This window comes from Halochromatium glycolicum (genome assembly GCF_016584085.1).
GTDB lineage: Bacteria > Pseudomonadota > Gammaproteobacteria > Chromatiales > Chromatiaceae > Lamprobacter > Lamprobacter glycolicus.
Genome location: NZ_NRSJ01000033.1, coordinates 1 through 55,784, shown reverse-complemented (window position 1 = coordinate 55,784; position 55,784 = coordinate 1). Strand labels below are relative to the sequence as shown.

Genomic DNA, 55,784 nt, shown 5'->3' with positions numbered 1-55,784 from the left:
CGATCAAGTACGAGCACCTCTATCTGTACGGCTACGAGACCCCGGCGGAGGTCGAACAAGGCCTGCAGCGTTACATCCCCTTCTACAACGAGCAGCGCCCGCATAGCGCCCTTGACCAACAACCCCCGGCCGCGGTCCACTGGACCTCCATGCCGGACCCCTAAACCCGAGAGGAATCGGCCTCCAGACTTTACTTCTCAGAGCCGGCCAGTGGTCCAACGATTGGGGTCCACCTCACATGGTCCTGGTCGCCACCGAGCAGAAGCTCATGATCATGCGGCCGTGTCAGATCTATGCCGTCAAGGCCATCATCGACTGCATCCTGCAGAACCGCGGCAACGGCTACATCTGGCACACCACCGGCAGCGGCAAGACGCTGACCTCGTTCAAGGCGTCCACCCTGCTCAAGGACAACCCCGAGATCGAGAAATGCCTGTTCGTGGTCGACCGCAAGGATCTCGATCGCCAGACCCGGCTCGAATTCAACAAGTTCCAGGAAGCCGGCCAAGGGCTGAGCGAGGACGCCATCCGCGACGGCTATCAGAACTTCAAGGCCGAGAAGACCCAGGACGCGCTCGCCGACCTGGCCGCGCGTCACGGGCTCGCGCCCATGGCACTACAGGGCTTCGTCGATGGCGTGCTGGACCGGCTCATCTTCGACGGCGAGGCGCTCACCGAGCTGTTCGCGCCGCTGGAACTCGGCTGGAAGGCGCGCGGCGCCGCCGAACTGGCGCTGATGGCCGAACTGGTGCCGCTCTTGAAGAAACAGGCGGGTGGGCGCGAGATTTCAGGGTTGGCGGCGTACGAACACTAATCGAGAGGTGAAAACATGAATCTTGTTGAACGCATCACGGAGGAATCACGGCAACTGCCCGTGCAGGCGCAAACCGAAGCACTCGATTTTATCGTCTTTCTACGCGGTCGATATCCAAGCCCTACCGCGCCTGACGACGAGGATTAAATCGGCCGGTTGCTACGTCACCCATTGCAGCTAGCAGACGCGCAGCCGCTGCCTCGGGACAAGACCCATGAGCGCTGAGCGCATCTTTGCGGACACGAATATCTGGTTTTATGCCTTTGTTCGCGGACAAAATCCTGAAGACCAACGTAAGAATAACGTTGCTGCCCAACTGATCCCGAAGCGACCGGAATTGAGCGTTCATGTCGTCAATGAATTGAGTGTCAATCTCCTGAAAAAGGCCGCTTATGACGAAGCCCGATTACAACAGTTCATTCAGGCCATCTACCGGCCTCATCGTGTCCATCCGCTACCCTACGATACCTTGATGCGTGCCTCTCGGTTACGCGAGGGCTATCTTTTCAGTTATTGGGATAGCCTGATTGTCGCTGCAGCACTGGAAGGCGACTGCCCGATGCTCTATTCGGAAGATATGCAGCACGACCAAATGATTGAGCAATCGCTCAGGATTCATAACCCCTTTCGTAACTGTTCAGCCCCCCTAACTTCTTTAAATTCAGTTAGTTACTAGCGTCTCGATCTCAAGTATCAGCGGCTCGTAGTTGTAACCCATTGATTTTCTCTGAGTGACGCCTTTTTTCTGCCTGTTTTCAAAATTTAGACGAAATTATTCTTCTTTAATAACAATAGGCTGCGAGTTCCAAGGGGGGTCTGAACGGTTACCCCCTTTCTCTGACATCCCGCAGATATCAGCATGAGCGAGCAAAAGATAGGGCTGGTGCCGCGGTTGCGGTTTCCTGAGTTTCGGGAGGCGGGGGAGTGGGAAGAAACCACCTTAGGTCAAAATCTTTCAAGACAGCCCGAGTATGGAATAAATGCACCGGCGGTTACATACAGTGATGAGTTACCGACCTACCTTCGGATAACAGACATTTCTGACGATGGTCAAATTCGTCAAGATCAAAAGGTTTCTATAGCGAAAAAGATTACAGATGAGAATTACTTGAATGCAGGCGACATCGTACTGGCAAGGACTGGCACAAGTGTTGGAAAGGCATACAAGTATCGCAATGAGGATGGCAGGCTTGTTTTTGCCGGATTCCTGATTCGGGTACGGCCAGACAAGTCAAAGATCAATTCAGAGCTTCTTTTTCAGTTTCTCTCAACTGGAAAGTATTGGCGTTGGGTTGCTTTCACTTCCACCCGCAGCGGTCAGCCCGGAATAAACGGCACCGAATATGCGTCTTTGCCTATTCAGCTACCACCAACGCTCAAGGAACAGGAGAAAATCGCCGCCTGCCTCTCCTCCCTCGACACCCTCATCGCCGCCCAAGCCGAAAAACTTAACGCCCTGAAAGCCCACAAGAAAGGCTTGATGCAGCAACTGTTCCCCAGCCCGGAGATCGTCAGCGGCTGATGGGCAAGAAGATCATCATCATCGCCGGCCCGAACGGAGCGGGAAAGACGACCTTCGCGCGCTCCTTTCTGCCTCAGGAGGCCCAGTGTCCGCGCTTCATCAACGCCGACCTGATTGCCGCCGGGTTGTCGCCCTTCCAGCCCGAGGCGGCGGCCATAAAGGTAGGGCGATTGATGCTGGAGGAGATCGCGGAGTGCGTGCGCCGCAGCGACAGTTTCGCCTTCGAGACCACCTTATCGGGATTGATCTATGCGCAAAAAATCGAGCAATGGCGGGCAGCAGGCCATCACATCAGCCTGTTCTTTCTGGCCCTGCCCAATGCCGAAACGGCCATCGCCCGCGTCGCCGAACGGGTGCGTCAGGGCGGACATGCGATTCCCGAGGCCGTGATTCGGCGCCGCTTCGTCGGGGGAGAACACTCATGAAGCCGCGCGATATTTCCGAAGCCAAGGACCCCGATCTGCGTGCCTCGCTCGCTGCCATGCAACGCGCCGCGCAATCGGCCCGCAAGACCGCCATACAGACCGACACGGCCATCGTCGTGGTTCGAGAGGGTCAACTGGTGCGCGTCTCGGCAGACGAATTGCGGCAACAGATCACCGATGATGACATCAGTCGGCAGACCATGGCGCTCAAGGAGTCTGTCTCATGACCATCGATGACATCCTCCCATCCGTGGGCGCGCTCTCCCACGCGGACAAGCTTCGCGTAGCGCAGCTCGTCCTGCAACAGCTCGCGCAGGAAGCGCCCGCAACGGCACAGCCAGAGCAGCCGGCCGCCGAGCCCTTCGACCCGCGGCGTTTCTACGGCGCGGCACGTCAGTCGCGGCAGGACCTGGATGAGTCTCTCAATCCATCACCAGAGGCATATCCGATGGAAGCGATTCGCAAGATCGAGCACATCACCAACGGTGAGCTCCACCTGCAACTACCTGAAGCCTTCTGGGGGCAGGAGGTCGAGGTCATCATCCGCACCACGGCAACCGCAGCGCCCCCCGGCGCGAAGCCGGGTCAGCACTTGCGCGGCAGCCTCAAACAGTATGCGGACCCTGAGCGCAGGGCGCGCGAGCAAACGGCTTGGTCGGATGCGGTGAGCAAACCGTTGTCGCGTTGTGAAACCGCGAGCGCGAAACTTACCCGATAACGTCGCCCGCGGGACGCCTTCCCGGTCGCAACCTTTACCAACTAGCGCTGATCACCATGCACCACATCACACTCAACATCAAAGACGAGCAGTTGGCCAAACAGGTTATCTAGTGGCTCGAACACTTCAAGAAGGATGGCTTCGAGATCGTCTCCGTCGAGGATCTCGACGACTTGAAGGCGTTCCACGCCACGCGCCGTGAAGCCTCGGTGCCATTCGAGGACTACCTCGCCCATGCGGATTGAGCTGCGCAAGAGTGCCATCAAGGATCTGACCCATTTCGAACCCGCCTATCGGCTTCGCGTCGGCGATTATCGCGTGCTGTTCGATGTCGTCGACGAGACCATCCTGGTGGGCCGGATTCTCCATCGGCGAGAGAGCTACAAATGACACACGAACAACTCAGCCAGCTCGGCAAGACCCTCTGGACCATCGCCGACGACCTGCGCGGCGCCATGAACGCGGACGACTTCCGCGACTACATGCTCTCGTTTTGTTCCTGCGCTACCTCTCCGACAACTACGAGGCCGCCGCTCAGAAAGAGCTCGGCGCCGACTACCCGAGCGTCGCCGCCGATGACCGCCGCGCCCCGCTCGCGGTCTGGTACGCCGACAACGCCGAGGACGTGCTCGCCTTCGAGAAGCAGATGCGCCGCAAGGTGCACTACGTCATCCACCCCGATTACCTCTGGCGCAGCATCTACGAGCGCGCCCGCACCCAGGACGCCGAGCTGCTGCAGACCCTCGAGCGCGGCTTCGGCTACATCGAGAACCAATCCTTCGCCAGCAGCTTCCAGGGCCTGTTCTCCGAAATCAACCTCAACTCCGAGAAGCTCGGGCGCACCCCCGCCGACCGCAACCGCAAGCTCGCCACCATCGTCGCCAAGATCGGCATCGCCCAGTTCTCCACCGACAGCGATATCCTCGGCGACGCCTACGAATACCTCATCGGCCAGTTCGCCGCCGGCTCCGGCAAGAAGGCCGGTGAGTTCTACACCCCGCAACCGATCTCCACCATCCTCTCGCGCATCGTCACGCTCGACAGCCAAGACCCCGCCAGCGGCAAGAAGACCCGGCTCAGCTGCGTGCTCGACTTCGCCTGCGGCTCCGGCTCCCTGCTACTGAACGTGCGCCAACAGATGGGACCGCACGGCATCGGCATGGTCTACGGCCAGGAAAAGAACATCACCACCTACAACCTCGCGCGCATGAACATGCTGCTGCACAGGCTGAAGGACACCGAGTTCGCCATCTACCACGGCGACTCCCTGACCAACGACTGGCCGCTGCTCAACGAGATGAACCCGGCCAAGAAGCTCAAGTGCGATGCGGTCGTCGCCAATCCGCCCTTCAGCTACCGCTGGGAGCCCAACGAGGCCCTCGGCGAAGACTTCCGCTTCAAGAGCCACGGCCTCGCGCCCAAATCCGCCGCCGACCTCGCCTTCCTGCTGCACGGCTTCCACTTCCTGAGCGACGAAGGCACGATGGCCATCATCCTGCCCCACGGCGTGCTCTTCCGCGGCGGCGTCGAAAAGCGCATCCGCACGAAGCTCCTCAACGACGGCCACATCGACACCGTCATCGGCTTGCCTCCGCAACTGTTCTTCTCCACCGGCATCCCGGTCTGCATCCTGGTGCTGAAGAAATGCAAGCAGCCCGGCGACGTGCTCTTCATCAACGCCGCGGTCGCGCGTCGTCGCGCGCCTCCTCGTTCCGCTGCGCGGCCGCATCGCGCGCGAGGCTGGCCTTGATCTCGGCGCCGCTCAGCACCGCCGGTGCCAACGCCGCACCGGCCGCGCCGGCAACAGCGAGCGTCGCGCCATCGGGCAACGCGTCCACGCGCAGCCCAAGCCGGAGTCCCGCGGCGCCGGGCGAGGTCACGCGCACCGCGAGACGATGCCCACCGTCACTGATCGGCCGCCAGTTTGCGGGCTCATCGAGGATCGCCGCGAGTGCCCCCTCCGGCACCGCGCGACCGAAGCCGAGCCGCGCATGCACCGGGATGGTATCGGGATCGGCCACCCAGCCGCGCTCGGTTTCGGTGAGCGGCGGCAGCGTGATCGCTGGGATCGGCGTGTCAGCCTCCGCCAGCCGGAACAGCAACAGCCCGGCAAGTAGCGCAACGGCGGCGGAAGCCGCGAACGGTCTCCGAGCAGTGGACCTCACGGCAGGACGTGTGTCAGTGGCCGGATCGCAACCGCAGCATCCGGTCCGCGCCGCGCTGAAACGCGTAGTCGACCGAAACGATGTCTGCTTTCCAGCCGGCCGCTTGCGCCTGGGCGATCACGGGCTCGACGTGCGGCGACGGCTCCCCGTTCAGGGTGAGCAGCGGGAAAAGGCGCACTTCACGGCTGACGCGCAGCAACTCGCTCAGACCTAGGTCGAACCGAGCTCACCCGACAGCAGCCGCGCCGAGTCGTCAAGCGCGAGCAGGATCGCAATCGCCAAACGACCGATCGATGATTGGGCAATCCGGGAAACAGGATGTTTATGTTCGCGATACCCGAGGATTGCTTTACCGTAAAAGAACGAAGCGCGCGCCCAGGGGGCAAATCGGAGGATCGAGAAACGCAGCGTCGCGCCAGTGAATGCCCGAGCGTCCCGTGAGAGCCGGGCGAGTCAGGTTAAAGCCACAGCAACACGAACAGCAATGCCACTGTGACCAGAGATGCGACGACTGTTCTGATCGCGTTCCACCTGACCCAGCGGGCTTCGAAGTCGCGCCGGGCTGATGCCAGTGCATCGTCATCCATTGCGTCGACATCCAGCGTTTGAAGCGCGTTGTTCAGCGGTACATTGATCCTGAACGTGGGCACCTGGACGCCAACGACGTAGATGATCGCGCTGGCGACAAGGAAAACCCGCTCGATGCCGTAAAGTTGCAGGGCTCCCATCACCGCCGAGAGCAGCAGCGCCACAGCAGAGCCGATCCAGACCAGGCCGAAGACGGGCTGGCCGGCCTGGATGACGCCGTCGATCACCTGAAACCCTCGAATAAATGCTTGATCGCCGAGCTTTCCGAGTCCGGGCATTACCACGGTTGTGAAGGCAAAGGCGAAACCCGCCGTGAGCGCACAGAATAACGTCGCCAGGATCAAGACAAGTTCCAGTAAACTCATGATGCACGCTCCGTCATTACGCTGCGGCCTTCCAGGTCTCGGTTGCAGCAATCGCTCTAGCGAAGTCCGCAAAGTCCTTCGGCTGCCGCCCGAGGGCACGCTGCACCCCGTCTGTCAGATAGGCATTGCGCCCGTCCAGCACGGTCGCGAACAGATAGTCGAGCATCCACAGCACATCCTGGGGTGCACCGGAATCGGCGACGCCCTGTACAAACGCATCGTGCGGTACCGGCCTGTACTGGATCGTCCGCCCGGTCGCCTTCGAGAGTTCGTCCGCGACCCCGGCCAGGGTCAGCAAGCGTGGCCCTGTCACTTCATAGAGTTCGCCGGCGTGACCTGGCTGGGTCAAAGCAACGACCGCGACGTCTGCAATGTCACCGACATCAACAAAGGGCTCCGGCGTTGACACCTCAGGCAGGGTGATCTGCCCGGCCTGCACCATGTCGATAAACGCCCCTTCCGAGAAGTTCTGGTTGAACCAGCTCGCACGAACGATGGTCCAGTCGATGCCACTGTTCTGGATCATCGCCTCGCAGGCCTGGGCTTCCGCTTCGCCGCGACCCGATAGCAGCACCAGGTGCTTCACATCAGCCGATCGTGCCCGGCGGACCAGTTCGCTGATCGCGTCGGTCGCGCCAGGCATCGCCAGATCGGGTGCATAATTGATGTAGACCTTGGTCAAGCCCTGGAGGCATTCATCCCAGTTCGCGGCGTTGTTCCAGTCAAAGGAGGGTGAGGCCGATCGCGAGCCCAGCCGCACGGAGACACCCAGGGTCTTCAGTGAAGAGACGATACGGCGACCTGTTTTGCCGGTGGCGCCCAGGACCAGGACGAGGTCATTGCTGTTGGCGGTGCTGGTTTGCGTGGTCATGGGGTTGCTCCCAGAGGTTGGTGAACGTGCGAGCACATGATCTTGCGCCAGCGGGTTTCGTTCTTTGCCGGTGCTGCCAAGGTTTTGGCCAAGTGCGCCAGGACTCACCTGTGGTCTACGTTGTCCGGGTTGTCGAATGAGCCAGCTCACCTCGCTTTATGTCTATAAGGTCGTCGGCCAGGCGAGCCCCGGCGTTGACACCGCGGACCTTGTCAAACAGCTTGGCCTTGACCCGGAGGGTCCGATCGATCCGGCCCGCATGGTGTCGTCGGCTGCGTATTACGACTTCTTTGCCGCATTGGCCGACCGCGATCCCAATGGTCTCGCGCTTCCGCTCCGTATCGGTGCGGCCATGCGCAGCGACGAGTACGGCGCCTTTGGTCTCGCCTGGAAATCGGCGCCGACGCTGCGTGGTTCCTTCGCGAGATCAGAGCGGTATGGCCATGTGCTTGGCGCCGCAGAGACCTATTCGCTTGAGAGCACCGCCGACGGTGTGTTCTTTAACCTTGAAAAGGCGGGCGATGGCCGGGTAGGCATGCTGCTGTCGAACGAAGCGAGCCTGTCGGCCGTCGACACGATCAGCAGAGAGGTGAGCACAAGTGCCTTCGTGCCTCTGGCGGTCTATTTCAGGCATGCACCGAGAGGCGATATCTCGGTGTATGAAGCACATTTCGGCTGTCCGGTTCACTTTGAATCCGGGCGCGATGCCCTCTTGGTCAGTGACGCGAGTCTCGATGCGCCAAATCGACTCGGTGACGAGACGATCGCTGGATTCTTTGATCGCCATCTCGAGCAGCAACTGGCGTCGCTGACACAAGAGCGTCACCTCGAGTGTCGGGTGCGGCGCGCCGTTGCGACTGTACTCAGTGAAGGGGTACCCACGGTGTCGTCCGTCGCCTCGGAGCTCGCGATGAGTGCTCGCACGCTGCAGAGGCGGCTCTCTGAGCAGGGTCATTCGTTTCAGACTCTGGTCGATAGGGCGCGAATGGATCTGGCCCAACGGTTGCTCGCTGAAACGGACTACAGTCTTGCCGAAGTCGCCTTCCTGACGGGGTTCGCCGATCAAAGCGGCTTCACCAGGGCGTTCAAGCGCTGGGCAGGCCAGACGCCCCGCTCCTATCGACTGGATGCAGGTGCCTGAGCGCCTGGCCGAGCGCGCGCAGTTCGCGCTGCGGGTGCGCGGCGACTCGATGACCGAGGATCAGATCGAGGACGGCGACCTGATCCTGATCGCCCCGCAAGCCAGCGCCGCCAACGGCGAGATCGTCGTCGCCCTGATCGACAATGAGGCTGCCACCCTCAAGCGCCTCTACCACGAAGGCGCCACGGTGCGCCTGCAGCCCGCCCATGCCGCGCTGCGGCCGCTGCGCGTTCCAGCCGCGGCCGTGCGGCTGATCGGCGTCGTCACCGCCGTCCTGCGGCAGACACGCGCGCGCTAGACCCGGCGCGAGCCGGCGCCACGGCCCGAGCGCCCCGCGCCATCGCGCCCGAACACCACGATCCGTTCAAACGCATCGAGCAATCGATGAACGTTCCGTTACGCTCCGCGCTCAGCAGGACCGAGGGTTGGTCTGAGCAGCGCCGGCAACGGCTCGCTAAGTTGCTGTTTTGAAAACACTTCAACGAGGCTCGCCACAGTTGGCACAGGGGCTGCTGTAGCTCTGGCAAGCCCCGGCAACGGTCGGCGCTTCCACACCCCCAACCTCCCCACCCCGGAGCACAGCCCATGAAGACCCTGACCACCACCCTGACCGCCACTGTCCTCAGCCTGGCCACTGCCGGCGCCACGGCCGGCGATGTCTACCAGGGCCTCAGCAGCGGTCATCCCGACCTCTCCAGCCAGCCGGCCGATCATGAGGACGGCTTCGGCATCCGTGCCCTGCAGCCCGGCGTCGGCAGTCAGATCGACCGTTACCACGGCATTGCCGATGGCAACACCGACCTGTTCAATGTCCGCTTCGACGGACCGCCGCAGCACCACGGTGAGCGCCCGGTCATCTATGGCGCCGCCCAGGGCAATCCCGATCTCTCATTCTGACCCCACCCCGTCGCCCACAGCGTGCCATCAGGAGGGCCGGTGACCACCGGTCTTCCTGATTCGTGCTTCGTGATTCCTGATTCAATGGCTTGAAAATCGTCCATCCCTAGCCGATGGAATAAGAGCCCATCGCTTGCATTTCCGTCTCCATTGTCCAATCATTCATGCAATCCAGCGGCGTGAATGACTCCGCAGCTGGTCACAACCCCCAAATCGATCACCCTGACGGAGACACGAATGGACGAAATGCACCACCTCAGCGCCGATGAATTGAAAGCCCAGCTCGCCGCGCTCAGCGCCGAGCAGGCCGCCCTCGAGGACGCCCTCAAACAACGCCACGAGGCGGAAAAGAGCGAGTTTGCCGCCGAGATCACGGCGCTGATCACCGAGCGCGGCCACGATGTCGAGGAGATTGCCCAGCTGCTGCAGGGCCGCTCGAGCGGACACAAGCGCCGCCGGCAGCGGGTTGCCGCCAATGAGGCCAATGCCCGCTACACCCGCTATGCCGACCCGGACAACCCGGAGAACACCTGCACCCGCGGCCGGATGCCGAATTGGCTGATCGAGAAGATGGCCGCCAATGGGTTCGATCCGTCCAATGCCGAGCACCGCGCCCAATTCAAGGAGCAGCACCTCGTCGAGCTCGCCGCCTGAGCGGCGCACCGCCGCCATCCGGCCAGCGACCTTCCATCCATTCAAGCCGTTCACACGGATTGTGGACAATTCAGGTGATCGCTCGGCGCCAACCGCCCCGATGCGTCGCGCATGCAATCGCTTGGGCGCGCTTGGATTGACTGGATCAATGTTCGATGGCGGACGCCGAATCAATGGGTTAGCGATCAGCCCCGAGCACGACGGCCCGGCTGAGAACGGGCCGATGGTGCTCGCTGTCAAGTCCCATTTATCCACGCCGCCTGTGGATAACCCTGTGCACAGCCGCACCGCTGCGAGCGCTGAGCCCTTGCCATTGTTACGGTTTCGTCACCTTCCAGTCAGATCGGTGCGCGAGTGAACAGCCGGAGACTTTTTTCGCGGCAGACCTGATCGGCTCACGGACGGTTTGCCCCAGTGATCCGCCCCGGTCGCGCGCTCCACCGGGGCCGCCCGGGATCGCGGCGTCGCTGTCCCGGCTTGCGCTTGTATCGCTGTCCCCGCCGACTGCAGTCGACGCCCGCGTTCGCTGCCCGCTCCGTCTCGCGCCTTGCTTGCCGCTCCCGGCGGTAGCAAGCCGCGTGCCGTCGCTCGGCCGCAGACCGATCGACCTCGACGTCCGTCCTGCTGCTGCTCTGTCGCTGCTTGACGCCAGCCCTGCTGCACTGCTGACGCTCGACCGCCGTCCTGCTGCTCCTGCTCTGGCCCTCGAGACCCATCCTGTTGTGCCTGCTCCTGCTGCTCCGCCGTTGATCCTCGGTCGCCCTGCTGCTGCTCATCCTGCTGCTGCACTGCTGTCTCAGCCCGCACCGCCCGCGCTGAGTCGCTTTGCCTTGAGCCTTGATGATGACGAGGGCAGCGCGGCGGCACGCACGACACCAAACAAGCCGCGCCGATGCCGGCTGCTCCATGCTGCCGCGAGCGAGGATCGAGATCGTCATTGCGCCTGCGACGGGGTGCCGAGTCCCTGGCAACCAGCTTGCTCCCGGCAGGCACCAGGCCCCGCACTGTCCTTCCTTGGGAGCTGCGCCCCGCCATCGCTGACGCTCGTCGGCGCTCCGCAAAGCTCGGCTCCTGCCTCGCCGGCTCCCTGCCGAAGAACGCCCGGCATCCATGCCCGGCTCGCTTGAGCGGGCCTGCCCTCCGTGGCGAAGACGCTCGGCCGCAGCCGCACCTCACTCACTCCCTCCCTCCGCTCCCGTTCTTGCAACGCCGTTTCAGGGGGTTGCAAGAACTCCCGCTCCGGTCGCTCGCTCGGCGGCGGCTGCCGCCTCGGCAAGCCCGCTCCCGGCGGGCTGGCTCCCAGCCAGAAGAGCCGCCGGCCTCCTACCCGCGGGCAGCTTCGCTGGACCGGCGCGGCCTGCTCCCGGCAGGCGGCGCCGGGCTCGGCTCCATGCCTCGCTGCTGTGGACCGCTGACCCAGCGGCCAGCGCGGAGTTGATGGTGCCGGTTGATCGGCCCGAGCCAACCGCTCGCTTGCGCCGGGTCTCGTCGCCGCTCGGTCGCTGTCGCAGCGCCCCAGCAGCGCCGGCCCCGGCACATCGCTTCGCTCGGTCGCGCTCGCGCTGAACGCTCAGCCCTGGCCCCGGGTACCGTTCCGGTCCCGGCGCCCGGTCTGGCGTCAGCACTTCGCTAACGTCGGTGCTGCCCGAAAGGCCGCGGCGCATGCTGATCCGCAGCTGCCAGACAACCCCGCTCGCGCCGGACGCTCGGCCCAGCGCGCGTGCCGTCCCAGCCCGCCCGCAGGTCCGGCGCCGACACGTCGCTAGCGTCATCGTTGGTTGAGAGGCAGTAGAAGCCGTTCCTCACCCAACCGCCAGCATTGCGCTGGGACAGCGCAATGTCTCTGGGCGGGCTCGTCGCGGCCACAGAGGTGCAGCCTTCACCGCTAGAGCTGACGCCACAGCGCGCGTTGGCCCGGCGCCCCCTGCGGCTAGTCAAGCGTTGGAGAAGATTTGTCTTGCACACCAGAATATCCTGGAATATAGTCGTGTCTCAGTTATATTCCAGGATATTCCAGAGGGCGTATGTTCGATAATCACCATGCTCCAGTTGAACATGTTCAGTATCAGCAGCAGCAAATCCAGCGTCACGAAATAGCTAGGATACAACAGGTTATTTCAGAAACGGAGTGGCATCTCCAGAATCTGCATCGGCAAGCAACTTCTATTGGTCAAAACATGGAAAAAGAAGAGGAGAGGCAGGAGTACGCGAATTTGTTATTTACGCTGAATCAAACAAGTAAAGTTTTGCGGCACCATTATGATACTCTCAATGAAATGATACGCATGGCCAATCTGAGTTTTGGAAGAAATCTACCCGAGCAATGTCGTCGAGAGATCTATCACCTTTATCATGCTGGTAGATACAACCAGTCTCAACTTGCTTCGCACTATGATGTCAGTCAGTCGGCTGTAAGTAAAATTGTAAATGGACCAGAACCAGCTCAAATCGGAGGTGTGAATCCGCAGAGTGTTGCCTCGCCATAAACCGGTCGGCTTCAAGCGATTCCGAAAAGCGGCGGCCTACTTTTCTGGTCGCCTGAAACAACCTTTTAGGCTTAATTGCGCACAGGTATTAGAAAACTCAATACACGGAGAATATCCTATGCACATAGACGATCTAATTAATGAGATACGGCCACATATACCATTTTGGTCAGAAAAGTCTGCTCAGAGATTTATCGAAAAGTTTAATGAAGATGATCGAATAGCTCTTGTTTCTGCTTTATACTTTGGGCGCAGCCATCTTCATTTAAATGAAGTTAATGATGATCACATGAAGTATCTTCGGTCTGGCGAAATGAATAGATTTTGGGACAAGGATTGCGTTGAGGATGACGAAATTGCTCGTGTACTCTATGAAAAAAATACCAATTTAACAGCATACTACGATGCCTTTTTGCGCTGCACGACTAACTCTAATTATGATCGAAGTAACTATTAAACGCCATGAAATGGCCTAACACGGCGCTCCAACCGACCCCGCGCGGCCAGTATCGTTAGCTAATCTCAAACGCGGTGCGTCGCTGGGGTCGGCTTACCTCAGCCGTTGTCGGCAGAGACCAAGTACCTCCACTTGGTATAGAAAACGTTTCAAATCGCATCTGAGCCTGCATCAACTTATTACAGTTGACGCTAGATGGACCGCGAGAGTATGTACGTGTACTGGCTTGTCTCTGTGATCATGCGACTCTTTTTGATCATACGACGAATTTTTCATGCCTCGCTCCGTGGCTAATTGCGTGACAACTCAAGTCGATGAGGAAAAGACGATGGCAATGAAAGAAGCAAAGTTTAATTTAGCGAACACTCATTTCATACAAAACAAGCTGGAGAAAGAAGATTTCGCCGCAAGCAGTGCTGCCAATGATCTCAATGACCAACACCAAAAAGTGGTTGTCGAGTTAATAGCGCAAAAAGCGACCCCTGCAAAAATGATGCAGTCAGACTTCCCAAGCAATTCCGACACAGCGGTCAGGGATATTAACGTTGTTGTCAACTACGACGACGAACTATGGAGAACACAGGGATGTTTCCTGTCCGAATTTATTCCGCTTGTACAACAACATTGCCAGTAAGAAGGGATTAAGCAGTGCGCGGCCTACTTGCCGCGCATAACTCGCACCCCAGGGCAAAGCTATCCGATTGCACAGCTCTCCGTCCGGTAAGACCGAGCAACGCGGGCGATTCATCCGCGCTTCGCTCGCACCGACGCCACCCGCCCACCACGCCTGCTGACGGCGAGCCCGCCTCATCTCACCCTCGCCTGCGCCTTATCCACCCCTCACACGAGCGCGAGCGCGCCGCTCATCGCTTTGGTGCTGCTCGGCAGGAAGGCTGCTGCTACACTGGCGGCACGAGCAGATCACCGCAGAATCGCTGCATGCAGCACACCCAGCACCCCAGCGGCGGACGCGGCAACGACAGCAAGCCCAAGGGCGGATGACCCGCAGCTCGGCCAACTGGTCCGCCCACCCCGGCGGCTACGACGCGCTGCACTGCGAGCGCCACGTCTGGCCGAGCGACAGCCCGCACGGCATCCCCAGCCTGCTCCCGCAGACCTTCGACCTGCCGCCCAACCTCCGCCTGCTCCCGTACCGCTCCCGCCTCGATCGCCTCGACCCGACCCGCGACCGCTGCCACTTCTACCTCGACGACTACCGTTTCGAGTCCACCTGGACCCGGCTCGACATCGGCGCGCGCCATGTCGCCGGCTACTTCGCCACGCTCACCCCGGACTTCAGCCTCTATCCCGACTGGCCACTCGCCGGTCAAATCTGGAACACCTACCGCGCGCGCTGGCTCGGGCGCTACTGGCAGGCCGGCGGTCTGCCCGTGATCCCGACTGTGAATTGGAGCGATACGTCATCAACCTCATACTGCAGTTCGAGCCGATCGCACTCTTGGACGCCCTCACCGCCCCGGAATCGGTGCCCGATGCTGGCGCGCCCAACGACCGGCCTGCTCGAACAGCGGATGGCAGTTCTGCCCGACCGCCTCGCGCATCACCGCAGAATAGCTCTGCAGCCGCTGTGTCCAGCGGCTGAGGGCGTCATCGCAGTCTTCGATCGTTGGAGATCGGCCCCTTAGCTGTGCGAATGCTTGTTGGGCGACCAGCCGCGCATAGTGGGCGCGGCGGCGCCAGTCCAACCCATGCAGCGCGCGTTCGGCCTGCGCGAAGTCTTCCACCGAATGCCAGTCGTCGAACAGACGCAATGCATCCGGATAACGGGCGGCTTGGATGCGTGCAAAGGCTGCGCAGCCGAGCGGTGCGCGGTAGACGATGGCATGTCCACTGGAAGGATGCGCAGGAGCGCGGCTCGGCAGCAGCACCACGACGAGCAATAGCGTCGTCACGGTGAAGGTTCGGATCGACATCATCGTGATCAGCGCTCCGCGGTCAGGCCGGCCGTCGATTCGTGAATTCGTCAAGGCGCGGGGACCACTGGTGGTTGCGCCTGCCCTCCTCCGTCCGGGCGCGACTCGCGTTAGCGAATCGATGCGTCCTGGGTGGTGTGGACGGCCGCCCGCTTGCAGACCGCATCACGCGCGGCACGATTGGCTGCAGTATTGGCGATCAGCACCTCGGCCCGGGCGAGGTTGCAGGCCTCGCGTTGCAGCTGCTCGCCTGATTGATTCGACCAGGTCAGCGCCGGTGGGTCGGATTCCGCGGGCGGACGTTGTTCGGCGCGGGACGGCAAGCGCTCCGATCCGGCGCCGCCGGTCATGGGACGCGGATCGGCGGGCCGCTGGTTCGCGGCGGGGTCGCCCAGCATGTGCTGGGGGTCGCCGGTCTCCCGCATGCCGAGCACGGCCGTCAGACCGATGAACAGAACAACGACCAGAACGCCGCCGTGAAGCCCGAGCCCAAGAAGATCCGGTGAGCGCGATTCTATGGTGCCTAACCGCGCGTTTCGATGTGTGCTCCGACCGTGGCGCTGGCGAAGGCCAGCCAGATGCGCCTTTCGGGCCGAGCGGTCCCGGCGTACCGCGCCCACGAGGACGTCCCAACCCTGGCGCACTGGCATCGGCACGCGACCGGCCGCGTGCGAGCGCATGGCGCTGCGGAGCCCATCGAGATCGAGCACGCCTGGCGGTCGTCCCTTCGGGAAACGGGCACCGTCGAGGAAGACGACGTAGCCGATGACGGGCACATCCCGCAGCAGTCCGCAGACCGCTTCGGTATGGGCATAATTCTGGCGCAGTGGATTCTGAAACGCATGGCGCTGGCGCCCGATGACCTGCGTCCAGCGCGGTTCGCTCTGCTGACCAAGGATCAGGCCGCGGTAGTTCTTGGTCTCCACCACGACGATGCCCGCGGGCGTCAGGGCCAGATGGTCGATCTGGGTCAGACCGCCGCGGCCATCCGGCAGGATCACGTCGTTAAGAACCTCGGTGGCCGAGCGCTTGAGCACGCGGGCGACGGTGGCCTCGCCGAGCTTGCCGCGCCAGGCCGGGGCCGCACGTCTGAGCAGCCAGAGGATGAGCGCGAGCGGGACCACCGCCAGGAGCGGGGCCAGGAGGGCTTGGATCAGCGGAGTGAAAGCGGTGACGTCCATGACGGCATCGAAGCGGTCCTTACTGCAGCAGCGCCAGATTGCGCTGCCGACCAATAGTGTGCATCCGTCGCGGCAACAGTTGCCGTGATGCGCGTCGCAGTGAGCAGTACCGTCAGCGGCACCCTCGCTTGATCAACGCACTGGCGGCGTCAGGCCAAGTGGCTGTCCATTTTCTACTTCCCGATCATCGCCCAGCAGTGACCCTCAAATCGGGAACACGTTGATGGACGGTTTCCAAGCACGCATCCCAGTCCCGGCCAAGAGGGGCTCGGCTCAGAAGGCACCAATGCATCTGATCGAAACCGCCCTGCAGATCGCACCGGCCACGCATGCCGGGCAGCAGGACAAGGCCGGGCGGCCCTACATCCTGCATCCGCTGCGGGTGATGGATGCGATGCAGTCCGACGAGGAACGGGCGGTTGCGTTGCTGCACGATGTGATCGAGGACGGCGACTGGGACCGCTCCCGCCTGATCGAGGCAGGGATTCCGGCGGAGGTGGCCGATGCGGTCGAGACCCTGAGCAAGCGTGACGCCGAGGACTATCCGGCGTTCATCGGGCGGGTGCTCGCGAATCCCCTCGCGTCCCGCGTGAAGCGCGCCGAGGTCATTGCCCTCGGCTCCACGAACGCCCCATGCTCACACAAAACTCCCCAAGGGGAGGCGACAACTATGCTAGCAGTGGAGGCGTCCAGCGCGGGGCGATCCGCATCAGCTCGGCGCAGACGTGATCAGATAGCCGCCGGCGCCGAGCAACAGGAGACCAGCGCCACGGTGAGCCGCGCGCCCGAGCCGCGCACTCCGCACGAGGCCGGTGACCTTGCTCGCCGCGACCGCATAGCCGAGTTTGACGCCGCCCACGCTCAGTGCGGTGATGAGAATGATCAGCAGCAGATCCGCGATGCCGAGGGCCTCGAGATCGACGAAGAGCGGGAACAGGCTGGCATAGAAGAGGATCGCTTTGAGGTCGCCCACCGTCAGCAACAGGCCGGCAACGACGCTTCCAAGCAGGCCGGAGGCGGAACCACCGTTGGCGCTTGCCCGGCGCCGCGTTGAGCGCGAGAACAGCATCGTGCCCCCAAGCCAGACCAGGTACAGGCCGCCGAGCAATTTGACGAGCAGAAAGAGACCGCCCAGAGCGTCGGCGAGTACCGTCAATCCAAGCAGCGCGATCGCAACGAAGAGTAGATCGCCGAGGACGATACCGAGCACGACGGCGAGGCCGTGGCGCAAACCCGCCGTTGCCGAGCGCGTGACCACCAGCACAACGCTGGTGCTCGGGAGCGCGGCGAGCAACCCCAAGGTCGCAAAAAGGATCAGTGACTCATCGAGGCTCATCGAGGCTCATCGCAACGGGCTCGTTTCGACACGTCGGTCTCAGCTTATGGAGCAGCAAGTAGGTGAAGAACAGCGGCCATTCGCATTCGATGTGCTCTAACTGCAGCAGCTCCTCGGGCTCATAGTGGAGCCGCTCATGGTCCTCGATGACCGTCTGATGGCCGTCGCGCAGAAACCGCTTGCAACCGTAGCGGCCTTCGAGCTTGCCGGCGATCGCGTCGACGGTCGCGTCCACCCGCTGAGCATCCTCAACCGCAAAGGCCGGAAAGCCGACGACGCTCAGCGTTGCGGCATCGACTTCCTTCGACAGGGACTCGCTCGGCAGGCTCGAGTCCAGGGTAATCCGGGCGCGTGCGGCATCCACGAGAAAGGGTTCGTAGTAGAAATGGCTGATCGAATCGCGAAAACAGATCGCGAACTGCCGCGGCGCCCAAAGCATCACCGTCGGCAGCGCGAAGGCGATGAGCCCCACCAGCGTCGCCAGAACGCGCTAGTTGATCGAGTAATGCGCATCGCCCTCGGCATAGTAACCGGGCTGCGGCTGGTACCCTTCGTTCGACAGCTTCCGCAACAACGCCATCATTCCCCCCGGAAACAGCTCTTCGCTCGCCACCAAGCCCCCGAGGAGGCAGCATACCAGCGGGTCGAAGCCGTTGCTTCGATGCTTCGGTAAGCCGCGATACCCTGCGAGAGGACGCGCCATCGCCGCGTTGCGGCAACACCTCGGCGAGGATGGCGAAGACCTGCTCGCGCAGCGCCGGCGTGCTGTCAATGTGCTGCAGGCCGCGCAGCGGGCGCGGGATGTCATCGCACGAGCGCGCATCGATCACGATCGCGCCGATGTCCTGTTCACCGAGTTGCAACTGCGGCTTGATGATCTCGCGCATGGCAATGATGCAGCAGCCGCTTTTGAGCACCTTGAAGTAGACCTCCACCTGCCAACTGCAGAGAGACCAGAGAGGTTTCTCGCTGGCTTGCTCCGGGGTTTGCACGGGGAGATTGGTGAGCAGCAACCACTCGAGCGGGTCTTCCCCCGCATCGCCGATGGCTCCCGCCTGCTGCGTTGACTCGGTGGCTATCTTCTCAGTCGGTTTGCCGAACAGCAAGCGTTTCAGCGTCGCCAGACGGATGTGGGTCTCGAGCAGACGGTGCTGCACCTATACCAGGCCGTAACGCGCCTGCCAGTGCCCCGGTGATGTACGCGAGGCGGTATTCAAGGATAATCAATGGTATGTTCAAGCACCGCCTCCTGCGAGGACGAGCCCTGAGCCTGGAAGCGCTTCGGCTGCGGCTCGCCGGCCCGGATGCGCTCGTCTCGCACGCCTTGCTCGGACTCGGGACCGGCCTCGCGGCCGGGCTGGTCATCGTCGCCTTTCGCATCGCCGTCGAGGGGACGCAAGGGCTCATGCTCCCCGAGCACGGCGAGAATTACGAGGCCCTCGCGCCGCTTTGGCGTTTCCTGCTGCCGTTGTTGGGGGCGGTACTGATCGGACTGCTCTTCCTGCGCTTCGCGAAGGGCGTCTATGTGCTCGGCGTCGCGCGGGTCCTGGAACGCATGGAGTATCACCAGGGCCACATGACGCTGCGGGGCTTTCTCCTGCAGTTCCTTGGCGCAGCCATCGCCATCGTCAGCGGCCATTCGGTCGGCCGCGAGGGCCCGCATGTCTATCTGGGCGCGGCAAGCGGCAGTCTGGTCGGGCGGTGGCTCAGCCTTCCCAACAACAGCATCCGGACCATGGTCGCCTGCGGAACCGCCGCCGGCATCGCCGCCTCTTTCAATACGCCACTGGCCGGTGTCATCTTTGCGCTCGAGGTGCTGGCGCTCGAGTACAGCATCACGGGGTTCATCCCGATCATCCTCGCAGCGGTCAGCGCCAACGCGCTCTCTATCTGGCTCTTCGGCAGCGCGCCCACCTTCGATGTGCCGTCCTTCCTGCTGATCTCGCTCTCCGATCTGCTGCCCGTACTCGTCCTCGGACTCTTTGCCGGTGCGGTTTCGGCCGCCTATATCCAGCTCTTGCAGTCGATCGCCAAGGCCGGCAAGCGGCTCGCCTTCTTTACCCGCGTGATGCTCGCTGGGCTCGCGGCAGGCGCATTCGGGGTGCTGGTGCCCGAGGTCATGGGCCTCGGTTATGACTCGCTCGACGATCTGCTCACGCAGCCGCTCCCCTGGACCCTACTGCTGGTGCTGCTCGTCGCCAAGCTGCTGGCAACATCAACGAGCGTCGGCCTCGGCATCCCGGGCGGCACCATCGGGCCGGCGCTGTTCATGGGAGCGACCCTCGGCCATCTCACCGGGATCATGGCCGTTACCTTGATCGGGAGCGATCCCACCCACGCCAGCTTCTACGCACTGCTTGGTATGGGCGCGATGATGGGGGCAAGCCTGCAGGCGCCCTTGGCGGCGCTGACGGCCGTGGTCGAGCTGACCCACTCCCCGGGCGTGATCATGCCCGGCATGTTGACCATCATCGTGGCCGGGCTCACCAGCAAGCAATTGTTCAAGAAGGACTCGCTCTTCGTCACGGTGCTCAAGGCCAACGGCCTCGACTATCGCGCCAATCCAGTCGTTGCCATGCTGCGGCGCAGCGGCGTTGCAAGCGCAATGAATCCTCGCTTTGCGAGGCATGAGGCACAGCTCAGCCGCGCGGAGGCGAGGCGCATCATGGGCGACCATCCAGACTGGATCATCGTCGACCACGACGGTAAACCGGCCTTTCTGATGCCCGGCATCGCCATCGCGACTTACCTCTCGCAAGACGACGGCGCCGAGACGATCGACCTACTCGAGATCCCGGCCGAACGCCTCGAGCTCACCTCGGTGCATCTACAGGCGACCCTTCAGGAGGCGCTGGACATCCTCAAGCGCGAGGGCGCCGAGGCAGTCTATGTCGCACGCCCGATCGCTCCTGGGATCAACCATATCTATGGCGTACTGACGCGCGGGCGGATCGAGTCGGCCTATCAATATTGAGGAACGTCTCGACAGGGACGGCCCCGGAGGTGCGGCTTAGGCGGGCAGCCTCTGTTTCTCGGCAATCGACCGGCGCAGCGCAGGTGCCTGCGCCGGTCGTCCCAGGGCGCCGCGGGGAGCGGGAGCCGTTGCGGCCTCGCAGATGAGCGGCACAGCAAATGGTCGCTGCAGCGCGCAGGCTGACTCAGCGCGGCGCCCGATAGCTCCCGCTGCGCCCGGGGTGGCTCAGCACCAGCTGCCACAGGTGGCCGGTACGCGAGCGGAAGAAGCCTGCGGAGCAGTGTAGGTAGTACTTCCACATCCGTTGGAAGCGTTCGTCATAACCGGCGCCCTCCAGCGCCGGCCAGGCGCGCTCGAGATTCGCCCACCAAGCCATCAGCGTGCGGTCGTAATCCGGTCCGAACGCATGCCAGTCCTCGAGCACGAACCGCCGCCGCAGCGCCTTGGTCAAACGCTCGACATTCGGCAGCTCACCGTTCGGGAAGATGTAGCGGTCGATCCAGGGATCATTGACCGGATTCGCTGCTCGGGTGCCAATGGTATGCAGCAGGAAGAGGCCGTCATTCTTGAGCAGCCGCGCGGCCGCATCGAAGAAGTCTGCGTCGTTCTTGCGGCCCACGTGCTCGAACATGCCCACCGAGGCGATCTTGTCGAAGCGCCCATCCGTCTCCCGATAGTCCTGCAGCCGGATCTCGACCGACAGCCCGGCGCAACGCTCCCGAGCCAATTTGGCCTGCTCCCGGGAGACGGTCAAGCCGACGACCTGCACGCCGTAATGGCGCGCCGCATGCTCGGCGAGACCACCCCAGCCGCAGCCGATGTCCAGGAGGCGATCGCCAGGCCCCAGTTCGAGCTTGCGACAGATCAAGTCCAGCTTCGCGCGTTGGGCACTCTCCAGGTCGTCCGCCTCGGCCCAGTATCCGCAGCTGTAGCTCATGGTCGGATCGAGCATGGCCTCGTAGAGGTCGTTACCGACATCGTAGTGGTGCTCGCCGACTTGAAAAGCTCGCTCCCTGCTCTGTCGATTCACCAGTCGCGTCCGTAATGCCTCAGCCGCGACGCGCAGCTTCAGCGCGATCCCGGCAGCCCCATGCAGCCTCTCTTCGATGCCGCAGCTCAGCAGACGGTTGAAGGTCTCATCCAACTGCGGGGCATCCCATTGCTTGTCCATGTAAGATTCCCCGAGGCCGAGGGAGCCGGCGCGCAGCACACGATCGTAGAACGCTGGATCATGCACCCGAATATCCCAGGGCCGATGACCGTTCAGTCTGACGCCGGCCTGGGCAGCCAGCTCGGTAAGCAATTGTCGACCGTCGCCGCCAATGCGGCGGAGATTCTCGAGCCAGGGACGCCCGGAATGTGGCTGCCAGGTTTGATTGGGTAACGTACTCATTGTTGCTGCTCCTCGTCTTGAATGCAGATTGCAAACGACCTGCTGCGATCAGGCGCCTCGCGGAAGACGCTCTCGCAAAAACAATGACAGCAAGATCAGTGCCGTACGGTGGCGGTCCGAAAGCCACCACTAACCCTATAGAAGCTAGGACATTGTGACCAGCACAGCAAATCCACCCGCTGCTCCAATGCCTCCTGGGTCCAAACAAACTGGATCAAGACAAACTGGATCAACGCAAATCGGATCAAGACAGGGCCGCCTGTTGTCAGCATCGACGGTCACACCGCTATGATCTTCGGGGCCGTCGACGAAATGGCCGCGCCGCGGACCCGCGCATTACGCACCAAGCCCCGTTCAGTTCTCTCATCTGCCTCAATGTTCCTCGACGACACCGACCAATACTCCCTGCATCGCCGCAGCCGCCACCTGTGGGCATCCTTCAAGACACCGCACCGCGTGCTCAGCACCTGCAAGGTCAACGGCGGTCTGCGCGAGGACCTCACCCATGTTGCGAATCATCAGAGCTGCGAAGGGGTCGCCCACGACCGGCGCTATACGCGCAACCGCTTGGAGCTGACGGGGCTAAGCGGCTTTCACGCGGCAGCCTGCGATGAGGTCGGACTGCCACCTTCCACCACGGCCTTGATGTCCACAGCGGCCAACATGCAGTGCGCCGTGCTCTCAACCGCCGTGCACGACGAGCTGCGGGTCGCTGTTGCAGCGACAGCCGGGGTCCTCGGCAACGCGACCCGTGCTGGCGATCCGGCCGGCTGGCATGAACATCGCGAAGGCAGTCGGCCAATCGAGCGGGTCGCCCCAGGCAACCAAGCCCCGATCCAACTGAACGGAGCTGCCGAGGCCAACGCCGAGCCCGGCGCGGCCAACGCCGACGATCAGAGCGCAAGCCCGCATCGCGTCGACGCGATGTGCTCCGCGTTGAGCTGGGAGCAACAACGGAGATCAACGCGCTCGCTCGCTGGCACACCCAACGCCCCCGATGAGTCCGGCTCGGGCACCATCGTGACGCTCGTCTTCATCAACCAGCCCTGCACCGCGGCCTGCCTGACCCGGGCTGCGACCATGGTGACCGAAGGCAAGAGCACGGCCTTGCTCGACCTGCGCATGCCGAGCTTGCAGTCGGCGGGGCTCGCCACCGGCACCGGTACGGATCAGTTGGTGATCGCCGCACCCATGCCAGAAACGGAGCAGGACTGGGAGCGCAACTGGGCTGGCAGCCACAACAGCTTGGGCCAACTCTTGGCACGCGCGACCCATGAGGCCGTCACCCGTTGCCTCCTGCTGCAAAACGGCGTCTGCGCAGAGCTCAGGCGCTCCATCTGCGGCGCGCTCTCACGCCATGGATGCGATGAAGCAGCCCTACTGAGCGCGGCCCCGGCCATACTCGACGAGTCGGATGCCGCGCTCTTCGCGTCCAATCTCACCGCGATCATCCACGACCCACAAAGCGCGGCCGCCGCCTACGCGCTGGCCGAGATCATCGACCTGGTCGAGGCTGGCATCCTGCATGCCGAGGTTGCGCAAGAGTCGCTGATCAATCAGGCAGCCTTGCTCGCCGCCGCGGTCGCGGTGGCGCCCGAGCAGTTCGCGACGCTGCGCGATGCCCTGCACCAAGAGCCTACTCGCTCACACAGCGAGCTGGCTGCGCGTGCTGTCATCCTAGGCTTCGCCAACAAATGGCGCTGACGATCCATCTGCTGCTGGTCCTCGCTGCATCCGGATTGGATGCGTTCTTCGGCGACCCGCACTATCGGCTGCACCCGGTCCGCCTCCTCGGCGACTGGACCCTGCTCTGGGAGCGGTTGCTGTTTCGGGTCGGTCTGAACGGACGCATAGGGGGCCTGCTGCTATGGCTCATCGTCGTCGTCGGGGCGCTCGGCCTGTGGTGGGCCATTCATCGCGGCCTCAGCCACCTGCATCCATGGCTCGGATTCGCCTGGGATGCCTTGATCGCCTACAGCCTGCTCTGTACCCATGACCTGATCGCGCAGGGGCGGCGTGTGCTCGTCGCGCTCGACGACCTGCCCCGGGCCCGCCAGGAGCTCCAGATGCTGGTCAGCCGCGACACCGGCAACCTATCCCCTGCCGGAATCGTGCGCGCCACCATCGAGAGCCTGTCCGAGAACCTGACCGACGGCGTGCTGACCCCGTTGTGGGCGCTCTGCCTGTTTGGGCTGCCGGGGCTGATCCTGGTGAAGACCGTCTCAAACCTGGATTCAATGGTGGGCTACAAGACCGAGCGCTATGCCCGCTTCGGCTGGGCCGGCGCGCGCTCGGACGATCTCGTGCATTGGCTGCCGGCACGCCTCTCGGTACCGATCATCGCGCTCGCTGCGGCCCTGCTCCGATTGCACCCGCGGCTGGTCCTGCCAACCGCGCTCAAATACCGCAGCATGCTCCCGAGCCCCAACTCCGGCTGGAGCGAGGCGGCCTGCGCCGGCGCGCTGCGGGTGCGGCTGGTCGGCCCGATCTGGCACGACGGCCAGCTGGTCAATGAGGCCTATATGGGCGAGCCCGACTGGCCGGCCGAGCTCGGGGGCGGAGACTTGAGCCGTGCCTTGAAGCTGATCCTCGCAGCGTCCTTGATCGCGCTTGCGGTCGGCTTGGCGCTCGCACCGCTGCGGCTATTGATGCCTTGGTAGCCGCGCCGTGATCGTTGGGCCAGCGGTTCATCTGCACCAACCAGCGGGCAAATCACCCGATGACCGACCCGCCTCGGAGTCACCGCCATGGCGGCCTTCACCAGCACCGCCCTCATGACTGCCGCCACGGCCTTCAAGGCGTCGCTGGCGGGCATTGGGCGCGGGCAACTCAGAACACGGCGGCTGCGATCACGACTCGAGGCTGCCCGCGAGCCGCTGCCGGAGACGCAAGTCGATCCTGCCTGCCTCGAGGGGATGAGGACTCGGCATTCCGGCAGCGTGGACAGGAAACGCCAGAATGCATGTTGCGCCGTGGCATCACTGCGGCTGATATTCTGTGCGCGTTCAGCCGCGGCAGCTCGAGGGCAGGTATTGCGGCGGCACGCCATCGCCGCCTGCCGGCGCATAGCAGCGCCAAGTGACAGAACCGGCACTATCAAAATCGGCCTCGAGATAGAGCAGCTTCTCATCGATCGGCGCGACGCCGTAACGGAGGCGGATCTCCTGCTCGCCATTGTTCCACCAGATCCGCTTGACATGGCTCCCCGAGCCGGCGCCACTGTCCATATCGGCCGACAGACCGAGCTCCTTCAGCAGCGCCAGCCAGTTGGTCTCGGTCGGCAGCGCGCCCTTGACGCTGTAGTACTCGGCAACCGCCAGCTTCACGGGCGCGAGCAGCCCGAGGCCTTCGGCGACCTTGGCCCGCGTCGTGAAACTGAGATAGTGGGGAATCGCGATTGCGGCGAGAACGCCGATGATCGCGACGACGATCATCAGCTCGATCAGCGTGAAGCCGCTGTTTCTCCGCGAGTGGAGCTTGGCGCGCCTCTGCAGCCCGCCTCCATGACCCTGACGCGCTGCCCGCATCCTCATTCTTCGATCCCCCCTGCTCGGGATTGAAGCCTTGGTTCTGCTTCGGACTCTTACCTGTTCCCGGCTAATCATCGATCGCAGATCAACTCGGTGACACACTGAAGCCTTGATGGGGTGATGACTGTCAGCATCGATTCATCGGTTACGATCAATCAACGCCCCAGTGCCGGCGCCCGCCTTGGACCATTCGGCTTGCGCGATTGACCATGACGCTATCGATCACGCTGTGCGCACCCGGACCGATCAGGGCCTGGATAGGCTCCTGGATAGGCTCCGGTTCATTGGCGTCATCGAGACCAGGCACAAGACCGGTAACACCCGATCCATTAAAGGTTATCCTAGCTGCCATTCGAGCGGCAATGGAGACATTGGGATGACTCGGCAACATTGGCTGGCACGAATCGGCGCCTTGCTGCTGGCATTGCAGCTTCTGCGCACCACGACACTGACGATAGCGGATAGCCTTGATCGCCCCGACACTGCATCGGCGTACACCAGCCCACAAGCGGACTCGGCCATCGGCGTCGACGCGATCGCCCGCGCACCGGAGCCGGCGCTCACCCTAGCCGAGGTCTACGAACCCGGTATCGATCTCAACGCCTATCTGGTCAGCGAGAAGTTCGACGGGGTGCGTGCGTACTGGGATGGCCGCCGCCTGATCACGCGCGGCGGACTGGTCATCAACGCCCCGCCTTGGTTCACAGAAGACCTTCCGACGCATCCGCTGGACGGCGAGCTATGGATGGGACGGGGCACCTTTGCTCGCGTCTCCGGCACGGTACGCCGGCACCAGCCCGACCCCGAGGCCTGGCATCAGGTGCGCTACGTCCTGTTCGACCTGCCGGGGAGCGATGCACCCTTCGCGCAGCGGGCCGAGGCGCTCGAAGAACTCGTCGCCGCAAGCACAAACCCCCGGCTCAAGCTCGCGCAACAGTCGCAGGTCGCCGACCCTGCCGCGTTGCAGGAGCGGCTCGAGCGGGTCGTTGCCAAAGGCGGCGAGGGCCTGATGCTGCACCACCGCGACGCGATCTATCGCCCCGGCCGCAGCGATCGGCTGCTCAAGCTCAAGCCCTATTTCGAGGGTGAGGCAACGGTGCTCGAGCACCTCCCAGGCGAGGGCAAATACGCAGGGATGCTCGGCTCGATGCTGGTCGAGGAGCCAGATGGGACGCGATTCCGGCTCGGCACCGGCTTCACCGACGCCGAGCGCGCGGCACCGCCGCCGATCGGCAGCGAGGTCAGCTTCAAGTACCACGGCCGGACCAAGAACGGCCTGCCCCGCTTCGCCAGCTTCCTGCGCGTCGCGGACGATCTTTAGATCGGGAAAACGCGATCGAAGAACCGCGGATGGGCATCAGCAATCTTAGCGAGAGCCTTGAGCAAGCTGGAGCGGCAATTTTAGAAAAGCCGGCCGGACTAAAGCGTAACGGCCTGTATAGTACTGCGCAGAAGAACCATAATCTGATTGTCAGATTATTTCATTCCGTCACCGCGAGGTGCACCGTGGAAGAAATCAACGCAACGCAAGCCGCCCGTCATTTCTCGGACCTGCTGAACCGGGTCGCCTACCAGGGCGCCAGCTTCGAGCTGACCCGGGGCGGGTGCCGTATCGCGCGGCTGGTCCCGGCGGGGCCGCTCAAGCGGGTCGAGGTCTCCGAGCTGAACAGCATCTTTGCCGGCATCCCGAGCCTAGAGGATGACGCCGAGTCCTTCGAGCGCGATATCGCAGACACGCAAGACGCCCTTGTGCCGGACGGCGACCCCTGGGACGACTGATTCGCCGAAAACCGGAAAAGACGAATGGGCTTGCTCCTCGATACCGGGGTCCTGATTCGTGCGGAGCGCGGCGGCAAGACAACGCTGGACTTCTCTCCGTGGAGCCGGTTTGGCGATGCCGCGATCAGCGTCGTCACCGCATCGGAGTTGCTGGTCGGCGTGCATCGTGCCATCCCGGAGCGCCGCCGCATTCGTCGCTCGGCGTCGGTTGAGGCCATGCTCGCCGCCTTGCCGATCCTGGACATCACGCTGGAGGTCGCGCGAGCGCACGCCGAACTGGTCGCCGCGATGCGGCAGCAGGGACTCACCCTTGGCGCGAACGATGCCTACATCGCCGCCACCGCCCTCGCCGGCGGGCGAGCCCTGCTGACCACGGACGCGGAGGACTTCCGCCGCGTCCCCGGACTTATCGTCCTGCCCCTCGACCAACCCCCCACGGCACAATGAGCTTAAGTACCACCATCAAGTCCATCCAGGACATCATGCGCAAGGACGACGGCGTCGACGGCGACGCACAGCGCATCGGCCAGTTCTCCTGGATGTTGTTTCTCAAGATCTTCGACGCCGTCATCGAGCTTGGTGGCTGTCCATTTTCTACTTCCCGATGATCGTCCAACAGTGCCCCCTAAATCGGGAAGACGTTGATGGACAGTTTCTTGGCGTGGCCAGAGGCGCGCAAAATCCAGCTCGATCCTGCAGCCGGGGAGATTGATGGGGCAGGATTCCCGGTGGAAATCACCGAGCTTCCGATACTCGCCGTCGATGAGCTGATAGACCTTGGCCTTGGACTCGTTGGGGTAGAGCAGGATGTAGTAGCCGACGCCCTCGTCACGGTAGAGCTGGAACTTGGTCTGCTCATCGCGGCGGGCGGTCTTGGGTGAGACGACTTCGGCAATCAGTGCCGGGGCGCGGGTGATGCGATCGCCATCGGGCTCGAAGCAGATCACGATCACATCCGGCCGCGTGACGGTATCGTCGGAGAGCTCGACATCGATCCCATGGAACGCCTCACACCGCGGGCAATGGTCGAGGGCCTCATCGAGCTGGCGCAGGAGGCGCCGGGCGACGCGTTGATGGCGAACCCCTGGTGAGGGAGACATCGCGAGCGGGATACCTTGGATGAGCTCCCAATCGCCCTGCCAACGGCGATAGTCCTCGATCCGATAGTGCTCGACCACCGCGGAAGCGGACATCGGCATTCTCCCAGGCCAGGGGCTGAAGCGATCCAGACGGCCGGATTATCGGGCCGGCCGCAGCGGCACTGCAAGGTGGACGCGCTTGCTGAGCAGACACAGCCGCCTGTCCCCCGTCGCTTGAGCGAACAGCGAGCCGCAGCGATGCGGCGAATCCGTCCGGGCGCTTACCCGCTTTCGAATGCAGAAAGACCTTGAGCGGGCGCGCTCACCCCGACCGACCAGGAGTTCGACCGGTTCAGAGACTCAAGAGTCCCATCATGCGCTCGACGCTGCACGCCTCGAATGCGGCCTGATCGGCGCACAGGGCAAGGATCGCGTCGCTGTTCTTCTGGCTGATGCGCCCGCGCAGATAGCGCTCGAACTTGGCCTCGAGCAGCGGGATGCCTTCGTCGCGCCGGCGCCGATGGCCAACCGGATAGTCGACGCTGACCTTCTCGGTGCTGGAGCCGTCGGTGAAGAACACCTGCACGGCGTTGCCGATGGCGCGCTTGTCCGCCTCCAGGTACTCGCGCGTGAAGCGCTCGTTCTCGACCACCTCCATCTTCGCGCGCAGCTGGTCGATCAGCGGATTGGCCGCGGCCGCGTCCTCGTAGTCGTCGGCGCTGAGCTGTCCCTGGATCAGCGGCACCGCGACCATGTACTGCAGGCAGTGATCGCGGTCGGCCGGGTTGTTCAACGGGCCGGTCTTGTTGATGATCCGGTCGCCGGATTCGGTGGTCTCGATCAGGATGCGCTCGATCTCGCCGAGCCGGTCCTTGACCTGCGGGTGCAGCGCGATCGCCGCCTCGACCGCGGTTTGGGCATGGAACTCGGCCGGGTAGCTGATCTTGAACAGCACGTTCTCCATCACGTAGCTGCCGAACGGCTGCGCCAATCGGATCGGCTCGCCGTTGAAGCAGACGTCCTGGAAGCCCCAGCCCTTCGCGGTCAGCGCCGACGGATAGCCGAGCTCGCCCTTTGCCGCGGTCAACGCCAAGAACAGCCCGCGCGCCGACGCATCCCCGGCGGCCCAGGACTTGCGCGGGCCGGTGTTCGGCGCATGCCGATAGGTGCGCAAGGCCGAGCCGTCGAGCCAGGCATGGGAGACGGCGCTCAGCACCTCGTCGCGCGTGCAGCCGAGCATCGCCGCCGCGACCGCGGCCGAGGCGATGCGCACCAGCAGCACATGATCGAGTCCGACCCGATTGAAGCTGTTCTCGAGCGCGAGCACGCCCTGGATCTCGTGCGCCTTGATCATCGCCCGCAGCACGTCACCAAGGGTCAGCGGCGCCTTGCCGCAGGCCAGGGCCTGACGCGATTGGAAGTCCGCGAGCGCCAGGATCGCGCCCAGGTTGTCCGATGGATGACCCCACTCGGCCGCGAGCCAGGTGTCGTTGTAGTCGAGCCAGCGCACCATCGCGCCGATGTTCCAGGCCGCGCGCAACGGATCGAGCTGATAGGAGGTGCCGGGCACCCGCGCGCCGCCCGGCGTCTCGACGCCCGGCACCACCGGCCCGAGCAGCTTGGTGCAGGCCGGATAATGCAGCGCCAGCAGCGCGCAGCCGATGCTGTCCATCCAGTCGTAGCGGGCGGTCTCGAGCGCTTCACGGCTCAGGCCGGCGTCGCCATCCAGTGCGTAATCGGCGATCCGTTGGATCACCTCGTCGTAGTCGGGACGCGCGGCGTCCAGGGTCGCGGCTTTGCTCATAGTCGGCGTGAATCCTGATCAGTCACTCATTGACGAACGCGCTTTCCAACGGCGCGGATGACGGCTGCCGTGCATCACCGCGAGCACCACCAATCGGTCCCCTACAATTCGGTAATACATGGCAAAAGGGAATCGGCTCAGCAACGCGCGCCGGGTACTTCGATGCACCACCGGCGCCACGCGCGGCTGCTCCGATAAGGCTTGAGTCAGGGATGCCACCTCGTCCAAGAACGCTTGTCCAAGCCTCGCGCGCTGCGACTCGTACCAAACGGTAGCATCCTCGATATCGGCCTCGGCCTCCGGGCGAAAGAAGACCTCGAGGGTCACAGCTTCTGGCGGATCGCCGCGATCACATCGGCTGCCGGATGGCCCATCTCGCCATCCAGTTCGAGGGCGTCGATGCGCCGGTCGAGCTCCTGGCGTTGCGCGTCGGTCAGCACCACCGCGCCCTGCTCGTCAGCAATGCTGTCCCAAAGATCCTCGACCAGACGAATACGCTCGTCGATCGGCAAGTCGTACACGGACATTGACATCGCGTTCAACCTCGCTCCTCGATCGGCACCCAGGGACGGTTCTCGGGGCCGGTGTAGTTGGCCGACGGACGGATGATCTTGCCATCCTGGCGCTGCTCGATCACATGCGCGCCCCAACCGGTGACGCGCGAGATCACGAACAGCGGCGTGAACATCGCCGTCGGCACGCCCATCTGGTGATAGGAGACGGCCGAGAACCAGTCCAGGTTCGGGAACATCGTCTTCAGCTCCCACATCACCGACTCCAGCCGCTCGGCGACCTCGAACATCCGGGTGTCGCCGGCCTCTTCCGAGAGCGTCTGGGCGACCCGCTTGATCACCTGATTGCGGGGATCGGCGACGGTGTAGACCGGATGGCCGAAGCCGATCACGATCTCCTTGCGCCCGACCCGCTCGCGGATGTCGGCCTCGGCCTCATCGGCGTTGTGATAGCGGCTCTGGGTGCGGAACGCCTCTTCGTTGGCACCGCCGTGCTTGGGGCCGCGCAGCGCGCCGATCGCGGCGGTGATGGCCGAGTACAGATCCGAGTTGGTGCCGGCGACCACGCGCGCGGCGAAGGTCGAGGCGTTGAACTCGTGCTCGGCATAGAGCACCAGCGAGGTGTGCATCGCCCGCACCCAGGAGGCCTTCGGCGCCTCACCATGCAACAGATGCAGGAAATGGCCGCCGATCGAGTCGTCATCGGTCTCGACCTCGATGCGCCGGCCGTTGACCGCATAGTGGTACCAGTACAGCAGCGCCGAGCCGAAGCTGGCCATCAGCCGGTCGACGATCGCGCGTGCCTCGGCGGTTGGATGATCCTCGCGCTCCGGCAGACAACTGCCCAGCACCGAGCAGGCCGTGCGCATCACGTCCATCGGATGCGCCGAGGCCGGGATCGCCTCGAGCGCCTGCTTCACCGCCTGCGGCAGACTGCGCAGCGCGCGTAGCTTGGCCTTGTAGGCCGCCAGCTCCGGCGCGCTCGGCAGCGCGCCGTGGATCAGCAGATAGGCGATCTCCTCGAATTCGGCCTGCTCGGCGAAGTCGAGGATGTCGTAGCCGCGGTAATGGAGATCGTTACCGGTGCGCCCGACCGTGCAGATCGCGGTATTGCCGGCGGCGGTGCCGGACAGGGCGACCGATTTCTTGGGCTTGGGCAGGCCGCCCGTTGTCGCATTGGCCTCAGTGGTCTTGTCAGTGGCGCTGGTCATGGGCCCTACTCCGCTGCGAAGAGTTGGTCGAGCTTCTGCTCGTAGGCGTGATAGCCGAGGTAGTCGTAGAGATCGGCACGGGTCTGCATCTGCTCGAGCACCGGCGCCTGGGTCCCGTCGCTGCGCAGGGTCTGATAGACCTGGAGCGCCGCGGCATTGGCGGCGCGGAAGGCGCTGAGCGGATAGAGCGCGATGCTGACGCCGACGCTGGCCAGCTCGTCGACCGTGAACAGCGGCGTCGAGCCGAACTCGGTGATGTTGGCGAGCACCGGCACGCCGACCACGTCGACGAACGCCTGATACTGCTCAAGCTCGGTGACCGCCTCCGGGAAGAGCGCATCGGCGCCGGCGTCGACGCAGGCCCGCGCGCGCTCGAGCGCCGCGTCCAGCCCCTCGACCGCGAGCGCGTCGGTGCGCGCCATGATCACGAAGTCATCGTCGAGCCGGGCATCGACCGCGGCCTTGATCCGGTCGACCATCTCCGCCTGCGGCACGATCGCCTTGTTGGGCCGATGGCCGCAGCGCTTCTGCTGCACCTGGTCCTCGAGGTGCACGGCCGCCGCACCGGCCTTGTTCATGCCGCGCACCGCGCGGGCGATGTTGAAGGCACCGCCCCAGCCGGTGTCGATGTCGACCAGCACCGGCAGCTCGGTCACGTCGGTGATGCGGCGCAGATCGATCAGCACATCATCCATGGTCGTAATGCCAAGATCCGGGATGCCGCAGCTTCCGGCCGCGACCCCGCCGCCAGAGATGTAGAGCGAGCGAAAGCCGGTGGCCTCGGCCAGGCGCGCGTGATAGGCGTTGATCGCGCCCGCGCATTGCAATGGCCGCTCTTCGGCCATCGCGGCGCGGAAGCGGGCGCCGGGGGTGGTTCTCTCCGTCATGATCGATTCCGTCAGTGGTGGTCTGGATGATCGACCGCGCAATGCGCTCGGCCCGGTGAGCGTGTTTCGCGGTCAATGCGTCTGCCGGACGCACGACCCCAAGCGGCCGCGCTGCATTCGCAGCGGCGGCGACTCGGCGTGGCGCGGGTCGGGGTCGGATCGGCGCTCGGCTGGCTCGGGGTAGTCCGCCCAGTGGCCACCGGCGTCGGCGAGCGCGTGTCTGCTCGGCGCGCATCAGCCGAGCGCCTGCTCGAGATTCCGCCGCGACGCGCGCACATGCTGGCGCATCAGCAGCTCGGCCATCTCCGGGTCGCGCGCGCGGATCGCGCTCAGCAGGTACTGGTGCTCGGCGAACGCCTGTCGGCAGCGCTTGCTGCGCATCCCGAATTGCACGCGATACATGCGCAACAGGTGATAGAGGTCATCGCAGAGCAGCCCGATCAGCTGCCGGTTCTGGCTGCCCTGGACGATCCGAAAATGGAAGTCGAGATCGCCCTGCTTCTGGAAATAGGCCTGGCCTTGCTCCTGCTCGATCTGCCGGCCGTGCTGCGCGAGCAGCGCGTCGAGCGCGTCGATCTCGGCTTCGCTCATCGCCTGCGCGGCCAGCCGTGCCGCCATGCCCTCGAGCGCCTCGCGCAGCTGGAAGATCTCGATCAGCTGCTCAGCGCTGAGCACGACCACGCGCGCGCCCAGGTTCGGCTTGCGCTCAACCAGCTTGCGCGCCTCGAGCCGGGCGATCGCCTCGCGCACCGCGCTGCGGCTGACCCCGTGGCGGCGCGCCAGCTCGGGCTCGCTGATCTTGCCGCCCTGCGGGATCTCACCCTCGACGATCGCGCGCTGTAGCGCATCGAACAGGCGATCGGTCAGCGTGGCACCGGCGCGCATGTCCAGCTCGGCCAGGCCAGACTCGATCGAGGCCAGATTGTTCATGGTCGCCAGATCACTGTTGCTAGACCCAAAGTGTCGACATAATTTGAGAAAAATCGTTAATTTTAACCAGTATACTACCAAGAAATACCCAATGTGTCGACAGCTTTGGCATCACAGAGTCAGCAAGCGCCCGCGACCAAGCATCGATCGGACGCGTTGATTCTTGGCCGGCAAGCCAACGGGTGCTGGCGCTGCTCAGTCTTGCTTCACCACATACAGCGGGTAGTGCGCTCGAGCGAGGCGGGCCACAGGCACCCTCGCTTACATCATGCAACTCGATGATGTAGACTATTGAGTCCATTAAACGCGAGAAACCGCAGTTGACCGCTTAGGCCAACATGCAACCCTTTGCAATGGTTCCACTTCTGGCGCTTCATGAAGCGCACCCCTGGGTGGGGCCGTCCAACTCTGGTTTCTTAGGTTAAGGCGTGGGAGATATGCGATGATGCATCGCACTCAAATCTCACTGGAACCCGATCAATATCAGCGACTTGGCGACGAGGCAAGGCGACGCGGCATCAGCCTTGCGGCCCTGATCCGCAGCCTCATCGACGAGCACCTCGGGCGCGATCAGCCGCCTGAGAAAGACCCGTTAGACGCGCTGATCGGCGTCGGCGAGGGCAGTGGAGAGGCGGTTGGACGCGATCACAATCATTTCTTATACGGAAAGCAAGACGATTGAGGCGCGCCTTCGTCGACACCGGCGCCTGGTACGCGTTGCTGGACAAGAAAGACCCGGACCATCCGGCAGTGGCTGACACATTCCGCGCCTATCGCGGCCGACTGGTGACGAGCAACTATGTCTTCGACGAGGCCGTCACCCTCGCCCGTTACCGGCTCGGCTGGAACATCGCTTATCAGCTCGGTACCACATTGGGCGAGCAACGGATCGCACGTCTCGAGCGGGTCACCGCCAAAGACGAGGCCGCCGCCTGGTCGATCTTCGAGCAACAGCGCGACAAGCGCTACAGCTTTACCGACTGCACGAGCTTCGCACTCGTCCAGCGTCTCGGGCTGTCGATCTGCCTCGCCCTCGACTCGGACTTCCGCTCCTTCGGGCTGCACTGCCTGCCGAACAGACACTGACCGCTGACCCGCTATGCCCGCTGCCCCTTACCAAGCCGTCGCCGACGGCGTCGTCTGTATCGACACCGGCACCGCCCACACCGTGCCCGGCCTGCTCGGCGTCATCGCCGAGCTCGGCCTGACGCCCTAGCATGTGGACTACGTGATCCCGACCCATGTGCATCTCGATCATGCCGGCGGCGCCGGTGCGCTGATGGCCGCCTGCCCGAACGCGACCCTGATCAGCCATCCCAAGGGTACGCCGCACCTGATCGACCCCGCCAAGCTCACCGCCGGCGCCGTCGCCGTCTACGGCGAGGACGCCTTCGCCCGCGACTTCGGCGCCTTGCAGCCCGTGCCCGAAGCGCGTGTCATCGCCGACCCGGAAGCGGCCAAGGCGTCGCGCCGCGCGGAGCTGCTGAAGCCCCTGCCGCCCGTCAGCACCGCGGAGGCGGGACGGCGGCTGTATGCGCAAGAGGCATTTGACACAGGCGGATAGCGTCGTCCGGGTAGAGCTGCGGGAGGACCGGCGCGACCACGGGGCAATCATGCTGCGCGCCGGCCTCCAGCTGGCGCGTTATAACGGCCGCCGGCCCCGATGGCTTCTCGCCCTGCCCGAGTCCCGCGCGCAGCCGCGCCAGCTCGGCCTTCGCGGCGAAACCCTGCGAGTAGCGCGTAAATTGACGATTTCGACCAGACGATCGTTCAGCAGTTGAGCCAGATCAATTCCTGGTCATGGAGGCGGAATTCAGTGAGTTTCACAAACTGTTTTGCGCCTTGACGGAATGACATCCGCAGCCTAGTCGTTAATCGGTATCGTAGGCGCTTGCCACCCGGCCCGCTGTCCTGCTGTTTGGTTCTAGGTGCTGGAAGGCCTTCGACGATGTCGAAACTGCCGCTCCAAACGGTCGGTACCCGAGGCCGCCATGAGCAACAAGTCAGGCACAGCCGAGCAGGTGATCTCGCTGCCAAAAGGTGGCGGTGCTGTCAGCGGCATCGGCGAAACCTTCTCTTCGGACCTGTTCACGGGCACCGGCAATTTCACGGTGCCCATCGCACTGCCGCCGGGCCGCAACGGCTTCCAGCCCGAGCTGAGTCTGGTCTACAGCAGCGGCAACGGCAACAGTCCGTTCGGCCTCGGCTGGGGCCTGAGCGTCCCCGGCGTGAGCCGCAAGACCTCGAAGGGCGTTCCCATCTACGACGATGCCACGGACACCTTCATCCTCTCCGGCGCGGAGGACTTGGTGCCGGTCGAGCACTCGCCGACTGCGACGCGCTATCGGCCGCGCACCGAGGGCCTGTTCGCCCGGATCATCCATCACCACGATCCGGCGAACGACTACTGGGAGGTGCGCAGCAAGGACGGACTCGTCAGCCTCTACGGGACCCCCGATGCCGCCGGGGCCGATCCCGCCGTCGTCGCCGACCCGAGCAACCGCAGCCGAGTCTTCGACTGGAAGCTCAGCGAGACCCGAGACCCCTTCGGCAACCTGATCAAGTACGAGTACGAGCGCGACTCGGGCACCGACGGACCTCACCAGTGGGACCACCTCGACCTCGAGCGCATCGCCTATGTCAATCTTGGAGACGAATCGGACGATCGTTTTCTGGTCGAGGTCCTGTTCCATTACGAAGCGCGCCCCGATCCCTTTTCCGTCCGGCGTGCCGGCTTCGAGGTCCGTACCCGCAGGCGCTGCAGCCGGATCGAGATCTCGACCCACGCCGACCAGCCCCGCCTCGCCCGCACCTACGGCCTGGTCTATCTCGACCAACGGCACGACCTCACCGACCTTGAGCAACGTCTACCGCCGAATGGCGTCTCGCTCCTCAGCCAGGTCCAGGTCACCGGCCACGACGGCCAGGCGACCGAGTCCCTGCCGCCGCTCGAATGCGGCTACTCCCGCTTCCAACCCGAGGGACGCGACTTTCGGCCCCTGACCGGCCGCGACCTGCCCGCCGGCTCCCTGGGCCGCCCCGAGCTGGAGCTGGCCGACCTGTTTGGCAACGGCCTGCCGGACATCCTGGAGCTGAACGGCACCGCCCGCTACTGGCGTAACCTCGGCGGCGGCCGATTCGACCTGCCCCGCCCGATGCGCGACGCCCCCGCCGGCCTCAGGCTCGCCGATCCCAATGTGCAGCTGATGGACGCCGACGGCGACGGCCGCATCGATCTGCTAGTCAACGGCAACGGCCTCTCCGGATTCTTCCCGCTGCAGCACACCGGCGAATGGGACCGGCGCTCGTTCCGCCGCTACCGGCAGGCACCGAGCTTCAGCCTGGCCGACCCTGAGGTGAAGCTCGTCGACCTCGACGGCGATGGCATCACCGACGTCATCAGGTCCGGAGCCCGCATGGAGTGCTTCTTCAACGACCCGGAGCAGGGGGGCTGGCACGCCTCCCGGTTCGTCGAGCGCCGCGCCCTCGACCAATTCCCTGACGTCAGCTTCTCCGACCCCCGCGTCAAATGGGGCGACATGAGCGGCGACGGCCTCCAGGACATCGTCCTCGTCCACGACGGCAATATCGAGTACTGGCCGAGCCTGGGGCACGGCGCCTGGGGGCCGCGCATCCACATGCAGAACAGCCCCCGCTTTCGCGATGCCGGCTACAGCCTCGGCTACGACCCGCGGCGGGTGCTGATCGGCGATGTGGACGGCGACGGCCTGGCGGACCTGGTCTATGTCCACGACCGCCGCATCACCCTCTGGCTCAACCAGAGCGGCAACGGCTGGAGCGACCCGATCGAGATCGCCGGCACGCACCCGGTCCACGATCTCGACGCCGTGCGTCTCGTCGATCTGCTCGGCACCGGCATCGCCGGTGTGCTCTGGACCGCCGACGCGGACGGCTCGACCCGCGAGCGCATGTTCTTCCTGGACTTCACCGGTGGCCTGAAGCCCTATCTGCTCGACGAGATGGACAACCACATGGGCGCGATCACCCGCGTGCGCTACGAGCCCTCGACCCACACCTACCTCGCCGACCAAGGCCGCGCGGAGACCCGCTGGCAGACGACGCTGCCTTTCCCGGTCCAGGTCGTGGCCCGGGTCGAGGTCATCGACGTCCTGTCCCGCGGCAAGCTCACCACCGAGTACGCCTACCACCACGGCTACTGGGACGGCGCCGAGCGCGAATTCCGCGGCTTCGGCCTGGTCGAGCAGCGCGATACCGAGACCTTCGAGACCTACAACGCTGCCGGCATGCATGGTGCCGATACGGCCTTCGCCGGTGTCGACACCCGCCACTTCTCGCCGCCGACTCTGACCAGAACCTGGTTCCATCAGGGCCCCATCGGCGAAGAACACGGCGACTGGATGATTGCCGACCACAGTGCCGAGTACTGGCCGGGCGACCCGCCGCTCTTGCACGGCGTCGGCGATCTGGATGACTTCCTGCGGGACCTGCCCCGGCGCGACAAGCGCGATGCCCTGCGGGCGCTGCGCGGCCGCACCCTGCGCACCGAGCTCTACGCCCTGGACGGCAGCGACCGCCAAGACCGCCCCTACACCGTCACCGAGTCCCGCTTCGGCCTTCGCGAGGAGTCACCGCCCGGGCCGGACCAGCCGGATCGTCACGGCATCTTCTTTCCGTACACGCTGGCCGAGCGCACCACCCAATGGGAGCGCGGCGATGAGCCCATGACCCTGCTCGGCTTCACCGAGCACTACGACGCCCAGGGCCGGCCCGACCACTTCGACGCCTACGGCCAGCCCAGGTCGCAGATCAGCATCGCCGTCCCGCGCTGGCGGGGGCTCGACTTGGGCGAGGCCGTCACCATCGCCAGCGATGGGCTGCCGCCGGACACGCCGGCGCACGAGCGCGAGCACGCCCAGTCCCTCGAGCGCTATCGGATCACTCAGACCCTCACCGACTACGCCCAGCGCGACAGCGACGCGGTCTACATCGTCGATCGCGTCGCCCGCACGACGACCCGCGAGATCCGCAGCACGGGCCGGGAAGACCTGTTCCAGCTCAAGGACGCCATCGCCCGCGATCAGGCGCCCGGCGACATCATCGGGCAGAGCCTGAGCTTCTACGACGGCCCGTCCTTCCAGGGCCTGCCCGTCGGCCAGATCGGCGACCACGGCGCCCTGGTGCGCACTGACACCCTGGTGCTGACCCAGGATATTCTCCAGCAGGCTTACCGCAGCGGCGACCAGCTCGCGGCGCCGCCCGAGATGCCGCCCTACCTGGACCCGAACGGCGCGCCGAGCTGGACGGGCGAGTATCCGCAGCCCTTCCGCGACGCGCTCCCCGCCCGGGCCGGCTACGCGTACCACGACGGCGCCGCCGGCAGCGAGCATGCGACCGGGTATTTCATCGCCAGCGACCAACGCAGCTACGACTTCCAGGCCAGCCCGGCCGGGCCGAGCCGTGGACTGCCGGTCGCGATGCGCGATCCGCTCGGCCACGAGACCCGCATCGCCTACGACGCCTACGACCTGCTGCCGGTGCGCGTCACCGATCCGGTGGGCCTCGCGACCAGCGCCGACTACGACTACCGCGTCCTCCAGCCCCGGCTCGTCACCGATGCCAACGGCAACCGCCAGGCCTTCGGCTTCACGCCGCTGGGCCTGCCGGCCTGGATCGCCGTCATGGGCAAGGAGGGCGAGCAGCTCGGCGACACGCCGGACACCCCCGGCACCCGCTTCGACTACGACTTCCTTGCCTTCGCCAATAGTCCGCCCGAGGCCCGGCAGCCGGTCTACGTGCGCAGCGTGCGGCGCGAGCACCATGTCCAGGACCACCAAGTCCCGCTGCCGGAGCGCGACCAGACCATCACCACCGTCGAGTACTCCGACGGCTTCGGCCGCCTGCTCCAGACCCGCACCCAGGGCGAAGACCTGCGCTTCGGCCAAGCCGTCTTCGGCGGCGGCGTGCTGCCGGTGGACCAGGCCGATACCGAGGCCACACGCACCGAGATCCATGGGCACCGACAGGCACCGGGCGCGCCGCCCAACGTCGTCGTCAGCGGCTCGCTGGTCTTCGACAACAAGGGCCAGGTGGTCGAGCAGTACGAGCCGTTCTTCTCCAGCGGCTGGGACTATGGCCGGCCCGGCGAGCACGAGCTCGGCCAGCGGGTCACGATGATCTACGACCCGCGCGGGCAGGTGATCCGGACCCACAACCCGGATGGCTCCGAGCAGCGCGTGATCTACGGCGTGCCGCCGGACCTGAGCGATCCGGACCGGTTCGACCCGACGCCTTGGGAGGCCTACACCTACGACGTCAACGACCTCGCCCCCCTCAGCACCGGCACGGATGCGGCGGGCAATCCGGTGCCCTTGGCCGATCGCGCCCCGCCGACCCATCACTTCACGCCCGCCAGCATCGGCATCGACGCCCTCGGCCGCACCGTCGAGTCGATCCAGCGCAATGGCCCCGACCCCGTCGCCGACTGGTACCGCACCCGCACGACCTACGACATCCGCGGTAATGTGGTGCAGATCATCGACGCCGTTGGCCGCCGCGCCTTCCACCATGTCCACGACCTCGCCAACAACCCGCTGCGGATCGACAGCATCGACGCCGGTGTCCGCCGCACGGTGCTCGACGCCGCCGGCAACGAGATCGAGCGCCGCGACAGCAAAGGGGCGCTGATCCTCCAGACCTACGATCGACTCCAGCGCCCAGTTCGGCTTTGGGCACGGGATGCGGCGAACGAGCCCATGACGCTGCGCGAGCGCCTCGAATACGGCGACGACGGCGATCCGGGCCAGATCCCAAGCGAGCGCGACGCGGCGCGGCAAAGCAACCGCCTCGGCCGGCTCCATCGGCACTTCGACGAGGCCGGGCGCCTGACCCTCGAGGACTACGACTTCAAGGGCAATGTCCGTGAGAAGGTGCGCCAGGTCATCGGCGACGGACCCATCCTGGCCGTCTTCAGCGCGCCCGGCGGCGGGGTGCCGCCGGGCGGATCTTTGGCGGCCTTCCGGGTCGATTGGGAGCCGCCGTCGGGGACCGACCTGGCAAGCCACACGGCCAGTCTGTTGGATCCGACCGACTACCGCACCTCCAGCACCTACGATGCCCTGAACCGCATCCGCGAGCTGCGGTACCCGCAGGATGTCGACGGGAAGCGCAAGACCCTGAGGCCCCGCTACAACCGCGCCGGGGCACTGCAGCAGCTCGCGCTGGACGATCAGCCCTACGTCCAGCACATCGCCTACGACGCCAAGGGCCAGCGCACGCTGATCGCCTACGGCAACGGCGTCATGACCCGCTACGCCTACGACCCGCAGACCTTCCGGCTCACCCGGCTGCGCAGCGAGCGCTATCTGAGCTCGCTGCCGGCACCGGACAGCTATCGGCCCGCCGGCGCAGCGCTCCAGGACTTCGCCTACCAATACGACCTGGCCGGCAACATCACCGCGATCCTCGACCGAACGCCCGAGAGCGGTATCCCGAATACGCTGCTGGGTACCGATGCCCTGGACCGCCGCTTCACCTACGACCCGATCTACCGGCTGCTCTCCGCCACCGGACGCGAGTCCGATCTGCCCCCGGAGCCCGCGCCCTGGGACGACCGGCCGCGTAACAATGACCCGACCCGTGTGCGCGCCTACACCGAGCACTACCAGTACGACCCGGCCGGCAACCTGATCCAACTGCTGCACCAGGCCGGAGGTCACGGGTTCACGCGGAACCTGAATCCCGCCGCCGACAACAATCGGCTGACCACAGTAGTGATAAGCGATCAGATCAGCCAGCGCTACGACTACGCCTATGACAGCAACGGCAATATGACGGGAGAAGCCAGCTCCCGGCATTTCGAGTGGAATCACAGCGACCAGATGAAGGCCTTTCGCACCCAAGCGCCAGGTGCTGCCGCGCCTTCGCTCCACGCGCAATACCTCTACGACGCCGGTGGGCAGCGGGTAAAGAAGCTGGTTCGGGACCAAGGCGGTAGCTATGCGGTGACGGTTTACGTCGACGGCATTTTTGAGCGCCAGTGGAGTGTCCAAGCTGGAATCCACGAAGAAAACAACATGCTGCACGTCATGGATGGTGCTCAGCGAATCGCGCTCGTTCGTGTTGGCACACCATTCTCAGATGATCGTACGCCGGCGACCAAATACCACATCGGCGATCATCTGGGCAGCAGTAACGTCGTGATCGACGACTCCGGCCGCCGGATCAATCGCGAGGAATACACCCCTTATGGCGAAACCAGCTTCGGAAGTTTTTCTCGCAAGCGGTATCGCTTTACAGGTAAGGAACGCGATAAAGAAAGCGGTTTGTTTTTTCACGGCGCTCGGTATTTCTCGGTATGGGTACTGCGTTGGATGAGCCCCGACCCGGTTCGCGGAGCGATGGCGCGGAATCTCTTCGTAGCTTTTGCCAATAATCCACTGGGGAATATTGATCCAAGTGGGACTAGCGAGAAACCTCCGCCGACTTTAGAGAATGTGTCCGAGAGCGAAATAGATGTAGACCTGATAAATCCTCAGCATCCTTTGAGGTATGGCCTGCAAGATCCCGGCGTCCGAGAAATGCTCCAACAAGTAATACCAAAGGGCGACAATCCTGGCATTTCTTCAACAGTAGGTAATTCACGGACCGAAGATGGTGCTGGCAATGCTGTTCAATCGGCACTCCTTAATACCGATACTTCTATGAAGACTGTGGATCGCGAAGGTATCGTATCTCCAGGTAACGCGGACGATGAACCGCCCATTATCAATGTGGATCTCGGCTTGAAGGTGCCGCGCCTTGGTACTAATTTGAGTGCTCCGGAGAATATTGGCGTTACCGTCGTCGGCGCTCACGTGTTGCTAGCAGGTTTTGAACTTAAGGCAACCGATGTGCTTGATAGCACAGGGAGATCAGGCTTCGAAATCGGTTTTGCTGTCGGCCCTGGCTTAGAACTAAGCGGGATCGGCCTAGTATTAGGCGGTAAGGTCGTGCGCAGTTGGAGTTACAAGTTTTGGGGCTATGACTGGCTTAACGGAAAGTTCGATCTCGTAACTTACGAGACCAAGCATGAGGCAAGTTTAGAAGCGACGGTATTGGGCTTCGGGCTTGAGCCTAAGGGCGAATATATGGTCTCTTCTGAAATCTTCTATGAGAGAGAGCCGATTGGGTCAGTTGTGCCAGGCGTCACCGAAGATAAAGTTAAAGGAATTCTTTTGGAAAACCAACTTAATCGAGAAATCCACATTCGCCAGCAACGGTCTAAGATTCGAGACCATCAAAATCGGTACCCTGCCCTTTATCGTAATCGATTGCTTTATTAGCAAATGCCACTTGAGTTTGCCGGACGTTTTGCCAGTAGGGACAGAGTAAGACGGATGGTCCGGCTGAAAATCTCCGCGTCATTTATGGACGCAAGCGTATTCTCTCGAAAGCGGGTGTTCACAGCAGATAGGCGTATCCAACCCATCATGTCGGCCAAACGAGGGCCATTTTCATGACCAACGGCAGAGACAAACTTCCTTGGGGCGACGAGTGGACCCACATCGACCAAGCCGTCCACGACGAGGCCGATCGGATCAAGATCGCGGCGAAGTTCTTGCCGCCGTACGGCCCGCTACCGGAGGCACTGACGGTGCCGTCCGACACCGTGGTTCCCGGAGGCGTGCTGAGCGTCGATGAGGGCGCGACGACCCCGTTGGTGGAGACCTGGGTCGAGTTCACGCTGACCCCGCAGCAGGTCGAGCGAGAGGCCGAGCAGATGACGGCCAAGACCCTCGCGGAGCGCGCCACGAACCTACTCTGCCAAGCCCAGGACCTGCTGCTGTTTGAAGGAAATGCGGCTGTTGCGACCAACCCGCTCTTCACGGGCACACCGCCCGAGGTCCGGCTTCGGTCGGGGCCGGCCGGAGACGGACTGCTCGGCTTCAAGACTCCGCTGACGCAGATCGAGACGGTTTCTCCGCTCACGCCTTCCGGCGGTCAACCCAACTATGGGGAGAACACGGCCGGCGCGGTCGCTCGCGCCTACGCGAAGCTGCAGGCGGCGGGACACTATGGCCCGTATGCGCTCGCCCTGCCGACGGTGCCCTATGCCGACACCCATGTTCCGCTGGCGAACACGCTCATCATGCCGGCAGATCGGATCAAGCCCCTGGTCACGGCCGGCTTCTTCGGCTCCGGCACCTTTCCGGCCCGCACGGTTAAGGGAAAGGAGACGCCACAAGGCGTCATGGTCTCGATCGGCGGTAACACAATGGATTTGGTCGTCGGCCGGCCGCCCACCGTGGCCTTCATGCAGGAAGATGTCGATGGAACCTATCGCTTCCGTGTCTTCGAGCGCTTCGCATTGCGGCTGAAGGACCCGACCGCCGTCATTCGCCTCGACTTCGAGCCTGCCGCAGAAGCCGCCGAGCCGTCCGGCAACAACCAGCGCAAGTAGCGCGCAGGTTCCGCACAACGGTTCGACATCCGGCGGGCTACCTGACACTGCCGCGCGGGCGCCTTGTGATTGATAGGTCCGCTCCCGCAAGAGGAAGTCGATCCCTGCCGATCAACCAGCCGACGAGGGTGAGCCATGCGCTTTGAGCACGACGGCCTGACGCTCTGGTACGGAACGGACGACGCCTCCGCGCCGACGGGAGACATCCCATCCGGGGACAATCTCACCATCACCGTCGGCGTCAGGCCGATCGATGCGAGCAACAACATCGAGGTGCTCTACCGCATCGGTGACGGACCGATCGAGACCCTCCCGGCCCGCTGGCTGCGCAACGCCACGGGCGCAATGGCACAGTATTTCCAGGCCCGCCTGCCGGCCCTGCGCCCCGGCGACCGCGTCGCCTACGCGGCCGTCTGCCATTGCGCCGGACGCCAGGTGCCGAGCGCGGAAGACGCGAAGCGGCTCGACGCCAGATTCCGCGTCACGGCAAGCGATGGGCAAGCAACGGCAGCGCTTAGACGGTCGGCCATTGTCGCGCCGTCACCGGAGTTGCCGGCCAGCGGTGCCGCGCTGACCGGTCCAACGGACAGGCTAAAGCCGCTTTGGGAAACGCGCGTGCCGAACGTGTCGACGCGCAGGCGCAGCAACACGGCTGCCACGTCTCACCAGTCGCCGGCGCTGGCCGTCGCCCAGTCGGTAACGGCCCCGGTGTTCCGCTTGCCGAACCCGACCATCCTGGAGCTGGCCGACCAGGCACGAATCGACCTGCCCCGGCCAGCTCGGTCCGCACTCGACGCTGCCGGCATCCGGACGGTCGAACACATACGTAAGGTCACGGCCTCTGGTGAGCTCAAGCAGCTCGGCATCGCTGACGACCCGGCCGTATCGGCCCTGGTCGCCCACGCGAACCTGGGCGTGCTCGGTACCGCAACACAGGCCAATGCCGCGCTCATCAGCCACGGGTTTACCAGCATCACGGCCATCGCAAGAACCCCGGGGCCTGTCTTCATCGAGCAGACCGCAGGCGACCTCGGCGGGCCAGCGGCCGGACAGATCCACCAGCGTGCCCGAGCCCAGGAAGCGATCCTCAACAATATCTGGACCCATCGCCGCGTCGAGCGCGCCAATGGCAGACCGGTCTCCGGCGGAGGCGATGCTCAGGACCCCTGCGAGCAGGTCTGCCGATGCCGGGATTGCGAAGCGGCCGTCAGCCCGCTGGCCTATCTCAGCGACCTGATCGCCTATGTTGCGCTCAGCGGACGCGTCAGCGGCGGTGGCGGACTGTCTTGGCTGGACTCGGAGCTTCATCAGTCGTTCTCGGCGCTGCCCGGCAGCTGCGCCGCGGTTGAGGGGCAGGTACGGCAGGTGCGCATTGCCGTCGAGGTCCTGCGCGGTTACCTCGGCGCGCAAGAGATCGCGGTGCCGGAGGCTGTTGAAGGCTCTTATCTGCGCAATGCCTACATCCAGTTGCTGACGGGCCTCGGCACCTCCTACGAGGCGTTGCGGTTGGCCCGTAGGTCGGACCTGGACTCAGCGGAGGCCATTGCATCGACCCTGGGCATCGACCCTGTGCATCTGCCGGAGCTGTTCTTCGACCTGTCGGCGACTCCGCTGGCATTCACGGAGCAAACGCTGGAGCAACGCTTCGGAGTGCAGGCGACAGGCTTGGTGGAGGCTGGTCCCGGCGATGAAGCCGCCGACGACCGACCATCGGACCTCGAGCGTTGGCGCATCGAGCATCTGCGCGCGCAGTGGCGGACCGCCGATCATCCGGATGACCCCTACGCCATGGGCAGATTCCCGGTCATCGACCCGGACCTGATCGGCCCGGACGATATTCGACTCCACACAGAGGGCGGCCAACGGGCACTCGCGCGCTGGCGTGACCGGCGACTGGAGGTGGATGCTGAGCTGCGACGGCTCTGTGTCATGCAGGTCCAGGACATGATTGGCGATGTGTTTCCGGGGCATGATCTCCAGCAGTTCGCCGATAAGCTCGCGAACGAGACCACAGCGGCCCAGGCGGCCGACGTCATCGAGAACGACCTGGGGCTGACGCTCGAAGGCTTCCGACACTTGCTGGCCCTGCGCGAGCAGGAGCGCCTGGCGCCGCTGCGCCCCGGCGTCGAGCCCCTCACCCGCGGGGAGCGGCGCGAGGCCGGCTCCATTTGTCTGCAATCGAAGAAGCGTCGCCTCTGGTATCCGCGCTGGCTGGCGGAGGACCACCATGGCAGCGAGCCCATCAAGCTCCATCCCGACACCTTCTGGCAGTCCATAACGCCGCCTCGGGAAGGTCATTGGCCGCCGCTCGATGTGCCGGAGGATCGACCGCTTGTCGATCCGGAGACGCTCGAGCTTGCCGACCTCCCGGACGCTCCCTACGGCGTGGCGGTGCGCACACTTTGGCAGCGGCGGCGCCAATGGCTGAACGACGAGCCGACCCGACTGCGCCGGAAGCACCTGGATCTGGGCGCCGAAGGTTACGTCAAGCTTCTGTACGAGACCTTCGGCAAGGACTTCACCGACCAGATGACCGATCGGCTCGCAGCTTTGAGCCAAGGTCTTTCGGATGACGATGACGCAGTGCGTGAGGCGCGCGACGCGATCGATGCGCATTACCTCACCGTCGAGACGCTCGGCACCCTCGTGGACGTGAAGACCCGCGATGCCGCCGAAGGTGCGCCGATCTCGGAGGCGGACTGGCAGGGAGTTTATCGCATCCTCGCAAGGGTTCGCGCGTTGACGCTGTTCCAGTCGCGTCCGCTGGGCGAAAGTGACGACGCCTGGAAGAACTTCGAAGGCTTCTGGAACCTGGAAGACTGGCAGGTCTACAAGGCCCGGCTGCCGCGCTGGCGGGCGGACGCCAACGCGCGTCAACAATGGCTGCAATCGCTGCGCAGCCACAGCCGCCGGCCCATCGTGGACCCCGACCTGCTGTTGGACAATGCGCCGGGCGGCGAGGGCGACTTCGCAACACCGCTGATAGCCAATGAGGCCTATGTTCGGTATCAGGAACGCCACGACTGGGTCGAACAGCAAGCCCTCCCCGATCGCGGCAACGACCTTGCCTGGCTCGATGCCAGGCTCAGCGAGCGCACCGGGCTCGACAGCGCGGGGCTCGAGCGCCTCGCTGACGAGCAGAGCCAAGGGATTGAAATCACCGGGCGGCTCGGTCAGCTCAAGCTGTCGAACGCCGCCTTTTCGTTGCTGCTGCGTATCCGCCGCCTCTTGCTGGCCGGCCAGCCGGTGCTGGAATCCGAATGGGACGACGTCTACGGGATTCTGATCCAGATCGGTAAGGAGCTTCGGTTCGGCGCCTGGCATGTGCAAGAGCGCGCGGACGGCATCACGTTGAGCCCGGTATTCTTCCGGCTACCCGAGCCTCCGGTGCTGCGATTCCCGTTCCCGGAGCCGCCGCCGTTGCCGCAATGGCGTGCCACGAGCACGGAGCGTCGAGACTGGCAGGAGACGCTGCGCGCCCGCAGCGACCAGCAGGACGTGGTCGCCGAGGCACATCGCACCCTCATTCGAGCGACCGAGGAGGTGGTCCTCCCACCCCTGCGCGACGCCCTGATCGAGCTGACCGATGCACAAGGCGCCACGCTCGCCGAGAAGGCGAAGTGGCTCGCCGACCGCCTGCTGATCGACATGCAGGTCGACGGTTGTCTCTTGACGACCCGCGTCAGCCAGGCGATCGAGACCCTCCAGGGGCTCTTGTGGTCGATCCGCACTGGCCAGCTCCGCGATACCTATCCGGACCTGGCCCTGAGCCAGCCGGACGCCTTCGACGAGGAATGGCGGTGGCTCGGCTCCTATGCGTCCTGGCGCTCGGCGATGTTCGTGTTCCTCTATCCGGAGAATGTCCTCTATCCGACCCTCCGGCGCTGGGAGTCCGAGGGCTTCACGAACCTGGTTGGTGACCTGCGCCTCGGCCAGCGGCTCGATCCGCCCCGCGCCGAACGGCTCGCGAAGGACTACGCCACCTATTACCGTGACGTCACGCAGCTCGACATCGAAGCATCCTGTCACGCTGGAACGCGAACCTACTGGTACGCCCGCTCTCCCAGCGGCCATTGCTATTGGAGCCGCTTCGACAATGACAGCGATGATTTCGACTATGCGCAGTCGCCTTGGCGCAAGATCGGCAGCCTGAGCGGCGAGAAGCGCACGCTGCAAATTCTGGGCGCCGTTCCATTTGGCGGGACCGACGAACAGCCCGACGCCATTCTGGTGTTTGCTAAACGGAAGGCTGGCACCGAGCATGAGCTGACGGTCGCTCGGCATAATCTGAGCAGTGAAACCTGGGAAAGTAACGAGGAATCCGAGCCTCTCGCGCTTCCGGATGACGTGACTGCATTTTCTGCAGTCGTAACTCAGATTCGCACTGTACAGCAACTTCCGAGCGTCGTGCTTCAAGATGCGTCTTCGGGAAAGTTTTACAAGGAGCGTTTCCTGGATGACTCGGGCAGCGACTGGGAGGATGGCGAATGGCACCAACCGTCGCACGGTCACCTCTTTTGTGGATGGGAGGGCGGTATAGTCAAACTTTGGGCTGTAGTTTCGGCATCTCGCACAAATTCACGAGGATGGCGGTACTATTTTTTTGAAGAGTTCGCCGGTGGCGACTCTAGGCTTGGTATTGGGCTGGCCAGCCAACCTGGGCTTCTCGGTTGTGAGAATTCCTGGTTTGTAGACGGTCCTAACGCGGGTCGGTCGATTTGGCTCGCAGCCTTTCTATGGCCTTCCCAAGTCCAGCCCCAAGGCGATACCATTTTCGCCGTTGCCTATTCTGCGAATGGGCTTAGCCTGTTTGAAATCGATACTGATACGGGACAAGTGACCTCGAAGTCTCCACCTCACTCCGGCCAATCCGAATTGTGGCATTTCTGGCATGGCGCACTAGCAATCGACCGCCTCCCCGTGGATAGCGGCCTCCCAAGCCCAATTCCTAGACGGCCGCCGCAGACCGGAGTACGGACCCAGCTCACCCTCGCTGCCCGGCGCAGCACCTATCGACACTGGGCGGCTGAGAAACTGTGTCTCGATTACGGTGGCGCTTTGAAGAAATTCGGGGGTCGCCAAATCGTCCCTGCCGACCAGCAGCCGCTCCCGCTGGGGGAGGCAGTCAGTGGTGTAGCTCAGCAGGTGCGGCGAGAGTACACGCGATCTTTCTTCGACCTTGACGAGCCAAGCCGCGGTCTCAACCCGTGGCTTCCCCTGCCGGCGTCGACCTTCGCGTATACGGAGGAATACTACTCTTTGGTGCCATCATTGCTCGCCCTGGAGCTCCAGCGACGCGGCTACTACGACGAAGCCCTCGACTGGTATCGCACCGTCTACGACTACACCGAGCCGGCATCATCAGACAGCGGGGAGTCGCCGCGCAAGGTCTGGTACGGGCTTCAGCACGAGGAGTCTCCCGATCACACGACCTACGAGCGAGCCGAGGAGTGGCTGCGCTCACCACTGTATCCCCATCCGATTGCGCGGACCCGGCCGAACACCTATACGCGTTTTACGCTGCAGTCGCTGATACGCTGTTTTCTGGAATATGGTGACGCCGAGTTCACACGGGATACGTCCGAATCCATTCCACGCGCACGAACGCTGTACGAGACGGCGCTGGAGCTGCTGGATGACGAAGTCCTCCATCAGAGCCTGGACGGCTGTGATGCAAAGATCGGCGAGATCCTCATCGCCGTGGGTCGGGCGAAGCGATCGGCCACCGGCGTCGATCTTGGCTTCAATGTCAACGATTTTCTAGAAGAGCTGGAGACCCTGCTCGATCCGCGGCTTGAAGACCCCAGGGTTGTCGGGCGGCTGTCGGGTGTTTTCGACGCGCTGCAGGGGAGCTTCGATCCGAACGAGCCAAGACCCGGACCGGCCGAAATCAAGCTGCTGACCGGTCTGCACGACGCCGTTGCGAGCCTTGGTCCGGAGATCATGACACCTCCGCAGCTGGGCAGCTTAGTGGGCAACCGAGACACTCGCATGGAGCAGGCGCACGCAGCACTGCTGGCGCAGCCCGAGATTGCTGCGACGCTAGCATCAGTCGGGCTCGGCGTCGGCAACGATGGTAACATTCCCGGCGGCGGGCCCGGCCCAGGGCCGACGCGACCTGGATTTCCCGGTGGCGAACCCATCCCAGGGCCGATACCCGGAATTTCCGGTGGGGGACCCATTTCGGGGCCTATACCGCCCGGACTCCCTGGCGGAACCCTCGACTCCCCAAGCGCGGTGCCGATCGACGGCGTCTTTGGCATCGACCCGATGCTTGGGTCCGGCGTGGCGGCATCATCGCAGGCGGGTTCTGGGAGTACAGACCGGGAGGCGTCGGCCTATTTCTCGTCTTCGCTGCCGCCTGGCGGTGGCGGCTGGCGGCCGATCATCTCGGTGGCCGAAATCCCGGCGCCGACCTTCTGCTACTGCATCCCGCCGAATCCGTTGCTGCACGGCCTGCGGCTCCATGCCGAGCTGAATCTCTACAAGCTCCGCACCTGCCGCAACATCGCGGGCATGGAACGCACGGTCGATCCCTATGCTGCACCCACCGACACCGTCAGCGGCCTGCCGAGCATCGGTCCCGGCGGCAACCTGCTGCTGTCCGGCGCGGTGACGCTGCGACCGACGCCATACCGTTATCCCTTCTTGGTGGAGCGCACCAGGCAGCTCGTGGAGCTGGCGCAACGGGCCGAGACGGCCATGCTCTCGGCCATCGAGCGCGCTGACGACGAATACTACAAGCTGCTGAAGGCGCGCCAGGAGCTGCGCCTGGCACGCGCGGGGGTTCGACTGCAAGACCTGCGCGTACGAGAGGCTGAGAGTGGCGTCACGTTGGCGGAGCTGCAAAGGGACCGAGTCGATATTCAGATAACTCAACTTAATGCGCTATTGGACCAGAACATCTCCGTCCTGGAGAGCATCGCGATCGGACTGATGTTTACGTCGATGGGCCTGCTGTATACGGCTGCTGGACTCTATACCGCTGCGGCAAAATTCGGAGACTTGCAAGCAGAGGGCCAAGCGGTTTCAGCCACATCTCAGGCTCTCTCACAAACGGCTTCAATCATTTCCACCTATGCTGCTTATGAGAGACGAAAGAAAGACTGGCAAAACCAGTTAGAGCTTGTGGAGCAAGATAAGCTGGTCGCCAATCAACAAATCCAACTTGCCGAAGATCGCGTCCGCGTCGTCGAGCAGGAACGCCGCATCGCCGAGATCTCCGCCGATCAGGCGGAAGTGACCGTCGAATATCTCTCCGACAAGTTCAACAACGCTCAGCTCTACCAATGGATGAGCGGCGTCCTCGAAGGTGTCTACAGCTTCTTCCTCCAGCAGGCCACCGCGGTCGCGAAGCTCGCCGAAGCGCAGCTCGCGTTCGAGCGCCAGGAGGTACCGCCGCAATACATCCAGGACGACTACTGGGACACGCCGAGCGACTTCGGATTTGCGAGCAGGCCGGCGGAGGGCAATCCACCTGACCGACGCGGCTTGACCGGCTCTGCCCGGCTGCTGCAGGACCTCTACCAGCTCGACCAATTCGCGTTCGACACGGACCAGCGCAAGCTCCAGTTGACGAAGACGATCTCCCTTGCCCGCCTATTCCCCGTGGAATTTCAGCGCTTCCGCGAGACCGGCATCCTGAAGTTCCGCACGCAAATGGAGCTGTTCGACCGGGACTTCCCCGGGCACTACCTGCGTCTCATCAAACGGGTCCGCGTCTCGGTCATCGCGCTGATCCCCCCCAGCAACGGCATCCGCGCCACACTGACCACATCCGGCACCTCCCGTGTCGTCATCGGCGGCTATGGATTCCAGACCGTGGTGCGCAACTACGGTCCGCAGTCGGTCGCATTGAGCGCGCCGCAGAACACATCCGGCCTCTTCGAGCTTCAGCAGCAGCCGGACAAGCTGCTGCCCTTCGAGGGGCTGGGCGTGGACACCGACTGGGAACTGCGCATGCCGAGGGCGTCGAACCCGTTCGACTACAGCACCATTGCCGATGTCTTGCTGACGTTCGACTACACGGCCCTCGACAGCTTCGACTATCGCCAGGCGGTCATCCAGACCCTCGGCGATTCAGTCGGCGCGGACCGCGCCTTCAGCTTCCGGCACCAATTCCCCGACCAGTGGTACGACCTCCACAACCCGGACCAGACCGCAACGCCGATGACCGTCCGGTTCGAGACGCGTCGCGAGGACTTCCCGCCGAATCTCGAGCGACTGCGGATCGCCCACATCGCACTCTATTTCGCTCGTCGCGGAGATACAGCCTTCGAGATCGGACCGGTGGACCTACGCTTTACGGAGAACGCAGCGCAAGGGGCGATCGGTGGTGCAGCCACAAGCGTGGACGGCATCATCAGCACACGACGCGGCAACGGTGGTGCTTGGCTTGGCTTCGGCGGAAAAGACCCTTCCGGTACCTGGACCCTGGCCCTACCGAATACCGCCGAAGTCAGGAACCGATTCGCAAGCGAGCAGATTGAAGACATATTATTTGTTGTGACCTTCTCAGGGGACACCCCGACATGGCCGTTGTGAACCAAATGCAGTTCGCCTCGGGCGGCGCATTTGGGTTCCGGCCGCGATCTGCCCGGGGGGGGTAGCGACACCGCGCTGCCGGAGCGGGCCTCTGGCTGCGATCTGGGGCGCAGGGGCCGGCACTTGGCGTCGCGGCTGGAAGCCACTTACACGCGCCGCGCGCGGGGCAAGCGCTGCACTATTCGTCGAGGGAGCGGCCAGCGCCTCGGCCAGTCCTTGGCGCAGCCTCTCCTTGGCCTCGGTGTCGGAGCCCAAGGCGCGGTAGAGGTCGGCGAGATTGACATGGGCCGGGACGAAGGCCGGGTCCAGCCGCAGCGCGGTGAGATAGGCCTTGCGGGCCAGCGCGACCTTACCCTGGTCCATGTCCATGAGCCCGATGTTCAGATGCGCCTCGGGCCGCTCGGCATTGACCAGCTGGGCGGCGCGATAGGCATCCAGGGCCCTCTGGAGACGCCGGCGCTCGGCCTCCGGCAGGTCCAGGCGCGCCAGCGGCGCCAGCAGCCTGGCCGGGGCAGGCCTCACAGCCCACATGGACCTCGGCCCAGGTGGTGCGGAAGCTGTCGGTGGCCAGGTCGTAGCCCTTGTCCAGGGACGTGGAATGGCATTTGGCGCACTGGTAGTTCCAGGTCTGGTCCGGCGCCGTCCAGTGCAGCGGGTGATCCGGCCTCATGTCCGGCTCGTCCGGATAGAGGTGGAACCAGCGCTGGCCGCCGGCCTCGGCGGGGCGGCTGTCCCAGGCCAGCCCGGGGGCCTGGTCCAGGCGACCCATGTGGCTGTCGCGGTCGTAAGCGTATTCGCGCTCGGCGTCGTCGTGATGCAGGATCAGGCCGAGCCGGCGGCCGGGGCCGGCCGTGGTCCATTCCAGCATCTGGTAGTCGCCGTCGGAGTTGCCGAAGGCGAGGATCGGGCGGCGGCCGATGTGGCGCTGGATGCCGACGGGCTTGCCGGCCTTGTCGTCGATGAAGGCGATCTTGGGCTGGCGGACGATGACCGGGCGGCCGTCGCGGACCTCGTAGGCCAGCGCCATCTGCGAGCCCACCACCTGCTGGGGCGGGATGCCGTAGACGCGCTCGGTCCAGGGACGCATGAAGGCGATGCCGCCGCCGGAGACGATGTGGGTCTCGAAGCCGTTGGCGCGCAGATGGTCCAGCAGCTCCAGCATGGGCTGGTAGACCAGCTCGGTGTAGGGCCGCTGGAAGCGGGGCTGGAGTCGGGTAGAAATGCGGCGCGCGCAACTTTAGGTGCGGGCTTGGCTGTTTCGGCGTTTCCGCGGTACGTGCCCGTTTAGACGGCGTCGTCGCCGGTGGCGTTGTCGGCGGCGAGCGGGCAAGGGGCGGCGAAGCAGTACGCGGCCTACATTGGTCTGGACGTCCACAAAGAGACGATTGCCGTAGCGGTGGCCGAGGCGGGGCGTGCGGATCCGCTCTACCGGGGCGAGATCGCCAACACGCCGAAGAAGGTCGAACGGCTCATCGCCAAGCTGAGCGAGGCCTACGCCGGCGCCCTGCTGCTGTTCTGCTACGAGGCTGGCCCCTGCGGCTACGGACTCCACCGTCAGCTCATCGCCAGCGGCCACGACTGCGAGGTCGTCGCCCCGTCGCTGATCCCGCAGAAGGCGGGCGAGCGCATCAAGACCGACCGGCGCGATGCGCTCAAGCTCGCGCGTCTGCTGCGCAGTGGGGATCTGACGGCGGTGTGGGTGCCCGACCAGGAGCAGGAGCGCATGCGCGATCTCAGCCGCGCGCGTGATGATCTCAAGGCGCAGGAGCGCAAGGCGCGCCAGCAGCTCAACGCCTTCCTGCTGCGTCACGGCCAGCATTGGCCCAAGGGCAAGAGCCGCTGGACGCCGGCACACGAGAACTGGCTGGCCGGGCTGAAGTTGGATGATCCCTGGCAGCAGGTGGTGCTGCAGACCTACATCGATGCCGAACGCGCTGCCGGCGAGCGCGTCGCCCAACTCAACGATCAGCTTATGCGCGCGCTGCCCGAGTGGTCGCTGGCGCCGGTGGTCGACTCCCTGGTGGCGCTGCGCGGCATCAACAAACTCGCCGCCATCGTGCTGCTGGCCGAGCTCGGCGACATCAGCCGCTTCGACTCGCCCAGGCAGCTAATGGCCTTCCTCGGGCTGGTGCCGAGCGAACACTCCTCCGGCGGGCGCCGGCGCCAGGGAGCGATCACCCTCACCGGCAACAGCCATGCCCGGCGCATGCTCATCGAATCGGCCTGGAGCTACCGCTTCCCGGCACGCCAGACCAAGCATCTCAAGGCCAAGGCCGCCAACGCCTCCCCCGAGGCGAAGCGCATTGCCTGGAAGGCGCAGGTGCGCCTATGCGGGCGCTATCGCACCCTGACCCGTGCCGGCAAGAACACCAAGCTGGTGTGCGTGGCCATCGCCCGCGAGCTGGTCGGATTCATCTGGGACATCGTGCGCCAGGAGATGCCGCGGCTCTCGCCGGCGCCAACGCCCGCGACGCACCCCTGATGGGCAGTCCCCTCGCAGCGCTCGTGAAACCCGCCTGATTGGGCGATACAACAGCGCACAGACACATTGACTCAGGGCATCCACGGCCGGTGTGGAGAACCCTTGTCCGCGCTAGACCGGTGGTGCGCGGGAGAATCCCCCAATGGGCATACCGCGCGCCGATCCCTGCTCTTAGAGAAAGGCCAGCTCCGCGACGCAGTGAAGTCCGGTGGTACCCAATCCACGTATATCAGCATGATCCACCGTCGCAGTCTGCCGCCGGGTGCCCTGAGCCAATGTGTTTGTACCGACAGCGCCGTTGGCCTGTGGATATGTAGACGAGTCCGCATTCCTGCGGACCGGCCCGAGCTAAAGCCGTGCGGACAACCAATGGATCGCGCCGAGACCTCGGTGCCATCCGCCCGCACCGCGGAGGCGCGGCCCACCGGTTGCCCACCCTCTCGGGCCTCTCGCCCACATCCCCACAGGCCCTGCAACAAACTGTTTAATAGAAGAAAGAAGAGGTGCGTAACGAGAATTCGGTGCCAATAGTTGACAGGTCAAAACATATCAGCCCGCCTGCGTCACCAGCGCTTCTTCGCGCTCGCCGAGCTCAACGCCGCCATCGCCGAACTGCTGGTGGCCCTCAACGCGCGCCCGTTTCAGAAACTGCCTGGTTCACGCCGCACGCTGTTCGAGCAGCTCG

The 55,784-nt window shown here is 64.2% G+C and carries 50 protein-coding genes and 3 pseudogenes; 30 read left to right on the top strand and 23 right to left on the bottom strand.

Annotation, left to right across the window (positions count from 1 at the left end; all coding sequences use genetic code 11):
• Nucleotides 1-2 precede the first annotated feature (2 nt).
• The 7 genes from CKO40_RS25455 (at nucleotide 3) to CKO40_RS16440 (ending at nucleotide 3,479) form a co-directional block, all read left to right on the top strand.
• Complete coding sequence (locus CKO40_RS25455; RefSeq protein ID WP_420827391.1) at nucleotides 3-164, top strand: integrase core domain-containing protein; 162 nt, start codon at nucleotides 3-5, stop codon at nucleotides 162-164.
• Nucleotides 165-238: 74 nt separating this feature from the next.
• The gene (locus tag CKO40_RS25615; RefSeq protein WP_242477122.1) at nucleotides 239-814 is read left to right on the top strand and encodes a type I restriction endonuclease subunit R, EcoR124 family; all 576 of its coding nucleotides are present in this window, start codon (nucleotides 239-241) and stop codon (nucleotides 812-814) included.
• A gap of 214 nt (nucleotides 815-1,028) precedes the next feature.
• Entirely contained in the window at nucleotides 1,029-1,490 is a 462-nt protein-coding gene (locus CKO40_RS16460) for a PIN domain-containing protein (protein WP_200347509.1), read from the top strand.
• 183 nt (nucleotides 1,491-1,673) lie between these two features.
• Entirely contained in the window at nucleotides 1,674-2,336 is a 663-nt protein-coding gene (locus tag CKO40_RS16455) for a restriction endonuclease subunit S (RefSeq protein ID WP_200347508.1), read from the top strand.
• Complete coding sequence (locus CKO40_RS16450) at nucleotides 2,336-2,761, top strand: ATPase (protein WP_200347507.1); 426 nt, start codon at nucleotides 2,336-2,338, stop codon at nucleotides 2,759-2,761. Before CKO40_RS16455 ends, CKO40_RS16450 begins: the two co-directional genes overlap by 1 nt.
• The gene (locus tag CKO40_RS16445; RefSeq protein WP_200347506.1) at nucleotides 2,758-2,988 is read left to right on the top strand and encodes a hypothetical protein; all 231 of its coding nucleotides are present in this window, start codon (nucleotides 2,758-2,760) and stop codon (nucleotides 2,986-2,988) included. Before CKO40_RS16450 ends, CKO40_RS16445 begins: the two co-directional genes overlap by 4 nt.
• Nucleotides 2,985-3,479, top strand: coding sequence for a hypothetical protein (locus CKO40_RS16440; RefSeq protein WP_200347504.1), 495 nt, complete (start codon nucleotides 2,985-2,987; stop codon nucleotides 3,477-3,479). The genes CKO40_RS16445 and CKO40_RS16440 overlap by 4 nt, the downstream gene beginning before the upstream one ends.
• Before the next feature lie 41 nt (nucleotides 3,480-3,520).
• On the opposite strand, the gene CKO40_RS16435 is transcribed toward CKO40_RS16440, so the two are convergent.
• Nucleotides 3,521-3,715 carry a hypothetical protein gene (locus tag CKO40_RS16435; protein WP_200347503.1) on the bottom strand — a complete coding sequence of 65 codons (195 nt, stop codon included), beginning with the start codon at nucleotides 3,713-3,715 and terminating at the stop codon, nucleotides 3,521-3,523.
• Here CKO40_RS16435 and CKO40_RS16430 point away from each other — a divergent pair.
• Nucleotides 3,714-3,869, top strand: a complete 156-nt coding sequence (locus CKO40_RS16430) for a type II toxin-antitoxin system RelE family toxin (RefSeq protein ID WP_200347502.1) — start codon at nucleotides 3,714-3,716, stop codon at nucleotides 3,867-3,869. The genes CKO40_RS16435 and CKO40_RS16430 overlap by 2 nt on opposite strands.
• A gap of 103 nt (nucleotides 3,870-3,972) precedes the next feature.
• Nucleotides 3,973-5,229 (top strand): type I restriction-modification system subunit M, encoded by a 1,257-nt coding sequence (locus tag CKO40_RS16425; protein ID WP_242477121.1) that lies wholly within the window; start codon nucleotides 3,973-3,975, stop codon nucleotides 5,227-5,229.
• On the opposite strand, the gene CKO40_RS16420 is transcribed toward CKO40_RS16425, so the two are convergent.
• The 4 genes from CKO40_RS16420 to CKO40_RS16405 form a co-directional block, all read right to left on the bottom strand.
• On the bottom strand, nucleotides 5,153-5,644 hold the full coding sequence (locus CKO40_RS16420; RefSeq protein WP_200347501.1) for a hypothetical protein: 492 nt from the start codon (nucleotides 5,642-5,644) through the stop codon (nucleotides 5,153-5,155). The two genes, CKO40_RS16425 and CKO40_RS16420, sit on opposite strands and share 77 nt — an antisense overlap.
• A gap of 13 nt (nucleotides 5,645-5,657) precedes the next feature.
• Nucleotides 5,658-5,843 (bottom strand): hypothetical protein, encoded by a 186-nt coding sequence (locus CKO40_RS16415; protein ID WP_200347500.1) that lies wholly within the window; start codon nucleotides 5,841-5,843, stop codon nucleotides 5,658-5,660.
• Between the two features lie 259 nt (nucleotides 5,844-6,102).
• Complete coding sequence (locus tag CKO40_RS16410; RefSeq protein ID WP_200347499.1) at nucleotides 6,103-6,597, bottom strand: anthrone oxygenase family protein; 495 nt, start codon at nucleotides 6,595-6,597, stop codon at nucleotides 6,103-6,105.
• A gap of 16 nt (nucleotides 6,598-6,613) precedes the next feature.
• Nucleotides 6,614-7,618 carry an NmrA family NAD(P)-binding protein gene (locus CKO40_RS16405; RefSeq protein ID WP_200347498.1) on the bottom strand — a complete coding sequence of 335 codons (1,005 nt, stop codon included), beginning with the start codon at nucleotides 7,616-7,618 and terminating at the stop codon, nucleotides 6,614-6,616.
• Here CKO40_RS16405 and CKO40_RS16400 point away from each other — a divergent pair.
• The 8 genes and pseudogenes from CKO40_RS16400 to CKO40_RS25440 all read left to right on the top strand — a co-directional run.
• Nucleotides 7,605-8,609 carry an AraC family transcriptional regulator gene (locus CKO40_RS16400; RefSeq protein WP_200347496.1) on the top strand — a complete coding sequence of 335 codons (1,005 nt, stop codon included), beginning with the start codon at nucleotides 7,605-7,607 and terminating at the stop codon, nucleotides 8,607-8,609. The two genes, CKO40_RS16405 and CKO40_RS16400, sit on opposite strands and share 14 nt — an antisense overlap.
• Entirely contained in the window at nucleotides 8,602-8,907 is a 306-nt protein-coding gene (locus CKO40_RS16395; RefSeq protein ID WP_200347494.1) for a S24 family peptidase, read from the top strand. The genes CKO40_RS16400 and CKO40_RS16395 overlap by 8 nt, the downstream gene beginning before the upstream one ends.
• A gap of 287 nt (nucleotides 8,908-9,194) precedes the next feature.
• On the top strand, nucleotides 9,195-9,506 hold the full coding sequence (locus tag CKO40_RS16390) for a hypothetical protein (RefSeq protein ID WP_200347492.1): 312 nt from the start codon (nucleotides 9,195-9,197) through the stop codon (nucleotides 9,504-9,506).
• Nucleotides 9,507-9,743: 237 nt separating this feature from the next.
• Nucleotides 9,744-10,160: an H-NS histone family protein gene (locus tag CKO40_RS16385; RefSeq protein ID WP_200347490.1), complete on the top strand. Its 417-nt coding sequence runs from the start codon at nucleotides 9,744-9,746 to the stop codon at nucleotides 10,158-10,160.
• Nucleotides 10,161-12,184: 2,024 nt separating this feature from the next.
• A complete protein-coding gene (locus CKO40_RS16380; RefSeq protein ID WP_200347488.1) occupies nucleotides 12,185-12,646 on the top strand; it encodes a hypothetical protein in 462 nt (153 codons plus the stop codon).
• A gap of 118 nt (nucleotides 12,647-12,764) precedes the next feature.
• Complete coding sequence (locus tag CKO40_RS16375) at nucleotides 12,765-13,103, top strand: hypothetical protein (RefSeq protein ID WP_200347486.1); 339 nt, start codon at nucleotides 12,765-12,767, stop codon at nucleotides 13,101-13,103.
• A 328-nt stretch (nucleotides 13,104-13,431) separates the two neighbouring features.
• Nucleotides 13,432-13,737, top strand: a complete 306-nt coding sequence (locus CKO40_RS16370) for a hypothetical protein (RefSeq protein ID WP_200347484.1) — start codon at nucleotides 13,432-13,434, stop codon at nucleotides 13,735-13,737.
• Nucleotides 13,738-14,101: 364 nt separating this feature from the next.
• Nucleotides 14,102-14,491 (top strand): annotated as a pseudogene (locus tag CKO40_RS25440) (DUF4417 domain-containing protein); the annotation flags it as partial.
• Between the two features lie 81 nt (nucleotides 14,492-14,572).
• Here CKO40_RS25440 and CKO40_RS24485 read toward each other — a convergent pair.
• From CKO40_RS24485 to CKO40_RS24480, 5 genes and pseudogenes are all read right to left on the bottom strand, one after another.
• Nucleotides 14,573-15,037, bottom strand: coding sequence for a hypothetical protein (locus CKO40_RS24485; protein ID WP_242477118.1), 465 nt, complete (start codon nucleotides 15,035-15,037; stop codon nucleotides 14,573-14,575).
• Between the two features lie 110 nt (nucleotides 15,038-15,147).
• Nucleotides 15,148-16,218 carry a nuclease-related domain-containing protein gene (locus CKO40_RS16360; protein ID WP_200347480.1) on the bottom strand — a complete coding sequence of 357 codons (1,071 nt, stop codon included), beginning with the start codon at nucleotides 16,216-16,218 and terminating at the stop codon, nucleotides 15,148-15,150.
• 709 nt (nucleotides 16,219-16,927) lie between these two features.
• Nucleotides 16,928-17,554: a LysE family translocator gene (locus CKO40_RS16355; RefSeq protein WP_200347478.1), complete on the bottom strand. Its 627-nt coding sequence runs from the start codon at nucleotides 17,552-17,554 to the stop codon at nucleotides 16,928-16,930.
• Nucleotides 17,541-18,026: a glycoside hydrolase family 15 protein gene (locus CKO40_RS16350; protein WP_200347476.1), complete on the bottom strand. Its 486-nt coding sequence runs from the start codon at nucleotides 18,024-18,026 to the stop codon at nucleotides 17,541-17,543. The genes CKO40_RS16355 and CKO40_RS16350 overlap by 14 nt, the downstream gene beginning before the upstream one ends.
• Nucleotides 18,027-18,264: 238 nt before the next feature.
• Nucleotides 18,265-18,441: pseudogene (locus CKO40_RS24480) on the bottom strand (ISNCY family transposase); the annotation flags it as partial.
• A gap of 344 nt (nucleotides 18,442-18,785) precedes the next feature.
• Here CKO40_RS24480 and CKO40_RS16340 point away from each other — a divergent pair.
• Nucleotides 18,786-20,528 (top strand): chloride channel protein, encoded by a 1,743-nt coding sequence (locus CKO40_RS16340; RefSeq protein ID WP_200347472.1) that lies wholly within the window; start codon nucleotides 18,786-18,788, stop codon nucleotides 20,526-20,528.
• Nucleotides 20,529-20,712: 184 nt separating this feature from the next.
• Here the strand turns inward: CKO40_RS16340 and cfa are convergent, their stop codons facing one another.
• On the bottom strand, nucleotides 20,713-21,921 hold the full coding sequence (cfa, locus tag CKO40_RS16335; RefSeq protein ID WP_200347470.1) for a cyclopropane fatty acyl phospholipid synthase: 1,209 nt from the start codon (nucleotides 21,919-21,921) through the stop codon (nucleotides 20,713-20,715).
• Between the two features lie 375 nt (nucleotides 21,922-22,296).
• Here cfa and CKO40_RS16330 point away from each other — a divergent pair, with 375 nt between their 5' ends.
• Together CKO40_RS16330 and cbiB are read left to right on the top strand one after the other, a co-directional pair.
• Nucleotides 22,297-23,625: an adenosylcobinamide amidohydrolase gene (locus CKO40_RS16330; RefSeq protein ID WP_200347468.1), complete on the top strand. Its 1,329-nt coding sequence runs from the start codon at nucleotides 22,297-22,299 to the stop codon at nucleotides 23,623-23,625.
• Complete coding sequence (gene cbiB, locus CKO40_RS16325) at nucleotides 23,616-24,581, top strand: adenosylcobinamide-phosphate synthase CbiB (protein ID WP_200347466.1); 966 nt, start codon at nucleotides 23,616-23,618, stop codon at nucleotides 24,579-24,581. The genes CKO40_RS16330 and cbiB overlap by 10 nt, the downstream gene beginning before the upstream one ends.
• A gap of 345 nt (nucleotides 24,582-24,926) precedes the next feature.
• Here the strand turns inward: cbiB and CKO40_RS24975 are convergent, their stop codons facing one another.
• Complete coding sequence (locus CKO40_RS24975) at nucleotides 24,927-25,454, bottom strand: pilin (RefSeq protein ID WP_276570827.1); 528 nt, start codon at nucleotides 25,452-25,454, stop codon at nucleotides 24,927-24,929.
• A gap of 373 nt (nucleotides 25,455-25,827) precedes the next feature.
• On the opposite strand from CKO40_RS24975, the gene CKO40_RS16315 reads away from it, so the two are divergent.
• The 3 genes from CKO40_RS16315 to CKO40_RS16305 all read left to right on the top strand — a co-directional run bounded on the left by CKO40_RS16315 (nucleotide 25,828) and on the right by CKO40_RS16305 (nucleotide 27,677).
• A complete protein-coding gene (locus CKO40_RS16315) occupies nucleotides 25,828-26,772 on the top strand; it encodes a DNA ligase (RefSeq protein ID WP_200347464.1) in 945 nt (314 codons plus the stop codon).
• Nucleotides 26,773-26,957: 185 nt separating this feature from the next.
• On the top strand, nucleotides 26,958-27,230 hold the full coding sequence (locus tag CKO40_RS16310) for a type II toxin-antitoxin system Phd/YefM family antitoxin (protein WP_200347462.1): 273 nt from the start codon (nucleotides 26,958-26,960) through the stop codon (nucleotides 27,228-27,230).
• A gap of 24 nt (nucleotides 27,231-27,254) precedes the next feature.
• The gene (locus CKO40_RS16305; RefSeq protein WP_200347461.1) at nucleotides 27,255-27,677 is read left to right on the top strand and encodes a PIN domain-containing protein; all 423 of its coding nucleotides are present in this window, start codon (nucleotides 27,255-27,257) and stop codon (nucleotides 27,675-27,677) included.
• A gap of 2 nt (nucleotides 27,678-27,679) precedes the next feature.
• On the opposite strand, the gene CKO40_RS25610 is transcribed toward CKO40_RS16305, so the two are convergent.
• The 7 genes from CKO40_RS25610 to CKO40_RS16270 all read right to left on the bottom strand — a co-directional run bounded on the left by CKO40_RS25610 (nucleotide 27,680) and on the right by CKO40_RS16270 (nucleotide 33,653).
• A complete protein-coding gene (locus tag CKO40_RS25610) occupies nucleotides 27,680-28,423 on the bottom strand; it encodes a Uma2 family endonuclease (RefSeq protein ID WP_242477116.1) in 744 nt (247 codons plus the stop codon).
• Between the two features lie 238 nt (nucleotides 28,424-28,661).
• Nucleotides 28,662-30,113 (bottom strand): bifunctional 2-methylcitrate dehydratase/aconitate hydratase, encoded by a 1,452-nt coding sequence (locus CKO40_RS16295; RefSeq protein WP_200347460.1) that lies wholly within the window; start codon nucleotides 30,111-30,113, stop codon nucleotides 28,662-28,664.
• 18 nt (nucleotides 30,114-30,131) lie between these two features.
• Nucleotides 30,132-30,440 (bottom strand): type II toxin-antitoxin system RelE/ParE family toxin, encoded by a 309-nt coding sequence (locus CKO40_RS25425; protein WP_200347459.1) that lies wholly within the window; start codon nucleotides 30,438-30,440, stop codon nucleotides 30,132-30,134.
• Nucleotides 30,437-30,646: an addiction module protein gene (locus CKO40_RS16285; protein ID WP_200347458.1), complete on the bottom strand. Its 210-nt coding sequence runs from the start codon at nucleotides 30,644-30,646 to the stop codon at nucleotides 30,437-30,439. The genes CKO40_RS25425 and CKO40_RS16285 overlap by 4 nt, the downstream gene beginning before the upstream one ends.
• Before the next feature lie 5 nt (nucleotides 30,647-30,651).
• Complete coding sequence (gene prpC / locus CKO40_RS16280) at nucleotides 30,652-31,836, bottom strand: bifunctional 2-methylcitrate synthase/citrate synthase (RefSeq protein WP_200347456.1); 1,185 nt, start codon at nucleotides 31,834-31,836, stop codon at nucleotides 30,652-30,654.
• Between the two features lie 5 nt (nucleotides 31,837-31,841).
• Nucleotides 31,842-32,723 (bottom strand): methylisocitrate lyase, encoded by an 882-nt coding sequence (gene prpB / locus CKO40_RS16275; protein WP_200347454.1) that lies wholly within the window; start codon nucleotides 32,721-32,723, stop codon nucleotides 31,842-31,844.
• A 234-nt stretch (nucleotides 32,724-32,957) separates the two neighbouring features.
• Entirely contained in the window at nucleotides 32,958-33,653 is a 696-nt protein-coding gene (locus tag CKO40_RS16270) for a GntR family transcriptional regulator (RefSeq protein ID WP_242477115.1), read from the bottom strand.
• 445 nt (nucleotides 33,654-34,098) lie between these two features.
• Between CKO40_RS16270 and CKO40_RS16265 the strand changes: the two genes are divergently transcribed.
• From CKO40_RS16265 to CKO40_RS16245, 5 genes and pseudogenes are all read left to right on the top strand, one after another.
• Nucleotides 34,099-34,335: a ribbon-helix-helix protein, CopG family gene (locus CKO40_RS16265; protein WP_200347452.1), complete on the top strand. Its 237-nt coding sequence runs from the start codon at nucleotides 34,099-34,101 to the stop codon at nucleotides 34,333-34,335.
• Nucleotides 34,332-34,739 (top strand): type II toxin-antitoxin system VapC family toxin, encoded by a 408-nt coding sequence (locus CKO40_RS16260; protein ID WP_200347451.1) that lies wholly within the window; start codon nucleotides 34,332-34,334, stop codon nucleotides 34,737-34,739. Before CKO40_RS16265 ends, CKO40_RS16260 begins: the two co-directional genes overlap by 4 nt.
• A 13-nt stretch (nucleotides 34,740-34,752) precedes the next feature.
• A pseudogene (locus tag CKO40_RS16255) lies at nucleotides 34,753-35,094 on the top strand (MBL fold metallo-hydrolase); the annotation flags it as partial.
• 550 nt (nucleotides 35,095-35,644) lie between these two features.
• Nucleotides 35,645-42,955 carry a SpvB/TcaC N-terminal domain-containing protein gene (locus CKO40_RS16250; RefSeq protein ID WP_200347450.1) on the top strand — a complete coding sequence of 2,437 codons (7,311 nt, stop codon included), beginning with the start codon at nucleotides 35,645-35,647 and terminating at the stop codon, nucleotides 42,953-42,955.
• Between the two features lie 173 nt (nucleotides 42,956-43,128).
• On the top strand, nucleotides 43,129-44,073 hold the full coding sequence (locus CKO40_RS16245) for an encapsulin (protein ID WP_200347449.1): 945 nt from the start codon (nucleotides 43,129-43,131) through the stop codon (nucleotides 44,071-44,073).
• Between the two features lie 401 nt (nucleotides 44,074-44,474).
• Here the strand turns inward: CKO40_RS16245 and CKO40_RS16240 are convergent, their stop codons facing one another.
• Together CKO40_RS16240 and CKO40_RS16235 are read right to left on the bottom strand one after the other, a co-directional pair.
• Complete coding sequence (locus CKO40_RS16240) at nucleotides 44,475-44,723, bottom strand: hypothetical protein (RefSeq protein ID WP_200347448.1); 249 nt, start codon at nucleotides 44,721-44,723, stop codon at nucleotides 44,475-44,477.
• Nucleotides 44,724-45,603: 880 nt separating this feature from the next.
• Nucleotides 45,604-46,149 carry a hypothetical protein gene (locus CKO40_RS16235; RefSeq protein ID WP_200347447.1) on the bottom strand — a complete coding sequence of 182 codons (546 nt, stop codon included), beginning with the start codon at nucleotides 46,147-46,149 and terminating at the stop codon, nucleotides 45,604-45,606.
• On the opposite strand from CKO40_RS16235, the gene CKO40_RS16230 reads away from it, so the two are divergent.
• A complete protein-coding gene (locus tag CKO40_RS16230) occupies nucleotides 46,150-52,617 on the top strand; it encodes a Tc toxin subunit A-related protein (RefSeq protein WP_200347446.1) in 6,468 nt (2,155 codons plus the stop codon).
• On the opposite strand, the gene CKO40_RS16225 is transcribed toward CKO40_RS16230, so the two are convergent.
• Nucleotides 52,588-52,986 carry a tetratricopeptide repeat protein gene (locus tag CKO40_RS16225; RefSeq protein WP_200347445.1) on the bottom strand — a complete coding sequence of 133 codons (399 nt, stop codon included), beginning with the start codon at nucleotides 52,984-52,986 and terminating at the stop codon, nucleotides 52,588-52,590. The two genes, CKO40_RS16230 and CKO40_RS16225, sit on opposite strands and share 30 nt — an antisense overlap.
• On the bottom strand, nucleotides 52,967-53,839 hold the full coding sequence (locus CKO40_RS24465; RefSeq protein ID WP_338074201.1) for an HAD family hydrolase: 873 nt from the start codon (nucleotides 53,837-53,839) through the stop codon (nucleotides 52,967-52,969). The genes CKO40_RS16225 and CKO40_RS24465 overlap by 20 nt, the downstream gene beginning before the upstream one ends.
• An 87-nt stretch (nucleotides 53,840-53,926) precedes the next feature.
• Here CKO40_RS24465 and CKO40_RS16210 point away from each other — a divergent pair, with 87 nt between their 5' ends.
• Nucleotides 53,927-55,099, top strand: coding sequence for an IS110 family RNA-guided transposase (locus tag CKO40_RS16210; RefSeq protein ID WP_200347511.1), 1,173 nt, complete (start codon nucleotides 53,927-53,929; stop codon nucleotides 55,097-55,099).
• Nucleotides 55,100-55,784: the final 685 nt, after the last annotated feature.

Coding starts and splice junctions, on each gene's coding strand:
- CKO40_RS16360 (WP_200347480.1), bottom strand. CDS start 16,218: ATGGACGTCACCGCTTTCACTCCGCTGATCCAAGCCCTCCTGGCCCCG.
- CKO40_RS16245 (WP_200347449.1), top strand. CDS start 43,129: ATGACCAACGGCAGAGACAAACTTCCTTGGGGCGACGAGTGGACCCAC.
- prpC (WP_200347456.1), bottom strand. CDS start 31,836: ATGACCAGCGCCACTGACAAGACCACTGAGGCCAATGCGACAACGGGC.
- CKO40_RS16265 (WP_200347452.1), top strand. CDS start 34,099: ATGCATCGCACTCAAATCTCACTGGAACCCGATCAATATCAGCGACTT.
- CKO40_RS24485 (WP_242477118.1), bottom strand. CDS start 15,037: ATGTCGATCCGAACCTTCACCGTGACGACGCTATTGCTCGTCGTGGTG.
- CKO40_RS16380 (WP_200347488.1), top strand. CDS start 12,185: ATGTTCGATAATCACCATGCTCCAGTTGAACATGTTCAGTATCAGCAG.
- CKO40_RS16435 (WP_200347503.1), bottom strand. CDS start 3,715: ATGGGCGAGGTAGTCCTCGAATGGCACCGAGGCTTCACGGCGCGTGGC.
- CKO40_RS16330 (WP_200347468.1), top strand. CDS start 22,297: ATGTTCCTCGACGACACCGACCAATACTCCCTGCATCGCCGCAGCCGC.
- cfa (WP_200347470.1), bottom strand. CDS start 21,921: ATGAGTACGTTACCCAATCAAACCTGGCAGCCACATTCCGGGCGTCCC.
- CKO40_RS16370 (WP_200347484.1), top strand. CDS start 13,432: ATGGCAATGAAAGAAGCAAAGTTTAATTTAGCGAACACTCATTTCATA.
- CKO40_RS16315 (WP_200347464.1), top strand. CDS start 25,828: ATGACTCGGCAACATTGGCTGGCACGAATCGGCGCCTTGCTGCTGGCA.
- CKO40_RS16400 (WP_200347496.1), top strand. CDS start 7,605: ATGAGCCAGCTCACCTCGCTTTATGTCTATAAGGTCGTCGGCCAGGCG.
- CKO40_RS16340 (WP_200347472.1), top strand. CDS start 18,786: ATGTTCAAGCACCGCCTCCTGCGAGGACGAGCCCTGAGCCTGGAAGCG.
- CKO40_RS25615 (WP_242477122.1), top strand. CDS start 239: ATGGTCCTGGTCGCCACCGAGCAGAAGCTCATGATCATGCGGCCGTGT.
- CKO40_RS16450 (WP_200347507.1), top strand. CDS start 2,336: ATGGGCAAGAAGATCATCATCATCGCCGGCCCGAACGGAGCGGGAAAG.
- CKO40_RS16455 (WP_200347508.1), top strand. CDS start 1,674: ATGAGCGAGCAAAAGATAGGGCTGGTGCCGCGGTTGCGGTTTCCTGAG.
- CKO40_RS16305 (WP_200347461.1), top strand. CDS start 27,255: ATGGGCTTGCTCCTCGATACCGGGGTCCTGATTCGTGCGGAGCGCGGC.
- CKO40_RS16295 (WP_200347460.1), bottom strand. CDS start 30,113: ATGAGCAAAGCCGCGACCCTGGACGCCGCGCGTCCCGACTACGACGAG.
- cbiB (WP_200347466.1), top strand. CDS start 23,616: ATGGCGCTGACGATCCATCTGCTGCTGGTCCTCGCTGCATCCGGATTG.
- prpB (WP_200347454.1), bottom strand. CDS start 32,723: ATGACGGAGAGAACCACCCCCGGCGCCCGCTTCCGCGCCGCGATGGCC.
- CKO40_RS16460 (WP_200347509.1), top strand. CDS start 1,029: ATGAGCGCTGAGCGCATCTTTGCGGACACGAATATCTGGTTTTATGCC.
- CKO40_RS16250 (WP_200347450.1), top strand. CDS start 35,645: ATGAGCAACAAGTCAGGCACAGCCGAGCAGGTGATCTCGCTGCCAAAA.
- CKO40_RS16430 (WP_200347502.1), top strand. CDS start 3,714: ATGCGGATTGAGCTGCGCAAGAGTGCCATCAAGGATCTGACCCATTTC.
- CKO40_RS25610 (WP_242477116.1), bottom strand. CDS start 28,423: ATGTCCGCTTCCGCGGTGGTCGAGCACTATCGGATCGAGGACTATCGC.
- CKO40_RS16285 (WP_200347458.1), bottom strand. CDS start 30,646: ATGTCAATGTCCGTGTACGACTTGCCGATCGACGAGCGTATTCGTCTG.
- CKO40_RS24975 (WP_276570827.1), bottom strand. CDS start 25,454: ATGAGGATGCGGGCAGCGCGTCAGGGTCATGGAGGCGGGCTGCAGAGG.
- CKO40_RS16440 (WP_200347504.1), top strand. CDS start 2,985: ATGACCATCGATGACATCCTCCCATCCGTGGGCGCGCTCTCCCACGCG.
- CKO40_RS16390 (WP_200347492.1), top strand. CDS start 9,195: ATGAAGACCCTGACCACCACCCTGACCGCCACTGTCCTCAGCCTGGCC.
- CKO40_RS16355 (WP_200347478.1), bottom strand. CDS start 17,554: ATGAGCCTCGATGAGTCACTGATCCTTTTTGCGACCTTGGGGTTGCTC.
- CKO40_RS16375 (WP_200347486.1), top strand. CDS start 12,765: ATGCACATAGACGATCTAATTAATGAGATACGGCCACATATACCATTT.
- CKO40_RS16410 (WP_200347499.1), bottom strand. CDS start 6,597: ATGAGTTTACTGGAACTTGTCTTGATCCTGGCGACGTTATTCTGTGCG.
- CKO40_RS16270 (WP_242477115.1), bottom strand. CDS start 33,653: ATGAACAATCTGGCCTCGATCGAGTCTGGCCTGGCCGAGCTGGACATG.
- CKO40_RS16225 (WP_200347445.1), bottom strand. CDS start 52,986: ATGGACATGGACCAGGGTAAGGTCGCGCTGGCCCGCAAGGCCTATCTC.
- CKO40_RS16385 (WP_200347490.1), top strand. CDS start 9,744: ATGGACGAAATGCACCACCTCAGCGCCGATGAATTGAAAGCCCAGCTC.
- CKO40_RS16445 (WP_200347506.1), top strand. CDS start 2,758: ATGAAGCCGCGCGATATTTCCGAAGCCAAGGACCCCGATCTGCGTGCC.